The following is a 54,882-nucleotide window of genomic DNA, read 5'->3' as shown; positions in this document are numbered from 1 at the left end:
CGCGGCCGTTGACGTCGCCGACCGCGTAGAGCCAGTCGGTGCCGTCGACGCGCAGGGTGTCGTCGACCGTCAGCTTTTGCCCGAGCCCGACGGTGTCGAGCCCGAGGTCCCCCGTGTTCGGGTGCCGGCCCGTCGAGACGAGGATCTCCTCCGCCTCGAGCGTCGAGCCGTCGTCGAGCCGGACGGTGACGAGGCCGTCGTCGTCGCGGTCGATCCGCTCGGGTGCCGCGCCGATCCGCACGTCGATGCCCTCGCTCGCGAAGGCGTCGGCGACGAGTTCGCCGGCGAAGGGCTCCTCTTTCGACAGGAGCGGACCGCGCGAGAGCAGGGTCACGCGGGATCCGAGGGAGGAGAACGCGAGCGCGAGCTCGGATCCGGCGACCCCGCCGCCCAGGACGATCAGCCGCGGCGGCACGTGGTCGGCGGCGGTCGCCTCGCGGGTGCCCCATGGATCCGCCCCTGCGAGGCCGGGGATGTCGGGCAGGGTGGGTACGGATCCGGTCGCGAGCGCGACGGCCCGCGCCGTGTAGGTGCGGTCGCCGACCCGTACCCGGCCGGGGCCGTCGAGCCGGCCGCGGCCGCGAATCAGGTCGATGCCGGCGGAGGCGACCCACTCGGCCTGGCCCTGGTCGTTCCAATCGCTCGTGAAGCTCGTGCGGCGGGCGAGAACCGCGGTGGCATCGAGCTCGCCGGTCACGGCCTCGCGAGCACCGGGCACCCGCTGCGCGGCACGGATCGCGCTGCCGCTACGGAGCAGGGCCTTGGACGGCATGCACGCCCAATAGGAGCACTCTCCGCCGACCAGTTCCTGCTCGACGAGAGCCGCGCGGAGGCCGCGCTTCGTCGCGTAGTCGGCGACGTTCTCGCCGACCGGCCCGCCGCCGATGACGATGAGGTCGTAATCGTGCGCCGTGCTCATACCTTGTCCTTCTGCAGCATCGTGCCCGGTCGGATGGCCGTGACCAGGAAGGATACAGGGCCGCGACGACTTCTCGGGCGTCTCGTCGAGACCATTGCTTCTCCCTGGACGACCTGGTATTGAGACGGCATTCTCGGCGCGACGCGCCGATTTGGCGGTGTGTAATCCGAGCCGGTAAGATTGTGCGAGTTGGGCACTCGTGCCTAGCGGGGCCTTAGCTCAGTTGGTAGAGCGCCTGCTTTGCAAGCAGGATGTCAGGAGTTCGAATCTCCTAGGCTCCACAGTGGGATGAGTCGTGACTGCAATCGCAGACAGGTCGCGAGAAATATCAGTGGCGGGTCCGAGCCAGCGTTTGAGATTTTGGTGGACCAGTTCTAACTTGCCCTGTCCCTGGGGTGCGCCATTCTTCGTCTTCCTGATACCCCGAGATCCGTCCGCGGCACAACCCGGTTGTGTGCCCTCGATCGGCCGCTAGCGTCGTCGCTAAGCAATTCAGTCGTCAGCGGCCGCGATCGCCGTGGAAAGGACGCCGATGATCTCGATCGGGTACCACGCATCCCACGAGCAGCATCCCCCGAGCGAACTGCTCAGGGCGGCGCGGCTTGCGGAGGATGTCGGCTTTGATGAGGTGATGTGCTCGGATCACCTGGCGCCGTGGACGACGGCTCAGGGACAGTCGGGGTACGCATGGAGTTGGCTCGGAGCCGCGATGGCGCTCACCCATATCCCGTTCGGAGTGGTGAACGCTCCCGGCCAGAGGTACCACCCGGTGGTGATCGCACAGGCCATCGCGACACTCGCGGAGATGTTTCCGCATCGGTTCTGGGTCGCGTTCGGCAGCGGTGAGAACCTCAACGAGCACGTGACAGGAGACCCGTGGTTGGAGAAACCGGCGCGTCAGCGCCGCCTGCGTGAGAGCGTTGACGGCATCCGCGCGCTGCTGGACGGGCAGCGCGTCGATAAGGACGGCTTGATCCGGATCCATGACGCGCGGATATGGTCGCTGCCCGATCAGCCTGTGCCGTTGATTGGCGCGGCGGTCAGTTCGGACACCGCGGCCTGGGTCGCGGGGTGGGCCGACGGCCTCATCACCGTCGGCAGCCGGGAGGAACAGACACAGGAAGCCCTCCGCCGCTATCGCGATGCAGGCGGTCGAGGATCGGCTCGCCTGCAGATTCATCTGAGCGTGGAATCCGATCGCGAGCAGGCGTTCGCTGTTGCCCGCGAGCAGTGGTCGCACACGATGGCACGGGGCGTGAGTATGTGGGATGTGGAGAATCCCGAGGACTTCGAGGCGGCGATCGTGCCGTCCGATGACGCGCTCGAGCGGGAGGTCCTGATCTCCGATGATCCGGCCGAGCTCGCCGACCGCGTGGCGTCGATTGCGCAGGGTTACGATCACATCTACCTGCACCACGTCGGGCCGGACCAGACGGCGTTTCTCACACGCTGTGGGGACGGCCTGCTCGACCGGCTGCGGAGCGCGCTGTGACGGGGGCTGGGTTCCATGTCGATCCGTGGGTCGTGAGTGTTTCCGGGCTCGAGCCCGAGCAGCTTGCCCACGAGGAGTCGGTGTTCGGCTTATCGAACGGTCATCTCGGCTGGCGCGGCAACCTCGATGAGGGTGATCCGCGCGGGGTCGCAGGAAGCTACCTGAACGGCGTCTTCGAAGAGCACCCCATGCCCTACGCCGAGGACGGCTACGGATACCCGGGAGTGGGACAGAGCGTCATCAACGTGCAGAACGGGCAGATCATCCGCATGCTCGTCGACGACGAGCCGTTCGACCTCAGGGTCGGCGAGCTTCTGTCGCATGACCGCCGGCTGGACATGCGCGACGGAACATTGCATCGGACCTTCGAATGGCTGGGACCCACGGGCCGGCGCGTGCGCGTCGAATCCACCAGGGTCGTCTCTCTCAGCCGCCGCGCAATCGCCGCAGTACGCTACAGCGTCGAGGTCCTCGATCAGTCGGCGGAAGTCACTCTGATCTCGGAGTTATTGGCGAACGAGCCGCTCCCGATAGTGCACGACGATCCGCGCGTACAGGATCTGCTCACCGAGCCGCTCGTGACCGTCGAGGCCGACGTCGTCGGCTCCCGCTCGACCCTCATGCATCGCACCAGGCGAAGCGGGATCATCGTGGCAGCGACCATGGATCATGAGGTCGACGGACCCGGGTGTCGCGTGGTGTCCGATGCCGACAACGACAAGGCGCAGACGACGATTCGTGCCCGGCTCGACCCGGGGCAGCGCCTCACGATCATGAAGTATGTAGGTCACGACTTCGAGCGGGGTATGACGCCCGCGACCGTGCGGGCACGAGCCGAGGTCGCCGTCGCGATCGCCAAGGAAGACGGGTGGCACCGGCTGCTGGCGGACCAGCGCGAGGTTCTCGACGAGTACTGGCGATGCGCCGACGTCGTCGTGGAGGGAGAGCCGCGGCTGCAACAGGCGGTGCGCTTCGCGCTGTTCCAAATCTTCCAGGCGGCAGCGAGGGCGGAGGTGCGCTCCGTCCCGGGAAAGGGACTTACGGGCTCGGGGTACGAGGGGCACACGTTCTGGGACTTTGAAGGCTTCGTTCTTCCTGTGCTGACCTCGACGGCTCCGGATGCTGCGCGCCAGGCGCTGCTCTGGCGACACTCGACTCTGCACCATGCCCGGGATCGGGCCGCGCAGCTACACCTCGCCGGTGCGGCCTTCGCGTGGCGAACGATCGACGGCCGGGAGAGTTCGGGCTACTGGCCGGCGAGCACCGCGGCATTCCATATCAACGCGGACATCGCCGTGGCAGTGCTCCACTATGTGCGCGCAACCGGTGACGCCGAGTTCGAGCGCGAGTTCGGCCTCGAGATCCTTGTCGAGACGGCGCGGCTCTGGTTGTCGCTGGGGCATCGGGATGCGGACGGTGCGTTTCACATCGACGGAGTGACCGGCCCCGACGAGTACTCCGCGGTCGCGAACGACAACGTCTTCACCAACCTCATGGCCCAGCTCAACCTGCGCGGTGCCGCCGATGCGGCGCGCAGACACCCGGAGAAGCTCAAAGAGCTCGGTGTCGGCTCGGACGAGGCGCGCGAATGGGAGGCCGCCGCCGCAGACATGCACATCCCATTCGACGAGGAACGCGGTATCCACCCGCAGTCGGCTGGATACACGCACCTCGAGCGATGGGACTTCGATGCGACCGGACCGGACCAGTACCTCCTGCACGACAACTTCCCGTATTTCGACCTGTACCGGAAGCAGGTCGTGAAACAGGCAGATCTCGTGCTCGCGATGCACGTCGCGCACGAGGCGTTCACGTCGCAGGAGAAGGCCCGCAACTTCGAGTACTACGAGGCGCTGACCGTTCGGGATTCCTCGCTGTCCGCATCGCCGCAGGCCGTTATCGCGGCCGAGGTGGGTCACCTCGGCCTGGCCTATGACTATCTGGCGGAAGTGGCGACGATCGATCTCGACGACCTGCACGGCAACACGCACGAGGGCCTCCACATCGCCGCCCTCGCCGGCGTGTGGACGGCGATCGTCGCCGGATTCGGCGGCATGCGTGACACCGCAGACGGATTGCGGTTCGCGCCACGCTTGCCGCAACCTCTCACGCGACTCAAATTTGGCGTTCGCATTCACGGGCACACCCTGAGCCTGAACGTGACGGCGCTCGAGACGACCTACCAGTACAGCGGCGACGAACCCCTCACGATTTTGCACTTCGACGAGGTGATCACCGTCGGCGGGGACGACGTCACTGTTCGAACGCCGTCGCTGCCCGATCCGGGACCACGCCCGCAGCAGCCGCGGCACCGCGCTCCACGCCCCGCGTTCGGCACCGACGCGGACGGCGATCAGGGCAGGGTCTGCTGACGATTTGGTTGAGTCCGGGGTTTATGCCGCCGGAGCGACGGCGTTGATTATCATCGTCTCGAATTCGACAGGCGTCAGCTTCCCGCGGCCCCGCCGCCGCTTCCGGTGATAGATCTTCTCGAGCCACCTCACGATCGCGAGTCGCAACTCGAGCCTGGTCGCCCAGGAACCCCTGTCCAGCAGGTTCTTCTGCAACAAGCTGAGACACGATTCCATCGCCGCGTTGTCCGCGCACGCTCCCGCGCGCCCCACGGACCCGATTCGAGTAGACATCCTTCACCGCGCAGCAGTAGAGCTTGCCCGCCGCGGCCATCTCGCGGACGAGAGAGAACATCATCTCGGGATCTTGATATGGGCCTGGGACGGATACGCCGTCTCGTGGCGCAGGACCCAGTTGTCCATCTCAAGCTCGCGGATCCGGCCGCGGTCGTGCTCGATGAGGCGACCGCGCACGGCTGACTCGGGCGATGGTGCGTTCGCGTCAGAGCGCCCGACGTACGCGCACAGCGGCGGCAAGTTGCTCCAGTGCGAGAGCGGACGCATCCCAGCCCATGCAGGCGTCGGTCACGCTCTGCCCCCGCGTGAGGCCGGCGGGTCCGACCGACACGTCGAGCTTCTGCGCGCCCGCGACGAGGTTGCTCTCAAGCATCACGCCGGCCAGCGCGCGCTCGCCGGAGGCAATCTGCGCGGCGAGCTCGCCCGCGACCTCGGCCTGGCGGAGGTGATCCTTGCCGCTGTTGCCGTGGCTCGCGTCGACGACGAGCCGCGCGCCGAGGCCCGCGGCCTCGAGCCGCTCCGATGCGCGCCGCACGTGCTCGGCAGCGAAGTTCGGCCCATCGGCCCCGCCGCGCAGAATGATCGAGGTGTCGGGGTTGCCCGTCGTCGAGAGGAGGCTCGCACGGCCATCGGATCCGATCCCGAGGAAGGCCTGCGGCGCCGAGGCGGCGGAGGCCGCGTCGAGCGCCACCTGCAGCCCGCCGTCGGTGCCGTTCTTGAAGCCGATCGGCATCGAGAGGCCACTCGCGAGCTGGCGGTGGATCTGGCTCTCGGTCGTGCGAGCCCCGATGGCGCCCCAGGTGATCAGGTCGGCGGTGTACTGCGGGCTGATCGGCTCGAGGAACTCGGTCGCGCACGGCATGCCCAGCCCCGTGACGTCGCGCAGGAAGGCGCGTGCCATCCGCAGGCCGGTCTCGATGTCGTGGCTGCCGTCGAGGTGAGGGTCGTTGATGAGGCCCTTCCAGCCCACGGTGGTGCGGGGCTTCTCGAAGTAGGCGCGCATCACGATGAGGAGGTCGTCGCGGTGCCGCTCGGCCTCGGCCGCGAGGAGTTCGGCGTATTCGAGACCGGCCTCCGGGTCGTGGATCGAGCACGGGCCGACGACGACGAGCAGGCGGTCGTCTTCGCCGTTCATGATGGCGCGCACCTCGTCGCGGGTGCGGGCGACGAGGAGGGCGCGTTCGTCCTCGATGGGCAGCTCGCCGGCGATCTCCCCGGGCGAGGGGAGCGTGGTGCTGCTCGAGACGTGAACGTCGGCCGTGGATTCGAGGGTCTTCATGATGGGGATCCTGTCCTAAGGGGGAGCGGACCCCCGCAGAGCCCGCCGAAACGGCGAAAGCCAGAACGAATGCTCTGGCTTGTCGGCTCTGAAGGTGTCGGTACGCGCTAAACCAGCGCCGGCCCCTCCAGAGCCGACTCAAAATACGCATACCAACGGGTGATCATGAGAGAGACACTACCCCATCGGGAGGGCGCGGGCGTCACGGCCGAAAAACCCCGCCCGGCGGGCCCGAGAAAGGCATACCGTGGAGGTGAGTCCACCGGCTCCCCCATTGAACCCGGACAAACAAGAAAGAGGTTCCTACGGTGAAGGCAGCACGCTTCCACGATCGCGGCGACATCCGGATCGAGGACATCACCCCTCAGCCCCTCGAAGCAGGCACGGTGCGCATCGACGTCGCCTGGTGCGGCATCTGCGGCACCGACCTGCACGAGTACCTCGAGGGCCCCATCTTCGTTCCCGCGCACGGTCACCCGCACCCGATCTCGGGTGAGGATGCGCCCGTGACCCTGGGTCACGAGTTCTCGGGCGTCGTCTCGGAGCTCGGCGAGGGCGTCGATGACCTGGCCGTGGGTGACCACGTGGTCGTCGAGCCCTACATCCTGCGCGACGACGTCTACACGGGCCCGGAGTCGGTCGACTACCACCTCTCCGACGACATGAACTTCATCGGCCTCGCGGGCCGCGGCGGCGGTCTCGCCGAGAACATCGTCGTGAAGCGCCGCTGGGTCCACAAGATCGACTCCTCGGTCGCGCTGGACGAGGCTGCGCTCATCGAGCCGCTCTCGGTCGCGTTCCACGCCGTCAAGCGTTCGGGCGTCAAGGCCGGGCAGACGGCGGTCGTGGGCGGCGCCGGCCCGATCGGTCAGCTGACCGCGGCCGTGCTGCACGCCATCGGCGTCAAGGTGATCATCTCGGAGCTGTCGGGCCTGCGCCGCCAGAAGGCGCTCGACGCCGGGGTGGCCGATGTCGCGCTCAACCCCGCAGAGGTCGACGTCGTCGCCGAGGTCAAGAAGCTCACCGACGGCAAGGGCGCGGACGTCGCATTCGAGTGCACCTCGGTGCAGGTCGTGTTCGACACGCTCATGGACACGGTGCGGCCGACCGGTGTGATCGTGGTCGTCTCGATCTGGGGCAAGAAGGCCTCCTTCGACATGCACAAGCTCGTCATGAAAGAGATCGACGTGCGCGGCACGATCGGCTACGTGAACTCGCACCCGGAGACGATCGCGCTCGTCGAGTCGGGCAAGATCGACCTGAAGCCGTTCATCACGGGCAAGATCGGGCTCGAGGATCTCGTGGACAAGGGCTTCGACACCCTCATCAACCACAACGAGACCGCGGTCAAGATCCTCGTCTCGCCGAGCGGCAAGGGCCTCTAAGGCTCAGGCCGCCTGCTGGGCGGTGCGGGCGTCGAGCACCTGACCGAGGTGTTCGATCGACCAGTCTTCGAGCGCCTTGAGGGGCGCTCGAAGGCTCTGCCCGACATCGGTGAGGGCGTACTCGACCTTCACCGGCACCTGGGCGGTGACGGTGCGCGAGACGAGGCCGTCGTCTTCGAGGCTGCGGAGCGTCTGCGTCAGCATTTTCTGCGAGATGCCCTCGACGCGGCGCCGCAGCTCGGAGAAGCGCACGGCCTCGTCGCCGAGCGCGCCGACGATCAGCACGGTCCACTTGTCGCCGATGCGGTCGAGGATGCGGCGGGTCGGGCAGTCCTGCTGATAGGGGTTGCCCGCGAGGCTCGTTGTGGTTACCAAAAAGTGCCTACTTCCCGAATGATTGCTGGTCACTTATCGTAACTAGTAACCGTTCATTCCCACAAGAAGGAGCACTCGAATGGCATCTCTCCTCATCATCGGCGGCACGGGCTACGCCGGATCCCACATCGTCAGCGAGGCCGTCTCGCGCGGTCACGAGGTCACCCTCGTGAGCCGCAACGAGCCGGCCGAGAAGCTCGAGGGCGTCACCTACCGCACGGGCGACCTCACGCAGCAGGTGCCGGACCTCGCGGGCGCCGACGTCGTGATCGCGGCGCTCTCGCCGCGCGGATCCAACGAGGGCGCGCTGCGCGCAGCCTACGGATCCCTCGCGAAGGCCGCGGCGGTGGCCGGCGTGCGCTTCGTCGCGATCGGCGGCTTCAGCTCGCTTCGCCCGGCGGAGGGCGCACCGCGCTTCACGGAGGCGGGCGAGGTTCCGGCCGAGTTCGCCGCGGAGGCGCACGAGATGAACGCGATCCTGGGCGACCTCCTCGCCTCGGACGAGGCGGGCGAGTGGGTCTTCGTGAGCCCCGCCGCCGAGTTCGGCGCGCACGTTCCGGGCGAGAAGCTCGGCCACTACCGCACCTCGCACGAGGTCGCGATCTTCGACGCCGACGGCACGTCGGCGATCAGCGGTGCCGACTTCGCGGCGGCGGTCGTCGACGAGATCGACACCCCGACTCTGAAGCAGGGGCAGATCAGCTTCGCGTACTAATTCCTGACGCACAAAAGCGGCGAGTGAACGTGTGTTCACTCGCCGCTTTTGGTTGCCTTCAGAGCGGCGCGACAGCGTCGAGGGCCGCCGCGATGTCTGCCGTGAGATCTTCGGGGTCTTCGAGGCCGACGGAGAGGCGCAGGTGTCCGTATTCGCGGAAGGGTTCGGGGTAGGCGGCGACTCGGGGGCCGGAGGTGCCGACATGGACGATCAGAGACTCGTCGTGCCCGAGAGAGACCGCGCTGGTGATGATCTCCAGCGCGGCGACGAATCGATTCTGTAGCTCAGAATCGCCGCGCAGGGCGAAGGAGAGAACGCCACCGTACCCGTCAGCGAACTGACGCGTCGCTAGGGCATGCTGAGGGTGAGACTCCAAGCCGGGGTATGCCACAAATGCGACGCGCGGATCCTGCTCAAGGAACCGGGCTAATTTCAGAGCGCTATCGAGGTGCTGACGAAGGCGCAGGGGGAGCGTGACGGATCCGCGCGTGATCAACCAGGCGTTGGACGGGGAAATGACCCCGCCGACATCGACCATCGCGTCCGCTTTCACCCGGTCGACGAGCTCTTTCGAGCCAACCACGGCGCCACCCATTGCGTCACCGTGCCCGTTGATGAATTTCGTCAGCGAGTGCACCACGAGATCCGCACCGTCCGCGAGGGGACGGTACATCGGAGGCGGAGTGAACGTGGAATCGACGCTCAGCAGGGCGCCCGCCGAATGGGCGATCTCCGCGAGTACGCCAATGTCTGCGACCTTGGTCGTCGGGTTGCCGATGGTTTCTACGTGGACTAGGCGAGTGTCGGGCGTTATCGCCGCGAGCACGGCCTCGAGGTCTGAGGGGTCGATAAATGTCGCCGAGATGCCGTATTTCTCCGGAAGGATCTCAGCGAACAAGCGCCAGGTCGCCTCATAGGTGACATCCGACACCACAACGTGATCGCCGGAGCGCAGGAACGTGAAAAACACGGCGTGGAGCGCGGCAACTCCTGATGCGAGCACTACCGCGTCTTCTCCTCCTTCGAGTACGGCGAGCTTGCGTTGCAGGGCGATCTGGTTCGCCCCCGAGTTGCGGGTATATAACGGGACATCGGTTCCCGACCACGACACGTCCGAGGGGTCATCCGGAAGAGCGTAGGAGTTCGCGAGCACGAGCGGGGTACGAATTGCTCCGCTACCGGTATCGATCGAGTTCCCCGCATGGACGCTCTGCGTAAGCACAGAGAGGGATCGGGGCTGGCTCTTACTCGGGCGTGCGCTCATGCCTACGAGGCTACGAGGGCTGTTCTTCGAGGGAGTCAAGGTTACGGAATGGGTCAGGTCTCGATACAAGGAACTCGCAGCGACGAGCATCCGTCCCGGCGGGGTGTTCACCCGAGAGGCGACCCTGCCTTTCGATCCAACGAGATTATGGACGGTACGTTCGCGGCGTTGCTGGGCGCGGCGTCCACTGAACGCATCTTGGACCGCGCAGAGATAGAGCCGGCCTTCGCGCGCTTCGTCGGCGAGGAGCCGGTCCGAGTCGACTGAGTTTGTTTCAGGGAGAACGGGTCTGTGACGGTTTCTGTTGGACCTGGCTGCAGTCAATCTGGTGATCAGGCAGTCAGGCCCGTATGACAGCCCGAGCGAGAGCTGCGACTGCGGCGTTCATGCCCTTGAGTCTCCCGTTCGCGCGCATCGACCCCGCGAGCAGGCGGAGCGCGTCGAGCGTCTGGCTCTCGGGCGAGGGGGCACGGTAGGGGTCCTCGCGGGCTCGCCAGCCGAGGTCGAAGAGGAGTTCGCTGATGCGCGACTCCCACAGTTCTGCAGGTGTCTCATTGGCGACGACGGTGAGTGCCATCCATCCGGCGTGTCGCTCTGCGGGGGTCGTTCCGAGCGGGAGCCGGCCGGTGATGTGTCGCAGGATCGCGTGCGGGTCGTCTCGGCGTCTGGCGATAGTCTGAGTCGGAGCGATGCGGCCTTTGCGCACCGACACGATCCCCAGCGCTCGCGCCGTGGCGCGCAGTTCCCAGACGGGCCAGGTGAGGTCTTCGCGGTTGGCTTTGCCTATCCACCAGTCGGTGATGCCCGTGCGGTGCGCGATCTGCTCGACGACGGCGGGCTTCAGATATCGAGCGTCGGTGAGCGCGATGCCGTCTCCGACGATGTCGAGGAGGACACGGAACGGCTCGGTGAGATCAGCGGCATCGTCGGTGCTGACGTCGGTCGTACCGGACGTGGCCGGATGCGCGAGCGCATTGCGCAGGCTGCGTGCGCCGCGGTTGCGTGCCAGTTCGAGCAGTGATTCGAGTTCCTCGACGACTGGGATCGGCTCTGCGGTGACCGCGGTGATGAGTTCGTTCGTCTCATCGACGTCGAAGGCGTCGGGATGCCAGCCGTCGGGCAGCCAGGCGAGCCCTTCCGCGGCGTTGTCGAACACCTCGGGTCGGAGTGCGTCGTCGTAGTCGCTGCGCACCCAGTCGGCGAGTTCACCGTAGCCCCAGGCGCCGCCGCAGTCCTCCGGCGGGCAGGCGAGCTTCCCCCCGGTGCACACCGGGGCCGGGGGAGGACTGTCGAGCACCTTCTCGACTCGCAGGACGTGCTTCCAGTTATCTCCGAAGTCGTAGTCGTACCAGAGGCGGTCGCCCTCGTTGGCGACGACCTGGTCGAGACGCACGTCGTCTTCGAGCATCCCCTCGTCGCCCTCGTCGAGGTCGAACTGGGTGAGGAACTCGGGCGCGTTGCGGTCGTTGCTCGTGCGGAAGCGGTGCAGGTGGCTGTCGGTCCATCCCATCGCCGCTTGGATCACCTCGTGCAGCCGCGGGAGGAGGATGTCGCCGGGCACCTCGATGCGTCGCCAGGCCGGGGGTTTCGTGCGCTGCAGGTCGATACGGAGGCGGAAACCCCGCACCGCCGAGGGGACGGGGAGCAGCTGCGGCTCGGGGCGCCGCCAGATATCATCCAGACGATCGGCGTCGAACGAATCGCTAGGCTGAACCGACATCGCGTGTGCGCGGATGTGGTCGATGAACTTCTGAATGTCTGCCGCCTCGAAGCTCTCGGCCGCCATACGCGCTCTCCTGGTTCCGTGCGCCTAGATTGACAGGCACCATCGAGAACAATTCTGGCTCAGCGGATGATGCCCTCCCAACTGCTGGGTAGGGCAGAGTTTACCGGGGCGCACACCCCACCAGTCGGGAGATGGCGCGATAGATTGGAGCCGATCCCGATCGCCGGAGGTGAGCATATGAAGCGCAAGCACGTCACTCGTGAGGCGCTTTATCGTGCCGCTCTGCGTTCCACGCGGGCATCGGCGGCGTTGGAGAACAGGTCGGTGCCGGTCGGTGTCACACGCTCGGAGCGGGTTGAGCGTTTCTTCGCTGCGCGCAAGCAGCGCGTTTGATGGGTGTCGGGCACGGTTGCGGCGAAATGCCGTTGGAGTTCGATGAATGGCGGAGGAGCTGAGGGATCAGCTCTGCGCGATGCGTGCGATGAAGTCGTTGACCCAGACGATCGCCTCATCGACCGTTGCCAGGACATCGAGGCCGTCAGCTGCGTCCTCGTAAAGGGCATCCCAACGATCCCCGATGGCTATGCGTGGCGGCCATTCCTGCTGACGTCGATACTCGAAGAGCCTCGTGCACGTCGCCTTGGTCAACAATAGACCCACCGGTTCGCCAGCGGCGAGGATCTGAAGATCGACCAGGTCGTGCGCCCGCTCACTTCCTGCTGCAGAGAGCGCGTGAAGCTTCTGCGCGATCTGGTGATCTGCGCGCAGAACAGGAATCGGCCGGGGTGCGTCGAGGCCGACCTCGGAGAAAAGCTCCGCGAGGTCGTGCGCGAGCCGGTACTCGGGCTCTTCTGCGTCACCGATCTCTTTGTGGCCCAGCTCGAAGGCAACCGTGCACCATGAGCGACCCCGATAGTCGAGCTTCACTTCGAACGGCTGCATGACGTACGCAGTCGGCACTCCCGAGGGTTTGGGGCTTGCTTTTCGATGAGCCGACCGGTGAATCCCGCCCATCCTGCTGCGAGGGACTCCTCAAAATCGCTGCGGAACTGACTCAGAGGCCCAAGTCTGGCCGCATCCAGATCCCTCGTGAATCGAGTGCCTCGACCGAAACGTAATGCCATCGCACTTCCGCCTTTGACAGCACCGCCGGGAAGCATCTGCCCGACGACGTCCAACGCCATCCCCATACGCCGGCGAGAAGCGAGCCCTGCGGCTCCTTCGAGATTGCGGATCCGCTACTCCAGAGAGCGGAGGTTCGGCGGTGGTGTGTTGTAGCTCATCGCTGGAGTTCCTTTCGTACGCGGTGCCACTCAGTCGTCGTCAGGAGTCCCTCGGCTCTCGCCTGCTTGGCTGCCGTCAGGAGCCGTTCGTTCTGGATGCGACCTCGGCACTCGGCGAGAGCGTCGGCAACCGGTTGTGCTCTCAGGCCCTCATAGAGGGTGGTGCGGGCACCAGGGACGGCCTGGGTTAGCTCGATGTAGGCAGGAAGCCGCGGCCTGGCACGGCGCGGTACGGCGACCTTCACCTGCCGCGGATTCACGTCGGCAAGACCGAACAGCGCCAACACCGATTCGCCGTGCAGATATGCATCCTCTCCGACCCGGAGCAGCGCTTCTGCATACTGGTCGTAGGGAGTTGGAGGGATATCGGCCACGCGGTACAGGCCGTAGGCGATGTTCGCTATCCCGCCCCGTGCCGCGAGCTTGGGAAGCTCGACCGAGGGGACCTCCGCCTCTGCTGCTTGCCTTGTGGTGACATAGCCATAGTGGTCGAGCGCGATCTCACGCACCACGTCCCGGTACCTCACTTCAGTTGTTCTTGGTTCGAGTTGTGTAACCGACCATCGACGACCTGCTCACGCTCCGGCAAGTGCGATTGCGGCGGCGCATCGATCGCATGACGGCGATCCCGACAGCTCCCATATGTTCGGGCGCGTGCGCCAATCTCGTCGGTTCCGCCCCACCCACCCCTTTCAGGCGTAGCGTGAAACCACGGCCATCATGGAAGTGGGTGCGGATATGCGTGTCGTCATCATCGGGGGAGGGCTCGCGGCGGCGACCGCCGCGGAGGAGCTGCGCGAGCGGGGCTTCGACGGGCAGATCGATGTCGTCACCGCCGAAACCCACCGCCCGTATCAGCGCCCGCCGCTGTCGAAGGGCTACCTGCTTGGATCAGAGGGGCTCGACGCGGTGTACGCGCATCCCGCGGGCTGGGAGGCCGAGCACGACGTCACCCTGCACGTCGCGGATCCGGCGGTGCGCATCGGCGACGGCGTCGTCGCGCTCGAGAGCGGCGCGGAACTCGGCTTCGACCGCCTGGTCCTCGCGATCGGGGCATCGCCGCGCCCGCTCGACGTTCCGGGCGCCGACGCGGCGGGCGTGCGCATGCTGCGCACGATCGACGACGCTGACGGCCTGCGCGCAGATCTGCTGGGCGGCGGTCGCCGGGTGGTGCTGATCGGATTCGGCTGGATCGGCCTCGAACTCGCCGCCGCGGCGCGCGAGCTCGACAACGACGTGACGATCATCTCGCCCGATCGCGTGCCGCTCGCGAAGGCGCTCGGCGACGAGATGGGCGCGATGTTCCTCGAGCTACACCGCGAGCACGGCGTCGCCTTCCTGCCCGAGCGCCGCGTCACCGCGATCGAGGTGGGGGAGGACGGATCCGCCGTCGCGGTGCGCGCGGGCGACGAATCGATCCCCGCCGATCTCGTGATCGTCGGCATCGGCGCGGAGCTCAACACGGCGCTCGCCGAGGAGGCGGGCCTCGCGGTCGACAACGGGGTGCTCGTCGACGAACGCATGAACACCTCGGTTCCCGGCATCCTCGCGATCGGCGACATCGCGAACGCCCTGCATCCGGTTCTCGGCGATCGGATCCGTACGGAGCACTGGGCCACCGCGATCGCGACGGGCAAGATCGCCGCGTCGACGATCATGGGAGGTGATGCGACGCTCGACGGGGTGCCCTACTTCTTCACCGACCAGTACGACCTCGGCATGGAGTTCTCGGGATACGCGCCGCTCATGGATGATGCGCACCTAGTGATCCGCGGCGACCGCGCGGGCCGCGAATTCATCGCCTTCTGGGTCGCGGCCGGCCGCGTCGTCGCGGGCATGAACGTCAACGTCTGGGACGTGAACGAACAGGTGCAGCGCCTCATCCGCGACCGCGTCGAGATCGACGAGACGCAGCTCGCGGATCCGTCGGTGCCGCTCGAGGAGCTGTAGCCCTACGACGCCGGGTGGCGTATCTCGTCGAGCACGGTCTCGGCGGCCCACGCGGCGGCGTCGGCGAGGTCGCGGCCCGTGAGGGCGAACTCGCGGCGCAGGGCCGCCCAGTTCGTCGCCGAGTCGATGTGCGTGAGCGCGGCGGCCATGCCCCGCGCCCGCTCCTCGGTGAGGCCGGGGGCCTCGGCGCGCAAGAGCTGTTCGAGCTGCTCGCTTCGCGGCAGCGGCCGCGGGTCGTCGGATCCGCGCATCGCGGCCTCCGCGACCACGTGCGAGAGCTCGGGGCGCGCGTCGTAGGCCGCCATCGATTCCCGGACCGACAGGGGCAGGTCGAACACCGAGGCGATGCTCTCGCGCGGGAAGACGGTCCGTTCGATCCAGTCGGCCGTGGCGAGAAGCAGATGCTCGCGCGTGGGGAAGTGCCGGAACACCGTGCGCTCGCCCATGCCCGCGCGGCGGGCGATCAGGCGGAACGAGATGTCGTCGTTGCCGATCTCTTCGATCAGCTCCGCGAACGCCGCGACGATCGCGAGCTGCGATCGGCTCAGCGGATCCGCGTTCATCGCGCCGCGGCCCGGCTATGCGCCGGCAGCGTCGCGACCACGCGGTCGAGCACGGCGTCGAACGCGGCGCACGCCTCGGTGGCGCCCGCACCGTACCCAGACCGCATCCGCGCCCAGAACTGGGCCGAGGCGAAGGAGCCGAGGGCGCTGGCGATGCGCAGGGCATCGCGGTTGTTGAGGTGCGGCGCGCACTCGTCGACGAGGGCGCGGACGGCCTCGGTGAGGAACGAGGCCTCCGCCGTCAGCGTCGGCGACACCGACGCCGCACGCGCGCAGACGAACGCGTAGGCCGGCGCCGCGTCGAAGGCCCGGAATCGCGTGTGCACGGCCTCGCGGAACTGCTCGAAGCTCGTGAACGCCGGGAGCGGCAGCGCGTGCTCCTCGATCCACCGCGAGAGCGCCTCCAGCAGATGCGCGCGGGTGGGGTACCGGCGAAAAACGGTGCGCTCCGAGACGCCCGCCGCCTCGGCGAGGATCCGGTAGGAGATCTCGTCGAACGGCGTCTCGCGCAGCAGCCGGGCGGCGCTGGACAGGATGGTGCTCGACACGTCACCCGTCTCCGACATCAGCTCACCTCCCGCTCCGCCGAGCGTACTCCGCCCGCCCGTTCCTCGACCGACGGCTCGGGCGAATCCGGCGGGAGGAGATAACGCCCCGTCTGATCGAGCGAGAGTGCCAGGGACGACACGTACTGCGCCTCGCCCAGGCTGCCGCGCTCGGCGGACAACAGCATATCCGGGCGTTCGAAGACGTAGCCCGTGACGTGACACCGCAGCCGTTCGCCGGACGGGTTGCCGTCGGCGTCGAGGAGCGAGGCGGGCACGCCATCGCTTCGCCGCCGGAGGTAATACCGGCCCCGCGTGGCGAGCGCCATGAGGGGAGTCGTCACCGCCGCCACACCGATCGCGATCAGCACCGAGTACGACCGCATCGTCTCGCCGAACAGCCCACCGAAGGCCATCAGCGACAGGGCGGAGGAGAGGGCGACCGAGACGATCCCGACGGGGTTCCAATCGTGCAGCATGCCGCGCCGGAACTCGGGGAGCTTCGGCGAGATCCGCAGCACGTACTTGTTGATCGCGATGTCGGCGGCGATCGTCACGAGCCACGCCATGACGACGTTTCCGTAGAGGCTCAGCACGAACATCATCAGGCTGAAGACGTCCATCAGCATCAGACCGAGCGCGACGGCGAGGTTGAACATCACGAAGATGCCGCGGCCGTAGTAGCGCTTCGTGACGCGCGTGGCGACGTTCGACCACGCGAGCGAACCGGAGTAGCCGTTGGTGACGTTGATCTTCACCTGCGCGAGCACGATGAACAGCATGGCAAGCGACATCGCCAGCCACTCGGGCATCAGCGACTCGTACAGCGCGAGGAGCTGTCGCACCGGCTCCGCCGCCAGGTGACCGAGGGCCGGATCCACTTTCGTCACGAGGTACACGGCGAGGAAGACCCCCACGACCTGCTTGGCGCAGGAGAAGATCACCCACCCCGGGCCGGCCAGGATCGTCGACGCCCACCACGCCCGCCGATTGCCCCTCGTGCGCGGGGGCATGGCGCGGAGGTAGTCGACCTGCTCGGCGAGCTGGGGCGTCAGGGCGAAGCACACCGCGGCGCTCGCCACGACGGCGCCGATCTCGACGTCGTCGGCGCCGGATCCGGGGAACGACACGAAGGCCTCGACGACCGCGCGGTCGGTGAGGACGACCCACGCGAGCGGGGCGAGCGCGAGCACGATCCACAGCGGGGTCGTCCAGAACTGCAGCCGCTCCAGCGCCTTCAGGCCGTAGATGACGATCGGGAAGACGACGACCGTCGAGACCACGTACCCGAGAGGCAGGGGCAGCCCCGTCGTCGCGTGGAGCCCCTGCGCCATGATCGCCCCCTCGAGGGCGAAGAAGATGCAGGTAAACAGCGCGAAGATCACCGTCGTGAAGATCGACCCGAAGTACCCGAAGCCCGACCCGCGGGCGATCAGGTCGAGGTCGAGGTTGTAGCGGGCCGCGTAGTACCCGATGGGCAGGCCCACGACGAAGATGATCGCGGACGCGAGCAGGATGCCGAGCACCGCGTTCGCCGTGCCGTGCTCGAGCCCGACGGTCGCCCCAATGGAAAGATCGGCGAGGAAGGCCAGCGAGCCGAGCGCGGTGATCCCGACGGCGCCGGCGCTCCAGCGCCGGAACGACCGCGGCACGTAGCGGAAGGCGTAGTCCTCGAGGCTGTCCTCGGCGGCCGCTCGGGCATCGTCCGGGCGGCGCGCGGTCCATCGCAGCATCAACGGCTCACCTCCCGTGGTCGATCCTCGCGGTGCGGTGTTTCGTTCGCGTTGCGGCCGGGTGACGAGCCCGCGCGTCAGATCTTCAGCGCCTCGCGCACCTCCGCCTGCGCCGCGGCGCCTCCCGCGCCCGAGGTCGTGATGTGACCCGACGCGACGATGGCATAGGTGGCGGCGGCCTCGACCGCGAAGCCGATGTGTTGCTCGACGAGCAGGATGGAGATCCCGCTCCTCGCGAGATCGACGATCGTCCGCTCGATGTCGGCGACGATCGACGGCTGGATCCCCTCCGTTGGCTCATCGAGGATCAGCAGGCGGGGCTCGGTGATCAGGGCGCGCGCGATCGCGAGCTGCTGGCGCTGCCCGCCGGACAGGAGCCCGGCCTTGCGGCTCGCGAAGGTCTCGAGCGCGGGGAACCGCTGCAGCATCTCCTCGATCTTGGCCTTGCCGTTCCGGCGCCCATCGGCGGCGAGCTGCAGGTTCTCCATCGTGCTGAGCTGCGTGAACGACTGCTGCCCCTGCGGCACGTATGCCATGCCCTGGGCCACCCGCGCGTTCGGCGCGAGAGACGTGATGTCCTTCCCGTCGAAGACGACGCGCCCCTTCGTGGGCCGGATCAGGCCGATGACCGCCCGCATCAGCGTCGTCTTCCCCGCCCCGTTGTGGCCGAGGATCGCGGTGACCCCGTCGGGCGCCGTCAGGCTCACCCCGTGCAGCACGCGAGTGGGGCCGTAGCCCGCCTCGATGTCGGTGAGTTCCAGCATCAGTCCTCCTCGTCCTGGACGACCGCGGCGGCCGTTCCCAAATACACGTCCTGCACCCTCGGGTCGGCCTGCACCTGCTCGATCGAGCCCTCCGAGAGGACCTTGCCCTGGTGCAGGACGGTGACGCGGCTGGCGAAGCGCCGGATGAAGTCCATGTCGTGTTCGACGACCACCACGACCCGCTCCCGGGCGATCCGCTGCAGGAGCTCGCCCGTCGCCGTCCGCTCGTCGTGGCTCATGCCGGCGACGGGCTCGTCGAGCAGGAGCGCCTTGGGCTGCTGCACGAGCAACATGCCGATCTCCAGCCACTGCTTCTGGCCGTGCGAGAGGCTGCCGGCGGCCTGCTCGCGCTGGTCCTGAAGGCCGATCTCGACGAGGGCGTCCTCGACGGCGGCCGGGATCTCGCGCCGAGGCGCGAGGAGCGAGAGCGGGCCGCGCGAGATCCCGCAGGCGATGTCGAGATTTTGCATGACCGAGAGCTCCTCGAAGACGCTCGCGGTCTGGAAGGTGCGGCCGATGCCGAGGCGCGTCACGCGGTGCACGGGCTTGCCCAGCACCTCGACGTCGCCGAGCCGGGCCGAGCCTTCGCCCCTCGACAGCCCCGTGATGGCGTCGATGCAGGTGGTCTTGCCGGCTCCGTTGGGGCCGATGAGGAACCGGACCTCGCCGGGGTGCGCGTCGAAGGACACGCCGTCGACCGCGACGAAGCCCGAGAACGACACCCTCAGCTCGTCGACGACGAGACTGGGTCGCGAGTTCTGAACGGTCATCGTGCTGCCCCCTCTGCGGTCTTGCGTGTGCGGATCTTGCCCGCGAGCGAGGCGACACCGCCCGGGAGGAGCGCGATGACGAGCACGAGCAGCAGGCCCTGGAAGTAGCTCCACACATCGGGGAACGACTCCGAGAGGCTCGTCTCGGCCCAGGCGACGGCGATCGCGCCGATCGCCGGCCCGAACAGGCTCGCGCGCCCGCCCGCGGCGACGCCGATCAGGAACACGATCGACGGCGTCACCCCGATGTCGGCGGGCGAGATGATGCCGACGATCGGAACGAACAGCGCCCCCGCGATGCCCGCCATGACGGCGGCGAAGACGAAGGCCGACACCTTCACCGTGGCCGGGTTGTAACCGAGGAAGCGCACGCGCTCCTCCGCGTCGCGCGTGGCCACCAGGAGCTCGCCGAAGCGGCTGCGCATGAGGAGGAAGGCCACGAAGATCGTCGCGAGGAGCACCGCGGCCGCGATGAAGTAGATCATCCGCTTGTTGGCCGGATCCGCGAGGACGTAGCCGAACCACGACTGGAAGTTCGACAGGCCGTTGAAGCCGCCGGTCGTCGCCTGGTTGCCGATCAGCAGCACGCCGAACGCGGCGACGAGCGCCTGGCTCAGGATCGCGAAGTAGGCGCCCTTGACCTTCCGGCTGAAGATCGCGTAGCCGAGGGCCAGCGCGAGCAGGGCGGGAAGCGCGATCACGGCGACGATCGTGAAGACCGGGCTTCGGAAGGGCTCCCACCAGATCGGCACTTCTCCGCTGCCGTAGAGCATCATGAACTCGGGGGCGGCGGCCCCGGCGAACTCGGCGTCGGCGAGCTGCATGTGCATCGCCATCGCGTAGCCGCCGATGCCGAAGAAGACGCCCTGCCCGAGTGTCAGCATGCCGCCGCGCCCCCAGGCGAAGCCGATGCCGACGGCGACGATCGCGAAGCACACGTACTTCCCGAGGCGGTTCAGCTCGAAGCTCGACATGAGCGCCGGCGCGACGACGAGGAGCGCGATCGCCATGAGGGTGAGCCCGATGATGAGGCTGCGCCACGTCGGGATGCCGATGCCGGGGCTGATCATCGTGCGGGTTCGGGGCCGGTCGAGGTCGACCGGGGGACTGAGGCGGGTGGGGGCGGTCATGCGAGACTCCTCGTGCGGACGACGAACATGCCCTGCGGCTTCCACTGCAGGAAGAGGACGATGAGGATGAGCACGATGAATCGGGCCCACGTGGCCGTCGTGCTCATCTCGATGAAGGCCTGCGCGATTCCCAGCGCGAAGGCGGCGAGGATGGCCCCACGGATCTGACCGATGCCGCCGATCACGACGACGAGGAACGCGTCGACGATGTAGTTGGTGCCGAGGGTCGGCCCCGTGGATCCGATGAGCGTCAGCGCGACGCCCGCGATCCCGGCGAGGCCGGATCCGATGAAGAAGGTGAGCCGGTCGGTCGCCCGGGTCGAGATGCCCGTGGCCTCGGCCAGGTCGCGATTGAGCACGACGGCCCGGATCCGCCGGCCGAGGCTCGTGTACGTCAGGAGCGACGCCAGCGCGGCCACGACGATGACGAGGAGGACGAGGATGAAGATCCGCTTCACGGGGATCGCCGCGCCGAGGAGCTCGACGCTTCCCGCGAGCCACTCGGGGGAGCGCACCTCCTTGTTGGGGGCCCCGAAGATGCTGCGCGCCGCCTGCTGCAGGATGAGCGAGACGCCGAAGGTGGCGAGGAGCGTGTCGAGCGGGCGGTGATACATCCGCCGGAGGAGCACCTCCTCGAGGATGACCCCGAGGAGACCGCCGACGAGGAACGCGATCGGGATCGACACGATCAGCGAGAGGCCGGCGTCGCCCAGGATGTTCTGCATGATCCAGGCGGTGTAAGCGCCGGCCATGATGAACTCGCCGTGCGCCATGTTGATGACGCCCATCTGCCCGAAGGTGAGCGCGAGCCCGAGGGCGACGAACAGGAGCACGGATCCGATGCTCACGCCCGCCACGAGTTGCGAGATGACGCCGTCCACGTCGTCTCCTCTCTGCGGCTCACGCCGCGAGGGTCTTGTGCGAGGGGAGGGGCCGCGCGTTCGCTCACGCGCGGCCCCGGGGTGAGGTCCTAGGCGATGCCGTCGGCCCAGTCGTAGGTCTCGAGGAAGGGATCCGGTACCACCGGCTCCTCGGTCTCCCAGACCGTGTCGATGAGCCCCTCGGAGTTGATCACGCCGATGCGCGGGGTCTTCGTGATGTGGTTGTTCTCACCGATGACCGTGACGGTGCCCTCGGGGGCGTCGAAGGTGACGCCGTCGGCGGCGTCGTTGACGTCGTCGGTCGCGAACGACTCCGCCGCCTCGACCATGTTCTTCCAGAGGTAGAGGGAGGTGTATGCCGCCTCCATCGGGTCGGAGGTCACCGCGTCGTCGCCGTATGCGGCCTTGAAGCTGGAGACGAACTTCTCGTTCTCGGGGCTCTCGACGGTCTGGTAGTAGTCCCAGGCGACGAGCTGGCCCTCGAGGTACTGCAGGCCGACGCCGGGAACCTCTTCCTCGGCGATCGACACCGACATCACGGGCATCGTCTCGGCGTCGAGCCCGAGGCTGTCGTACTGCGCGAAGAACGCGACGTTCGAGTCGCCGTTGAGGGTGTTGAAGACGGCGTCGGCGTCCGAGTCGGCGACCTTGTTGGCGATCGTCGTGAAGTCGGTCGAGCCGAGCGGCGCGTACTCCTCGCCGAGGATCTCGATGCCGTGCTCTTGCGCGTAGGCGGTGATGATCTTGTTCGCCGTCCGCGGGAAGACGTAGTCGCTGCCCACGAGGAAGAGGCTCTCGGCGCCCTGTTCCACGAGGTAGTCGAGCGCCGGGATGATCTGCTGGTTCGTCGTCGCGCCCGAGTAGTAGATGTTCTCGGATGCTTCCAGGCCCTCGTACTGGACCGGATAGAACAGCAGCGAGTTGTTGGCCTCGAAGACCGGGAGCATCGCCTTGCGCGACGCCGAGGTCCACCCGCCGAAGACGGCGGCGACGCAGTCCTGCTGGATCAGCTTCTCGGCCTTCTCAGCGAAGGTCGCCGGGTCGGACGCGCCGTCCTCCTGCACGAACTCGACCTGCTTGTCGAGCACGCCGCCCGCGGCGTTGATCTCCTCGGCGGCCATCGTCAGCGAGCGCGACACGGTCGTCTCGCTGATTGCCATGGTGCCCGAGAGCGAGTTGATGAAGCCGACCTTGATGGTGTCGCCGGAGGTGTCGACGCACGACTCGGCCGCGGTGGACGCCTCGGGGTCGGCGGGTTCTCCGGCGCGCGCCCCGGCGCATCCGGTGAGGACGAGCGCCGTCGCGGCGAGGAGGGCGGAAGGGGCGAGGAGGGTGCGAAGGCGGCGGTTGCGGATAGCGGGCATGAGTGCTCCGTTCCAGGAATGTGATCGAGGAGTCTCACCGGGCCGAGGGATGACGACCAGTGGTGATGACTGACAGACTGCTGCCTTGGCATTGCTCTGCCATTACTCGTTTATTCCGGGAATGTAAACTGCGGCTCGCTCGCGTTAACTGCGTGATTCCGCGCGGATCGCCGGGGGCGGGCGCGTGTCAGAACTGTGTCAGTTCCTGCGTCGCGAGATCGCGCCAGGCCTGCCACGTCGAGTCGAGCGGCGACGCGTGCGCGTGGCTGCCGAGGTCTCGGGCGATGCTGCCCGGCCCCGCCAGCTGGAGCGCGACGGTCCGCCCGTCCGGCTCCGCGCGGCGCCCGTACAGCGACACGACGTCGGCGATCCGCGCTCGTCCCATCACGCCGGGGCGCCTGTGCGCACCGTTGATCCGCAGATCCTCGACGAAGAGGGGCACGTCGCCGTGGGTGACGCGCGTGATGGCGGCCAGCTCGCCTCCGGCCTCGCCGTGCCGGCCCATCACGAACACCTCGCGCAGGCAGGCGGTGGCGTCGGGGGCGAGGTCGAGCGACATCGTTCGCGTCACGTCCGCACCCGTCGCCACGACGAACGGTAGCCCCTGCCACAGCAGGCGGCCGCCGTCGGCGACGGTGATTCGGGTGTCCCAGCGCGCGGCGCGGCCCCGCCCGTCGTAGGCGACGGTGCCGCTGATCTCCTCGAGTTCGAGCGTGCACCCGGGCCCGACGGCGATCTCGAGGTCGACGTGGTCGCCGCCGAGGAGCAGCGCGCCGCCCGCGACGAGGGCGACGTGCGCAGAGTTCTCGCGGACCGCGACGACCCGCGGGAGGAGCTCTCCGGACGCGAGGGTCAGCTGGGCCCCGCCCTCGGCGGGGCCCACGATCACGCGGGTCGTCTTCGGCATGCGAGCGCTCTCAGCCCGCCCTCAGTGGGCGTGCTCGCCCTCGTGGCTGTGGATGTAGCCGCCGTTCTCGTCCGCGTGGAAGTGCGGGGCCATGGGGCCCGGATCCTGGGGAACGTGCTGTCCCGCGCGGTGCGTCGCCAGCAGCTCGAGCAGCCAGGAGCGAAGCTCGGCGATCGCCTTCTCGTCGTCGCGCGCGAGGGCCAGGACGGGCCCTCCCTCGCGCGCCGCGGTCGCGTCGGCGACCATCTGCTCGACGTCGACGCCCACATAGGGCGCGAGGTCGGTCTTGTTGACGATCAGGAGGTCGGCGCGGCCGATGCCCGGACCGCCCTTGCGCGCGACGTCCCCGCCGCCCGCGACGTCGAGCACGAACAGCTGGGCGTCGATCAGGGCGGGGGAGAACGTCGCCGTGAGGTTGTCGCCGCCCGATTCGACGAGCACGAGGTCGAGGGGTGCGAAGTCCCTCTCGAGCTCCTCGACGGCGAAGAGGTTGGCCGTCACGTCGTCGCGGATCGCGGTGTGCGGGCAGGCGCCGGTTTCCACGGCGCGGATCCGCTCCGGGTCGAGGACCCCGGCGGAGCGGAGGAACCGCGCGTCCTCGTCCGTGTAGATGTCGTTCGTGATCACGCCGATCTGCAGCTCGTCGGCGAGCGCCCGGCAGATCGTGGCGATCAGCGAGCTCTTGCCGACGCCGACGGGGCCGGCGATGCCGAGGCGAAGCGATCGGTTCGTCTCGGCGGTGTCGGGAGCGACCTCGGGGCTCAGGGTGTCAGGCACGGAACAGTCTCCTTTCCAGGGAGGTGTGGGCCTCCGCCCACTCCTCGATCTGCGGTCCGCTGAAGGCGGGGATCGCCTCCGGCTCGGTCAGAACGGCGACGCTGGGCGCGTGCGCCTCGAAGTACTCGCAGGCCTCGAGGGCCCACCTCACGGCCGTGGCCGGGTCGAGCGGCTCGAGCTTCAGGAGGGCGGCCGCGACGGTCTGCGCGTCCTCGTACGCGACGAGGCGCGCGAGGTCGCCGGCCTCCAGGCCCTGCTCGGCCGCGAGAACGCCCAGCACGAGGGGGCGGGGGAGGCCCCTCGCGGGCAGGGATCCCGCCAGCAGGCTCTCGGGCCACACCGTCCGCCCCATGCGGGCGAGCCCGTCGCCCAGGGCGATCGCGATCTCGCGGAGCGCGCGGCTGGGGGTGCGCGCCTCCCACTCGGATCGCACCCGGGCGATCCGTTCGATCTCGCCCGCGGCGACGAGCGCGCGGGTGACGATCGCCGTTCCCGCCTCGACGAGCACGGTCGTCGCCATCCGGGCGCACATGTACTCGGGGGCGAGCTCCGGCGCCATGCCGCCGCGCAGCGCCGCCTCGAGCCCGTTCGAGACCACGTGCGCGCCGACGGGCAGGCGGGAGTCCGCCAACAGCATCGCCAGGGTCGTCGAGGAGAGTTTCATGGGGCGCGGGCGGCGGTCAGAACAGGTTGTACAGCTGCGCGAGGGGGAGTTCCTCGGCGGGCTGCGGCTCGACCGGCACGCCGTCGATCGAGATCTCGAAGGTGTCGGGCCGGATGTCGATCGCGGGCAGGGCGTCGTTGTTCTTCATGTCCACCTTGCCCACCTCGCGCGTCGGGGCGACGGGCAACAGCTGCCGTTCCAGCCCGAGCTTGCCCGCGAGGCCGTCGTCGAGCGCGGCCTGCGAGACGAAGGAGTACGACAGGTCGGCGCCGTTCGCGTCGCCGAAGGCGGGTCGCATCAGCACGGGTTGCGGCGTCGGGATCGACGCGTTCGGGTCGCCCAGCGCGGCCCACGCGATCGCGCCGCCCTTGATGACGATGGCGGGCCGCACGCCGAAGAGCCGCGGATCCCAGAGCACCAGGTCGGCGAGCTTGCCCGCCTCGACGGATCCGATGTGCTCGCCCACGCCGTGCGCGATGGCGGGGTTGATCGTGTACTTCGCGACGTAGCGGCGGGCGCGCTCGTTGTCCGCGGGCAGCGATCCCCCCGTCGACCCCAGCCGCGCCTTCATCACGTGCGCGACCTGCCAGGTGCGGGTGATGACCTCGCCGATGCGCCCCATGGCCTGGGCGTCGGAGGAGGTGATCGACAGCGCGCCCATGTCGTGCAGGATGTCCTCGGCCGCGATCGTCGTGGCGCGGATCCGCGATTCCGCGAACGCGAGGTCCTCGGGGACGGCCGGGTTCAGGTGGTGGCACACCATGAGCATGTCGATGTGCTCGGCGACCGTGTTGACGGTGTGCGGCAGGGTCGGGTTGGTCGAGCCGGGGAGGATGTGCGGCAGCGACGCGATGCTGAGGATGTCGGGGGCGTGACCGCCGCCGGCGCCCTCGACGTGGAACGCGTGGATGGACCTGCCGCCGATCGCGCCGATGGTCGAATCGACGAAGCCGGCCTCGTTGAGCGAGTCGGAGTGCAGGGCGACCTGCAGGCCGTAGTCGTCGGCTGCGCGGAGCGCCGCATCGATCGCCGCCGGGGTCGATCCCCAGTCCTCGTGCACCTTGTAGCCCGCGGCACCCCCGAGCGCCTGCTCCCTGAGGCCCTCGGCCGAGACGGTGTTCCCCTTCCCGAGCAGCAGGACGTTGACGGGGAGGCGGTCGAGCGCTCGGTGCAGCTGGCGCAGATGCCAGGCGCCGGGCGTAACCGTCGTGGCCTTCGACCCCTCCGAGGGGCCCGTTCCTCCGCCCGCGATCGTCGTGATGCCCGTCGCCAGCGCCTCGTGGAGCTGTGAGGGCGAGAGGAGGTGCACGTGCGAGTCGAAGCCGCCCGCGGTGAGGATCCGCCCCTCGCCGGAGATGACGTCGGTCGAGGGCCCGATGTGCAGCTGCGGGTGCACGCCGTCGGCGATGTCGGGGTTGCCGGCCCGGCCGAGCGCGACGATCCTGCCGTCGCGGATGCCGACGTCGGCGCGCACGACGCCCCACCAGTCGAGCACGATCGCGTTCGTGATGACCGTGTCGAGGGCGCCCTGGGCGCGGCTCGTCGTGCCCTGCGCCATCGATTCGCGGATCGACTTGCCGCCTCCGAACACGGCCTCCTCGCCGCCGAAGGTGTAGTCGCGTTCGATCTGGATCCACAGGTCGGTGTCGCCGAGGCGCACCTGGTCGCCCGTCGTGGGCCCGTAGAGAGCGGCGTAGCGCTCGCGGCTGATCCGAACCATCAGCGCTTCCCCTCCTCGCGAATGCGGATGCCGGCGACGAGCCTGCGGCCGCGGAGGGCCACCGCGTCGAGCTCCCGCGAGGCGCCCGGTTCGAAGCGCTGCGAGGTGCCGGACGGGATGTCGAGCCGGAACCCGTCGGCGGCCGCGCGGTCGAAGACCAGCGCGGGGTTCACGTCGGGGAGGTGGATGTGGGATCCGATCTGGATCGGGCGGTCGCCCGTGTTCTCGAAGACCAGCCGGATCCGCTCCTCGGCGGTGCGGTTGGCGTTGAGCTCGAGATCCTCGCCCTCGGCCACGCGGATCGCCCCCGGGCCCTCTGCGGTGATGCCTGCCATGTCGTGCTCCTCGCGGGTGAGTCAGGCGATGGGGTTGTGGACGGTGACGAGCTTGCGCCCGTCGGGGAAGGTCGCCTCGACCTGGACGTCGGTGAGCATCGCGGCGACGCCGTCCATCACCTGATCGCGCGTCAGCACGGAGCGCCCGTCGACCATAAGCTGCTCGACGCCGACGCCCTCGCGGGCGCGCTCGAGCACCCAGGTGCTGAGCAGGGCGACGGCCTCGGGATAGTTCAGGCGGATGCCGCGCGCGAGCCGGTCTCGGGCGACCATGCCCGCCACCGACAGCAGGAGCTTCTCCGTCTCGGAGGGGGTGAAGTTCATCGGTGCGTCCGTTCGGGTCCGCGGGCGGTACCCGATCATCGTGGCCCAGCAACGTTTCGGCGACGTTTCGGGTGCGATCCGGCCCGTCAGCCGATCAGCAGATGGATCCGGCCGGCGCGGTCGAGCCGCTCGATCGGCACGCGGAACACCGGTTCGAGGACCTCGGGTCGCATGACGGCGTCGACCGGGCCGGAGGCCGCCACGGAGCCGCGGTCGAGGAGGACGACGTCGTCGCAGTAGTGCGCCGCGAGATCGAGGTCGTGCAGGACGACGACGCTCGTCACGGCGAGCTCGCGCACGAGGCTCAGGAGGTCGTGCTGCGCGCGGATGTCGAGGTGATTGGTGGGCTCGTCGAGGAGGAGATGCGAGGCCTGTTGCGCCAGAGCCTTGGCGATGAGCACGCGCTGGCGCTCGCCGCCCGAGAGCTCGGAGAAGGGGCGCGATGCGAGCGCGGCCATCCCCACGCGGCGCAGGGAGTCGAGCACGATCCGGTGGTCGGTCTCACCCGGGCGCTGCAACAGGCCGAGATGCGGCGAGCGGCCGAGGAGGACGAGATCGGACACGGTCAGCTCGGTCTCTCCCTCGGTCTCCTGCACGACGACGGCGAGCCGGGACGCGCGCTCGTGCTGCCGCAGCTCCGCGAGCTCGCGCCCATCGACGCGGATCGACCCCTCGGTTCGGATCGAGCGGTACAGGGCCCGGAGGAGCGTGGTCTTCCCGGCGCCGTTGGGCCCCACCAGGCCGAGCACGCGGCCCTCGGATGCGCGCAGATCGACGCCGCTGAGCACGGCCTTCGATCCGAATGCCCAGCCGATGCGCTCCGCCTCGATCACTCGCCGAGCCTCGCCAGGATCTGCTCGAGCCCGTCGATCGTGAGGGGCGTGGCGGGTTCGACGAAGTTGAACAGCAGCGTCATGACCTCGTCGTCCCGGACGGCCCGCAACCCGCCCGCCCCGGGCAGCCGCGTCACCGCGTCCATGACGGCATCGGCGTTGCCGTCGCCGTCGCCGTCGGGGCTCGGTTCGCTGTGCAGCAGGACGAGGGCATCGGGGTCGCGCGTGATCAGCTCCTCCGCCGAGACCTCGAAGACGCGCTCCGAGACGTCCGAGAACACGTTGCGGTACCCGGCGGCCTCCAGCTGCGCGGTGGCCATGCTGCCCGTGCCGTAGGCGTACGTGATGCCGCCCCCGACGGTGGGGAAGAGTACCGCCGCCGTGCGTTCCCGGCCCTCGACCCTCAGGCCGTCGAGGCGCTCGCGCAGGGCTTCGCCGGCCGATGCGGCCTCCTCGCGGCGGTCGAAGATCTCGCCGTAGAGCTCGAGCTGGGCGAAGATGTCGTCGAAGCTCGGTTCCTCGCCCTGGATCTCGCAGAGGGCCGGCTCCTCGATCAGCGGGAGCCCCAGTTCCTCGAGCTGTGCGCGCGGGAGGTTCTCGTTCATGCCGAGCACGATGTCGGGCTCCTGGGCGACGATCTCCTCGGCGGTAATCTGGAGGTGGCCGGACGAATCGACCCGGTCGGTCAGCAGCGGGATCTCCTCGAGCTCGGCGAGGGTCTCGTCGTCGTAGTACCCCGCGGGGTACTGGCCGGCCCGGGCGACGACGTGATCCATCACGTCGATCTCGTGCAGGAAGGGCACGGCCCCGCTGCGCAGCAGCACCGCCCGCTCCGGGGTGCCCTCGAACGAGACCTCGGCTCCGCAGTTCTCGACCGTGAGGGCGTCGGCCCGGGTGTCGGCCAGGGTGTCGGTCAGGGTGTGATCCCGGGCGTCCTCCGACGCGGGCGCGCACGCCGCGAGCGCGACGATGCCCGCCGCGGCGGCGGCCGCGGGGATCCACCTGCGGGCTGCCCGGCGCGCGCTCACGCGACGCTCCGCGTGCGGGCGATGAGGGCGATGAGGAAGGGGGCGCCGATGACGGCGGTGACGATTCCGATGGGGAGCTCCTGAGGGGCGAGGACGTTACGGGCGAGGACATCCGCCCACACGAGCAGCACGGCGCCGAGCAGCGCGGCGACCGGAAACGCGCGGGAGTGCGCGGCGCCCACCATCCGGCGGGCGAGATGTGGGACGACGAGACCCACGAATCCGATGGATCCGGCGACCGACACGAGCACGCCGACGCACAGCGACACGAGCACGAGCAGGATCACGCGAAGGCGCTGCGGCGACAGCCCGAGGCCCATCATCGTCTCGTCACCGATCGCGAGCGCGTCGAATCGGCGGCCGGCGAGGGTGAAGAGCACCGTCGTCGAGGCCACGACGACGAGCGCGGCGACGAGGAGGCCGTCCCAGGCGGCGAGGGAGAGGGATCCGAGCAGCCAGAACATCACCGACCGCGCGCCCTCCGCCGATCCCGCCGCGAAGACGAGGAAGCTCGTGGCGGCGGTGAGCAGGTACCCGACCGTGATCCCCGCGAGGAGGAGGCGGGTCGAGGTCAGCCGGCCCGCCGTGTGCGCGATGACGAAGGCGAGCACGCCCGCCGCGAGCGCCCCGACGAAGGCGCTCCCCGGCAGGGCGATGGCGCCGAGCCCGGCACCGACGCCGAAGAGGATCGCGGCGGCGGCGCCGGTGGAGGCGCCCGAGTTGATCCCGAGGAGGAACGGATCCGCGAGCTCGTTGCGCACCATGGCCTGCATCGCCATGCCGCACACGGCGAGGCCCGCCCCCACGACCGCCCCGAGGACGGCGCGGGGGAGGCGGATCTTCCAGACGATCGCCGTGTCGGCGGCGCTCGAGGCCGATTCGACGCCCCGCAGCTGGGCGTGCAGGATCCCCCACACCTCGGCGAGGGGGATCGAGACGGATCCGATGCACATGGCGCCCGCCAGCGATGCGATGAGAACCGCCCCGAGGAGGGCGGTGGCGGCGGAGGTGCGCCGGCGCTGCAGCAGGATGCCGAGGGCTCGGGCGGCGGAGGGCGTCGAGCGAGCGAGGACCGTCATCGCATGCCTCGCGGTTCGGTGGGGGCTCTCACCGAACCGAGTGTGTCAGGGCGAGGTTTCGCGGAAATTTCGTGGGTCGGCGGGCGGATCCGCCGTCCGCGTGCCTCACCGCTGGCTTTCGCGGACGCGCCACACCTTGTCGTTGAGGCGCTTCGCCCAGCCGGATCCGGGGAACTCGTTCGGTTCCCACGCGCGCAGCTGCGTGCCGGCCGCCAGCGCGCTGGCGAGGAGCATGCGCGAGGGCGGAACGTCCGCGTTCCAGGGCAGGCGCGCCCAGGGGCTGTCCTCCGACATGAGCGCCTCCTGCCGGCTGAGGTCGTGCTGGTCGGTCGAGGCCTCGCCTGCGCCACCCTGCGAGTTCCAGTACCAGCGCCCGAGGCGGAAGGATTCGCCGAGCTCCCGCCAGGATCCGTAGTGCTCGCGGATGTCCGGCACGATCATCATGAGGACATCGGTGGCCTCGGCGTCCGAGAGGTATCCCGTCGTCGCGCCCGCGCGCGCGAGCATCGCGAAGCGCACGAGATCCCAGGCGAGGAAGTCGACCGAGCGGATCCCGCGGTCGTTCGCGCGCACGCGCCGGAAGCGCCACAGGTCCTCCGCACCCTCGTCGCTGTGCTTCGCGCCCTCGCGGAGCTCGGCCTCCTCCGCGCGGGCACCGGCCTCGTCGAGGGCGCCCCACCCGGCGATCTCCGCGCCGAAACGGTCGCGGTGGCCCGAGGTCAGCAGGTCGTACAGCCCGATGAGCATCGACGCCCGGTCAGTGATGCCCCACGCCTCGGCGAGGATCCGGCGCTCCTCGGCCGCGTCGCGGAACCGCAGCACGTCCTGATCGGCGCCGCGGCACAGCGCGAAGGGCGCGCCGAGGGCGATCGCCCAGTGCTCGGGGCGGGATCCGAACGCCTCCGCCTTCGGCGACCAGCGCGGACGGTGATGCGCGGCGAGCGCCTCCGGAGAATCCGCCGGTGCCTGCCCGTGCGCCCTCCGGGCCTGCCGCCGGGCGCGCACCACGGCCGCGACGATCGCGGCGGCGATCAGGATCGCGAGAACGATGTAGAGCAACGGGTTGTCGGAGTCGTTCACGGGATCCCCCAGCGGTGAGCCTTGCCGTCGAGTGACGGTGTGCGAGACATTGTTGCATGCGCCCTCGCGTGTGCGCGCGGCCCCCGCGGGGCTCGGCGGTAGCGTGGCGCCATGGGCTTTTTCGACCTCTTCCGGCGCCGTCCCGAGACCCCCGACGCGGACGCGGCGACGCCGCCCACGGTCGAGCTCGAGGAGCTCGACGAGGCGGCGCGTCAGGCGGTGCTGCCGGGCTTCCTCTCGCGGGTCGAGGCGATCGAGCGGGTGCGCGAGGAGCTCGAACTCGACGACGACGACCCGGCGGCCGAGGCCGCGGTCGATCGGGTCTGGCGGGCGCGCCTCGAGGAGGAGGCGGCGTGGCCGGAGGGTGGATCCGATTACGAGCGCGTCGCCCGCGCCTTCGCCGCGCTGAACGACGAGGGCGTCGTCGCCCGCATGGACTTCACGTGCTGCAACTCGTGCGGAACCACCGAGATCGACGACGAGCGCACGGCGCTGCCGGATCCCGGCGAGGGGTACCGCTACCGCGAGGAGCAGTACGTGTTCTTCCACCAGCAGGATGCCGACCGCCTCGTCGACGAGCCCGCGCAGCTCATGCTGACGTACAGCGCCTGGCGCGCGGCGCGCGACACGGATCCGGAGCTGCTCGCCGCGGCGCGCCGGGGAGACCGCGAGGCCGAAACGCGGATCCGCGAGGAGACCGACCGCAAGGTCGGTGAGCGGGTCGCGGCGGCGCTCGCCGCGGAGGGCCTGACGGTGTCGTGGAACGGCGACCCGGGCCAGCGCCTGGCGGTCGAGATCGCCCACTGGCGCAAGCCGCTACCGCGTTAAGCCGCTGCCGCGTTAAGCCGCTGCCGCGTTAAGCCGCTGCCGCGTTAAGCCGCCTGGGCCTTCTTCCGTTCGCGGTAGGCCTTGGCCTTCATGCGGCTGCCGCAGCTCGCCATCGAGCACCACTCGCGGCGGCGGCCGCGGGAGTGGTCGAGGTAGATCTGGGTGCACACCTCGCGCCCGCACTCGCGGAGGAGGTGCGTCTCGTCGCCGCCCGCGATCTCGATCGTCTCGCGCGCGAGCTGCGAGAGCGCCTGCTCGGCGTCGCCTGCGGCTGTCCACCGCTCGGATCCGAGCTGGATCCGCACGGGCGGCTTCGCCGCGTAGGAGTTCACGAGCTCGATCGCGGCCTGCGGCATGGGCCGACCGTGCAGCCGCGACCAGATGAGCGCGTACGCGGCCTCGCGCAGCTCGATCGCGGAGGCGAGGTCGGCGGCGGTGGCGCCGACGCCCCCGGGGACGAGGCCCGACTCGTCGAACCAGGCGTCGAGCAGCTCGGGCGAGGTGAGGAAGTCGAAGGGCTCGTCGATCCGTCGCGCCCGCAGCGTGCCGATGAAGTCGAGCGCGCGGGTGCCGCAGGGGAATTCGTGAACCATGTCCTCGATTCTATCTCGTTACCCGCTTGACAGGTGACGATTCGGGTGCGAGGCTCGTCACTAGTCAAACCGGTAACTCTCACCGTTCGCTTTCGAAGGAGACGTCATGTCCACCCCCATCTACACCGCAGTCGCCACCTCGACCGGCGAGGGCCGCGAGGGCCAGGTCGCCACGAGCGACGGCACGCTCGAGCTGCAGCTCGCGATGCCGGGCACGAACCTGCCGGGCACCAACCCCGAGCAGCTCTTCGCCGCGGGCTGGTCGGCCTGCTTCCATTCGGCGCTCAAGCTGACGGCGAAGAAGAACAAGGTCGCCCTCGAGGATTCGGCCGTCGTCGCGGAGGTCAGCCTCGTGAACGACCCCGAGAAGGGCTTCGGGCTCAGCGGGGTCCTGCGCGTTGAGGCCGCGGGCATCTCGCAGGACGAGCTCGAGAAGCTCGCCCACGAGGCCGACCAGACCTGCCCCTACTCGAAGGCCGTGCGCGGCAACATCGACGTCACCGTAGAGGTGACCGCGGGCTGATCCGGCGCGCCCGGCGCCCCGTATTCGGTCGGACGCGGGGTGCTCGAGGGTCACGCTCTCGGTGCTGCGCGTGGCGGGCCGCGCCGGTCGTAGCATGAGGCCATGACCGGCTGCGACGCTTCCGGCTGCTGCGCATGACGCCGCGCGACCCCGAGGAACCGGGGCGCGCCGCCAGCACGCTGGAGCTGTTCTTCGACCTGGTGTTCGTGATCGCCGTCAGCGCGGCATCGACGCAACTGCACCACGCGATCTCCGAGGGGCACGCGTCGAGCGGGCTCCTCTCCTACGTGATGGTGTTCTTCGCCATCTGGTGGGCGTGGATGAACTTCAGCTGGTTCGGCACCTCCTTCTCGACGGATGACTGGCTCTACCGCGTCGTCACGATCGTGCAGATGGCGGGAGTGCTGGTGCTCGCGGCGGGCGTCGGGTCGGCCTTCCGTCACGGCGACTGGACGGTCATCGTGATCGGCTACGTCGTGATGCGCATCGCGATGGTGTGCAGTGGCTGCGCGCCTCGCGGACGACGGGCCCGCTGCGCCGGGTCGCCCTCACGTACGCCGCGGGCATCGTGATCACGCAGGTGCTGTGGGTCGGGTTCCTCTTCCTGCCGAAGAGCGTGACGATCCCAGCGTTCGTCGTGCTCGTCATCGCCGAGCTCGCGGTGCCGGTCGTCGCGGAGCGGCGCGACACGACGCCGTGGCACCCGGAGCACATCTCCGAGCGGTACGGCCTCTTCACGCTGATCCTGCTCGGCGAGAGCCTGCTCGCCTCCGCGGGCGCCGTCATCGACGCGCTCGAGGGATCCGGATCGGTCGTCTCGCTGATCTCGATCGCCGCGTTCGCGCTCGTCTCGACCGCGGCGGTGTGGTGGATCTACTTCTGGCCGCCGCACGACCGGGCGTTCACGAGCCTCGCGAGCTCGCTGCGCTACGGCTACGGGCACTTCGTCGTGTTCGCCTCGGCGGGCGCGTTCTCGGCGGGCGTCGGGGTGGAGGTCGACCGCATCAGCGGGGAATCGGAGATCGGCGCGATCTCCGCATCGTTCGTCGTGACGATCCCGATCGCGCTCGTCCTGCTCGGGGTGTGGCTGCTCGCGATCCGCCGCAACGCCGACCGGGTCGTGAACACCGCCGTGCCGCTCGGCGCGGTGCTCGTGCTGCTGGACCCGATCCTGCCGATCCCGATCCTGCCGATCCCGATCGCACTCACCACGATCATTCTCGCGGGCGTCGTGGCGGTGCTGGTGGTGCGGCAGCCGGTCGAGCGCTAACCCGGCCGGCTGCCGCGTCCGCCCGCCGCGTCACTCAGTCGGCGTCGCCGATGAGGGCCTCGGCCTCCTCGAGGGCGCGATCCTCATCGCTCTGCTCGGGGTGGCGCTTGTTGGCGGCCGAGAGCGGGCCGCGCAGCGAGAAGAACAGCACAAGCGCGACGACGAGGGCGGCGGCGCCGAAGACGTAGGCCCAGCTCCAGCCGAAGCTCTGGCCCAGCGCCGAGGCGAACGGGGGAGCCATCGCGCCGCCGAGGAAGCGGATGCCCGAGTATGCCGACGACGCCACGGGGCGCGGCAGGTCGGTGGACTCCATCGACGACTCGGTGAGCACCGTGTTCATGATGCCGAGCACGAGGCCCGACAGCACGATCAGGGCGATGAGCACCGGCACGTACTGCTGCAGGAACACCGCGAGGAGCGTGATCACGAGAAGCGCCGCGAGCCCGGCGCCGACGACCTGCGTGCGCGCGAAGCGGGCCGTCAGGGCGGGCGCGGCGAACACCGAGGTGATGGCGAGGCCGATGCCCCAGCCGCAGAAGGTCAGGCCGATGCCGAGCGCACCGAAGCCCAGCGGGTACGGCGAGACGGCGAGGATCACGAAGAAGGCCATGTTGTAGAAGATCGCGATGAGCCCGAACGACAGCAGCGACGGGTGGCGCAGGCCGCGGAAGGCGGCGAGCGGGCTGGTCTTGCGCTTCGGCACGGATCCGGACTTCAGCATGGTGGCGATCGCGATGAAGGCGATGAGCATGAGCACGGCGGTGCCGATGAACGGCGCGCGCCAAGAGGCCATGCCGAGGAGCCCGCCGACGAGCGGGCCGAGGGCCATGCCGACGCCGAGGGCGGCCTCATAGAGGATGATCGCACCCTCGGCCTCGCGCGCCTCGGAGATGATCGTGGCCAGCGCCGTCGAGATGAACAGGGCGTTGCCGAGACCCCACACGGCGCGGAACGCGATGATCCACGGCACGGAGGGCGACAGGCCCGACGCCAGCGCGAACACGACGATGAGCCCGAGGCCGAGCAGCAGCGTGTTCTTCGCGCCGAGCCGCCCGGAGACCCAGCTCGAGAAGAACATCGCGATGGCGGTGATCAGCAGGTAGGAGGTGAACAGCAGCGAGGTCTGCGACGCGCTCGCGTGCAGCTCTTCGGCGATCGCGGGGAGGATCGGGTCGACGAGGCCGATGCCCATGAACGAGACGGTCGCGGCGAAGGCGACGGCCCAGACGGTGGCGGGCTGGTGCCACCAGCCGCCGCCGTGCCCGTGCGTGCTCGTCTTCGTCTTCGTCGGTGAGGGGGCGGTATCGGCGCTCATCGCGTCTCCTTCCCGGGGGTGACGCGCGCCCCCGACATCAGGGTGGAGAGGATCTCCACGGCGTGCTGCAGCGAGCGGTGCTCGGCCGCGCTGAGGGTGGTGAACGCGGGCAGGAGGTGCTCGACGATCGTGCGCGAGCGCTGCGCGATGAGGGCGCGGCCGGCGTCGGTGATGCTGACGAGCGTCACGCGGGAGTCCTCGGGATCCCGTTCGCGGGTGATCGCGCCGGCGTCGGCGAGGGCGTGCAGGATCTTCGTCATCGCGGGCTGCGAAAGGCGCACCTCGGCCGCGAGGTCGCCGACGCGGCGCGGCCCCGAATCCATCAGCAGCCCGAGCGTGCGGTACTGCGAGGGCGAGTGCTCGCCCGGGGCCTGGATCGCGGCCATCCGGTTGAGCTGCCAGACCTGCTCGAGCAGCGCGGTGAGGGTTGCCCCCGCATCGAGGGCGCGATCGGTGTCGTTCACGCCCTCGATTGTATCACCAAGTTATATAACTTGGAAATGGATCTCTGGTCGGGCGGTCGGAAAGGTCAGGCGGACGGGAACGTCACCCGCGTGAGCTGCTGCGTGAGGTCCCACATCCGCCTCCCATCGTCGGCACCGCGCAGGCGCGAGTAGAGCGTCTGCTCGGCCGGACGGCCGCCCAGCCCGCGGATCCCGTCCGGGCCGAAGAACTTCCCGCCCTGATCCCCGGGCGTGGTCGCGGCCATCAGGGCGGGCAGGCCGGCGCTCGCGACGGTGCCCAGGACACCGAGCCGAGAGAGGAGGGTGATCAGCCCGCGGGCGCGCATCGCCCGGTCCCGGCCGAGCTCGGGGCGCGCGTCGAGCAGGCTCGTCGGAGCGACGCCCGGATGGGACAGGTTCGCGGTGATGCCCCATCCCGCCTCTCTGCTGCGCCGGTCGAGTTCCAGGCCGAACAGGCCGTACGAGATCTTGGAGTGCGAGTAGGCACCCATGCTGTCGTAGCTGCGCTCCCAGTTCGGGTCGTCCCAGTTCACCGCGCCCTGGTTCGCGGCGATGCTGATCTGCAGCGTGACGCGCGCCCGTCCCGCCCGCAGGAGGGGAAGGAGATGCCCGATGAGGGCGGCGTGGCCGAGGTGATTGGTGCCGAACTGCAGCTCGAAGCCGTCCCTCGTCGTCTGGCGCTCGGGCGGGTGCATGACGCCGGCGTTGCCGATGAACACGTGGATCGGCTCGCCCTCGCTCGTCAGCGTTTCGCCAAGGGCCGCGACCGACTCGAGGGACGACAGATCCAGGGTCCGCAGCGTCACGGTCGCCTCCGGGGCGCGTTCGCGGATCGCCGCGAGCGCCGCCTCGCCCTTGCGGGGGTTGCGGACGGGGAGGATCAGCTCGGCGCCCGCGGCGGCGAGGCGGGTCGCGATGACGAGCCCCATGCCGTCGCTGCCCCCGGTGAGGAGGATCCGCGTGCCGTGCAGCGGGGGAATGGCGATATCGATCGGTCGGCGTGGCATGGCGTTCCTGCTTCCTCGTGGTGTCGGGGTCGGAACAAGCCTGTGACAACGGCGCGGCCGGATCCAGTACCTCCCGATCAGTGGCTACGGCAACGCCCCTCGCGGAGAATGGAGGCGACGAGAGGTGGCCCATGGAGACGGACCGGACCGCGTTGGCGGAGTTCCTGCGGCACCGGCGCGAGGCGCTGCAGCCCGAGGACGTGGGGTTGCCGCGCGGGGCGCGCCGGCGCACGAACGGCTTGCGCCGCGAGGAGGTGGCGGCACTGTGTCACATGTCGCCGGACTATTACGCGCGGCTCGAGCGCGGGAGCGGCCCGCACCCGTCGGAGCAGATGACGGCCTCGCTCGCGCAGGGCCTGCACCTGAGCCTGCGCGAGCGCGATCACCTGTTCCGGCTCGCCGGTCACGCGCCGCCGGCGCGCGGGTCCGCGGGTGAGCAGCACGTCTCGCCGGGGCTGCTGCGGATCCTCGACCGCCTGGAGGACACCCCGGCCGAGATCGTCACGGAGCTCGGGGAGACGCTGCGGCAGACGCCGATGGGCGTCGCCCTCACCGGCGACCTCATGTCGTATCGCGGGCCTGCCCGGAGCATCGGATACCGCTGGTTCACCGACCCGGACACGCGATCGCGGTATGCGCCGGAGGATCACGAACGGCTCGGCCGGGTGTTCGCGTCGGGCCTGCGCGAGGTCGTGGCCCGGCGCGGTCCCGCCTCGTATGCAGCCCGCCTCGCGGAGCTCTTGCGCGCGGAGAGCGCCGAGTTCCTCGCGCTCTGGCAGCGCCACGAGGTGGGCATCCGCCCCGCCTCGGCGAAGCGTTTCCTCCACCCCGAGGTCGGGCTCGTGGAGCTGGAGTGTCAGACCCTGGTGGATCCGGAGCAGTCCCACCTCCTGCTCGTCTATGTGACTGCCATATAGCGTTGCAAGAAATGTGCCTCTGAGCGCCGACGTTCACACGTCCTCCCGACTGCCTGCACGCTTCGGTCTACGACCGCGCAGCGCGGCGGAGCCACGATTCGACGCCGGACACGTGGGCAATCGCGAGCGCCTCGGCGAGCTCGGCGTCACCCGCGGCGATCGCGTCGGTCAGCGCACGATGCTCGGCGAGGGTGCGTTCGACGGCCCCCGACTCGGTGAGGCCGCGCCAGACGCGCGCGCGGACGGTCTGACTCGTTAGGCTCTCGAGGAGCCCCGAGAGGTATGTATTGCCGGCGAGCGCGATGATGTCCCGATGGAAGCGCAGGTCGTGCTCGACGAGCGTCTCGATGTCTGCGCCCTCCGGCAGCGATGCGATCTCCCGCTCGAGGTCGCTCACATCCTCAGCCGACGCGCGCTGTGCCGCGAGCGCGGTCGCGTGCGACTCGAGCACGCGCCGTACGCCGAAGATCTCCAGCAGCGAATCGTCGTCGTGCATGTCGGTGACGAACGAGATCGCCTCGAGCAGCAGCGCGGGTTGCAGGCTCGTCACGTAGGTGCCGTCGCCGCGGCGCACGTCAAGTACGCGGATCACCTCGAGCGCCTTCACCGCCTCCCGCATCGAACTGCGCGAGAGCCCGAGCCGCGCAGCCAGCTCCTTCTCCGGAGGCAGGCGATCGCCGGGGCCCAGCTCGCCGCGCACGATCATGTCCTTGATCTTGTCGATCGCCGCGTCCGTGACTGCCATAAGAACGATCTTAGACTGAGACATCCGATGTTCTCCTGACCTCTGAAAGGCAATGATGCCGACCGGACCCGTTCTCGACAGTCATGTGCACGTGTGGGACCCGGCGATCCTCGACTACGCGTGGCTCTCCGGCGACCTCGACCGACGGGACGGTCCCGCCGAGTTCGCGGCGGACGACGGCGGCGAGTCGGTCGACCGCGTGTTCGTGCAGGCGGACTGCGCACCCGAGCAGTCGCTCGCCGAGGCCGACTGGGTGACGACCCTCGCGGAGGAGGCGCGCATCGTCGGCATCGTCGCCGCTGCACCTCTGGAAGCAGGCGCGTCGGTCGTCAGCGACGTGCGCGCCCTGGCGGAACGCGGCCTCGTCATCGGCGTCCGACGGCTGCTGCAGGGGGAGAGTCGGGCTTCGCGGTGACTCCGGAGTTCGTCGCCGGAGCGCGGACGCTGGCGGCCGAGGGGCTCGCGTTCGACGCCTGCGTGCGCTGGACCCAGCTCGCCGACGCCGCCGCGCTCGCCGCGGCGGCCCCGGAGCTGCGCATCGTGCTCGATCACGTCGGCAAGCTGCCGGTCTCGCCAGCGACACGGGGAGACGGCGACGTCGCGCGCTGGGCGGACGGGATCCGTCGCATCGCCGAACGGCCCCGCGTGCACTGCAAGCTGTCGGGGCTGCCTGCTGAATCATCCGATGACTGGACGGGGGACGCGCTGACGCCCTTCCTCGACGTGGCGTTGGAGGCGTTCGGCCCGGACCGGCTCATATACGGCAGCGATTGGCCGGTCTCCGGCCCTGGGGCGGCGGTGGCGTGGATTCGTCTCCGCGTGGGCCGCGGATGTCAGACCGAGACCGGGTGCACCCGCAGGCCGGCCATACCGCCGTCGACTTCGATGGCGGTCCCGGTCGTGGAACCCGATGCGGGGCTCACGAGATAGCGCACGGCGGCGACCTCGTCGGGCTGGACGAGCCGCCCATGCGGCTGTCGCGCCTCGAGCGCGGCACGCTCGGCGGCAGGGTCCTCGGCGCCGTCGAGCAGGCGATCGACCCACGCTGTGCCGACGGTGCCTGGGCAGACGGCGTTGACGCGGATGCCCTCGCGGACGTGGTCGGCCGCCATGGCGCGCGTGAGCGCGAGCACCGCGCCCTTCGATGCGCTGTAGAGCGCGCGGTCGGGCAGCCCGGCCGTCGCCGCGATGGAGGCCGTGTTGCACACCGCAGCGGCGGATGACCGCCGGAGCTAGGGGAGCGCGGCGCTCGTCACGCGCGCGATCCCGGTGACGTTGATGGACAGGACGCGCGCCCACTCGTCGTCCGTGTTCGCGCTCGCGTCGCCCGTCGCGCCGATGCCGGCGCCGATGCCGGACGCGCCTCCGGTGACGACGGCGACGAGGTCGGTGAACTCGCGATCAGCCACGGGGTGCCTCCCAGGGCGTGAACGTGTGCCGCTGGCGTCCGAGGCCGTCGATCTCGATCTCGACGACGTCGCCGGCGGCGAGGTGCGGGAACCGGCCGGACAGCGCGACGCCCTCCGGGGTGCCGGTGAGGATGAGATCCCCGGGTTCGAGCTCGAAGAACTGCGACAGGTGCCAGACGATGTGGTCGACATCGAAGATCATGTCCGCCGTGGAGGAGCGGTGGCGCGCCTCGCCGTTGACGAAGCTGCGCAGCCCGAGGTCGGCCGGATCGATCTCGTCGGGCGTGACCAGCCAGGGGCCCGTCGGGTTGAACCCCGGGGCGCACTTTCTCTTGGACCACTGGCCACCCGACAGCTCGAGCTGGAACTCTCGCTCCGAGACGTCGTCGGCCGCGACGAAGCCGGCGATGTGCGCCGCGGACTCCTCCGGGCTGTCGAGGTAGCTCGCCCGACGGCCGATGACGATGCCGAGCTCGACCTCCTAGTCGGTCTTGGCGCTGCCGCGCGGTGTCGTCACGTCGCCGTCGGGGCCGACGACGGTGTTCGGCGTCTTCAGGAACACGATCGGGACCTTCGGCGGCTCCGAGTCGGACTCCGCCGCGCGGGCCGCGTAGTTCATGCCGATGCAGATGACGGCGCCCGGCCGGGCGACGGGAGCGCCGATGCGTCGGCCGTCCGCATCGGCGAGTGGCTCGAGCTCGCCCAGATCGAGCGCATCGCGCACCCTGGCCAGGAAGCCCGACGCGAGGAAGGAGCCATTCACATCGGACGTCATTGGGCGAAGGTCATACCAATGGCCGTCGCGGAAGACGACCGGGACCTCTGCTCCCGGAGCGCCGAGTCGCGCAATTCTCATGATTCTTCTTGTCGATGCGGCCGTGACCGCGCCAATGTGATCAGTGACGTTGACAGTATAGATATCGGATGTTTACACTCCAACAGGTGCAGACATCGGATGATCTGCCAAGGAAGAGGTGACCGTGAGCCGCATCACCGCGCTCGAGACGATCGACATCCGCTTCCCGACCTCGACGACACTCGACGGCTCGGACGCGATGAACCCTGACCCCGACTACTCCGCCGCATACGTCATCGTGAAGACGGACGCCGCCGACGGGATCGACGGCCACGCCTTCGTCTTCACGATCGGCCGCGGCAACGACGTTCAGGTGTCCGCCATCGAGGCACTCGCCGGCCACCTCGTGGGGCGGGAGCTCGAACCGCTGCTGGCCACGATGGGCGCGACCTGGCGCGACCTCGTCGGCGATTCGCAGCTGCGCTGGCTCGGCCCGGAGAAGGGCGTCATGCACATGGCGATCGGCGCCGTCGTCAACGCGCTGTGGGACATCAAGGCGAAGCGCGCGGGTCTGCCGCTGTGGCAGCTGCTGTCGACGATGAGCCCCGAGGAGATCGTCGAGCTCGTCGACTTCCGGTATCTGACGAACGCGCTCGCCCCGGAGGAGGCGCTGGAGATCCTCCGCGCCGCCGAGCCCGGCCGCGCGGAGAGGGCGCACGAACTGCTGGCGAACGGATATCCCGGCTACACGACGAGCCCCGGCTGGCTCGGCTATAGCGATGCGAAGCTCGAAGCCCTCGTCCGTCAGGCGCTGGCCGACGGGTTCACCCAGATCAAGCTGAAGGTCGGTGCCGATCTCGACGACGACATCCGACGATTCCGCAAAGCCCGCGCGGTCGTCGGGCCGGACTTCCCGATCGCGGTCGACGCGAATCAACGCTGGGAGGTCGACGAGGCGATCGCCTGGGTATCGGCGCTCTCCGAGTTCGGACCCACCTGGGTGGAGGAGCCGACGAGTCCCGACGACATCCTCGGGCACGCCGCGATCGCACGCGCCATCGCCCCGATCCGGGTCGCGACCGGCGAGCACGCGCAGAACCGCGTCGTCTTCAAGCAGCTGCTCCAGGCCGATGCGATCTCCATCATGCAGATCGACGCGGTGCGCGTGGGCGGGGTGAACGAGAACGTCGCCAACCTGCTGCTCGCGGCGAAGTTTGGCATCCCAGTCTGTCCGCATGCCGGCGGCGTCGGGCTGTGCGAGGCCGTGCAGCACATGTCGATGTTCGACTTCGTCGCGGTGAGCGGCACGCGCGACGGCCGTCTCATCGAGTACGTCGACCACCTGCACGAGCACTTCGTGGTGCCGACCGAGATCCGCGGCGGCTCGTTCGTCGCGCCGACGGCTCCGGGCACCGGTATGGAGATGAAGGCGGATTCGCGCCGCGCGTACACGTTCGAAGGAGAGCTGCACCATGTCGCCTGAGCCGATCGCCCTGCCCGAACTCGGATACGGCGCCGCCAACCTCGGCAATCTGTTCCGGGTGCTCGCGGACGACGAGGCGCATGAGGTGCTCGAGGCCGCGTGGGACGCGGGCATCCGCCTGTACGACACCGCGCCCCACTACGGACTGGGGCTCTCGGAGCGTCGCCTCGGGGCTTTCCTGCGCACGAAGCCCCGCGACGAGTACGTCCTGACGACGAAGGCGGGACGGCTCATCCGCCCGAACGCGGATGACGACGGCGGTCTCGACCTGGCGAACGACTTCCACGTGCGGGCGGATGTGCGCCGCGAGTGGGACTTCTCCGCGGCGGGCATCCGCAGGAGCCTTGAGGAGTCGCGGGAACGCCTCGGCATCGAGCGCGTCGACGTCCTCTACCTCCACGATCCGGAGCGGCACGACCTCGACGAGGCGATCACCCGTGCGCTGCCGGCGCTCGAGAACCTGCGCGATGCGGGCGTGGTCGGGGCCGTCGGCGTCGGGTCCATGGTCACCGGGGCGCTCGCTCGGACGGTCGAGGAATCGCGCCTGGACGTCGTCATGATCGCCGGCAGGTACACGCTCCTCGAGCAGCCCGCCGCGGTCGACGTGCTCCCCGCGTGCCGGCGGACGGGCACGAGCGCCGTCGCCGCGTCGGTGTTCAACTCCGGGCTGCTCTCCCGTGCCGAGCCGGCGAGGGACGACCGATACGAGTACGGCGCGGTCCCGGACGAGGTGTGGGATTGCCTGCAGCTGATCCTCGCAGTCTGCCGGGCGCACGACGTGCCCCTGCCCGCCGCCGCGCTCCAGTACCCGCTCCGCGACGCGGTCGTGCGGTCGGTCGTGGTCGGCGCGTGGAAGCCCGAGCAGATCCGGCAGAACGTCGAGCTCGCGCGGTTCGCGATCCCTGAGGACTTCTGGGGCGAGCTCGCGAGCGAGGGCCTCATTCCGAGGCCGACCGAACGGGAGCGAGCCGATGCTTGAGGGGATCCACCCGCTGCTCACCGGCGAGGTGCTGCTGTACCTCGACCGCATGGGGCATTCCGACGCCGTCTTGATCGCCGATGCGCACTTCCCCGCGTGGGCGCTCGGCGCGCGCACGCTCGACCTCCCCGGTGTCGGCGCTCCTGAGCTGCTCGCGGCGGTCATGACGGTGCTTCCACTGGACGACGCACCCGGCCTCGACCTGATGGCGTCGGCCGACGCGGCGGTGCTGCCCGTGCAGCACGAGCTCATGGCCGCCGCCGGCGCGACTGATGTCGACACCCGCTTCGTCGAGCGCTTCGCCTTCTACGATCTCGCCCGCCCCGCGTACCTCGTGATGCGCACCGGCGAGACGCGCCAGTACGCCAACGCGCTCGTCCGCAAGGGCGTCGTAGGGCACCCGCCGACGCTCTTCGGCGGCGCCCGCCGACCCGACAACCCGACCCCGACCGCCCACCCGGGCCCGACTGGAAGCCGATGATGTCCTCCTCACACGACTGGTTCACGCACGATCGATTCGGACTGTTCATCCACTTCGGTCTGTACAGCACCCTCGCCCGCCACGAGTGGGTGATGACGCGCGAGCAGACCGCCCCGGAAGACTACGAGCGCAACGCGCGATTCTTTGACCCCGACCTGTTCGACGCGCGCGAGGTCGCCCGCGCGGCGAAGGCGGCGGGCATGCGGTACGCCGTCCTCACCGCCAAGCACCACGAGGGCTTCGCGATGTTCGACTCGAAGCTCACCGACTACACGAGCATGCAGACATTCGGCCGCGACATCGTGCGCGAGTTCGTTGACGCGTGCCGCGAGGAGGGTCTGCGCGTCGGGCTGTACTTTTCGCTCATCGACTGGCACCACCCCGAGTTCACGATCGACTACCACCACCCGCTGCGCGACCGCGAGGACGCCGTCGAGCTGAACGCGAGCCGCGACATGGTCATGTACCGCGAGTATCTGCACGGTCAGGTGCGCGAGCTGCTGACGAACTACGGCACCATCGACTACCTGTTCTACGACTTCACCTACGACGAGCCGCGTGACGGCTGGGAGGGCAAGGGCCCGGCCGACTGGGATGCGGAGGCGCTGCTGCGCCTCACGCGCGAGCTGCAGCCCGGAATCCTCGTGAATGACCGACTCGGCATCCCAGCCGACCTCGTGACGCCGGAGCAGTATCAGCCGGACGAGACCATGACGCGGGACGGCGTCGAGGTCACCTGGGAGGCGTGCCAGACCTTGAACGGGTCGTGGGGATACGACCGCGACAACGTCGACTTCAAGACGCCTGACCTCCTCGTGCGGATGCTCGTCGACTCCGTGGCCAAGGGCGGCAACATGCTCCTGAACATCGGGCCCGACGGACGCGGCGCCGTGACGCCTCGAGACCTGGCGACCCTGGCCGCGATCGGCGACTGGATGGACCGCAACGAGCGCTCGGTGATCGGCGCGGGACCCGCGGCGGAGGTCGCGCCGTTCGGCACCCGGTTCACGCGCCGCGGCGACCGCCTCTACCTGCATCTGTTCCACTGGCCGTTCGGTCACGTGCACCTGCCGGACCTCGCCGGACGTGTCGGGTTCGCCCGGTTCCTCCACGACGGCTCCGAGATCCGCACCAGCGCGATCGATCCCGATCAGCAGGCATGGAACACGACGCCCGGCGGTCAGCCGGCCGGCACCCTCACGCTCCACCTTCCCGTTACACGGCCCGATGTGCTCGTGCCGACGATCGAGCTCTTCCTCGCGGAAGACGAGACCCGCACCACCAACGATGCAACCACCAACGAAGGAGAAACAGCATGAAGGCAATGACGCCTCGCCGGATGGTCAGGACCGCCGCGGCTCTGACGACCGCGGCCCTCGCCGTGACGGTCGCCGGATGCTCCACAGGAGGCGACGACAGCTCGAGCGCGGACGGCAAGACGACCATCGTCTGGGACATGTGGTCCGGCAGCGAGGCGGACCTCGCCAACCTGCAGGAGCACGTTCGGATCGCCGAGGAGGATAACCCCGACATCACGGTCGCCCTGCGCACCGCGCCATGGGGCGACTACTTCACGAAGCTCACGACGAACCTCGCTTCCGGTGAGGTAGCTTGCATCACCGGTATGAGTGGCCAGTACACCCCCGGCTACGCCGAAGCGCTCACGCCGCTCACCGATGCCGACCTCGAGACGGCCGGCATCGATCCCTCCGCGTTCTCCGAGGGCGCCCTCGACATCCTCAGCTACGACGGCGAGCTCCTCGGCCTGCCGTTCGACGTCGCCGCGATGCAGGTCTATTACAACGCGGACATCTTCGAGGAAGCCGGCGTCGAGCCGCCTGCCGTCGGGTGGACGCTCGAGGACTTCGAGGAGGCGGCGAACGCCGTCTCCGCCGTCAAGCCCGCGTTCGCCGCGGCGATGGGCGACTTCCAGTGGATGAGCCTCCCGATCGCGGCGTCGAAGAAGCAGCCGGTCGACGAGTCGGGTGCGCTGGCGCTCACCGACCCCGACTTCGTCGACGCCGCCACCTGGTACGCGCAGTTCGCCATCGACGGCATCGCCTCCCCGCCGCCGTCGGCGTCGTCGAGCGGCTGGGGCGAGGAGGAGTTCAAGGCCGGCAACGTCGCGATGGCCGTCGACGGCACGTGGAACGCCGTCTCGTACCTCAACAACGAGACCGGCTTCACGGCCGGCATGGTCGACCTCCCGCAGAGCCCGGACGGACGCCTCGGCGTCGTGCTCGGCTCGGGATACGGCATCGGCGCGAACTGCGAGCACAAGGAGGAGGCGCTCCGCGTGCTCGGATCGCTCGTGGGCGAGAAGGCGCAGGACTACATTGCGTCGTCCGGCCGCAGCTACCCGGCGCTCGCCGCATCGCAGCCGCTGTTCTTCGAGTCCATCGACGAGGAGTTCCGCAGCGAGGTCGAGTCCGTGTTCGCGGCGTCGTTCCAGCAGGTCGAGGGCGCCCGCTCGACGGCCGACTGGTCGCAGGTCTACGCGAGCCTGCAGCCGAACCTCGTGTCGGTCTTCACCGGCCAGGTGCCGATGGCGGAGGCGCTCGAGACCACGCAGGCGCAGTTCGGAGAGTGATGTCCGCGTTCGCTCCCACGCGCGGCCGGAAGAGTCTGGGCCGCATGCAGAAGGTCGAGGCCCGTCAGGCGCTGGGGTTCATCACCCCGGCCCTGGCGGGGCTCGCCCTGTTCACGATCGCACCCGTCGTGCTGTCCGTCATCATGAGCCTCTTCGACTGGCCCGCGTGGGGCGAGCGCACCTTCGTCGGGTTCGGCAACTACATCGCGCTCGCGACCGAGCATCCGGGCTTCTGGCCGGCGCTGCGCAACTCCGCGGTCTTCGCGCTGCTGTACCTGCCGCTGAACCTGATCATCTCGCTCGGGCTCGCGCTGCTCCTCTCGCCGCGCATCCGCGGCCGCGGGTTCTTCCGGATCCTGTTCTTCATCCCCGTCGTCACGCCGATGGTCGCGAACGTGCTGGTCTGGAAGCTACTGCTCCAGCCGAACGGCCTGTTCAACGGCATCTCGACGACGTGGTTCGGCGTGCAGCTGCCGAGCTTCCTGACCGACCCGCAGTGGGCAATGGTCATGGTCGTCATCATGTCGGTCTGGCAGGGCATGGGCTACAATATGCTTATCTTCTCGGCGGCGCTCGAGCAGCTGCCGGAATCGGTGATAGAGGCCGCGCGCATTGACGGCGCCCGCGGCTTCAAGATGCTCTGCCGCATCACGTTGCCGCTCATCTCGCCGTCGGTGTTCTTCGCCGGCGTGATGACGATGATCTCGTCGCTGCAGGTGTTCGCGCAGCCGCAGCTACTCACCGGCGGCGGACCGGGCAACGCAACCATTCCTCTCGTGATGTTCATCTACAACCAGGGCTTCAAGTTCCAGGAGATGGGACTGGCGGCCGCGGCCGGCTGGATCCTGTTCGCGATCATCATCGGGCTCACCGCCGTGCAGTTCTCGGCGCAGAAGAAGTGGGTGCACTATGAAGTCTGACGTCATCGAGGCCGTCGCGCCGGTCCCGACCGAACTCATCGTCACGGGGAGGGCCCGGCGGCAGCCGCAGCGACGTCCCACGGGCCGATCCTCGGTCGGGCTGTTCTTCGCCTACGCGTCGCTCGTCATCGCGGCGGTCGTCTTCGCGATGCCCCTCGTCTACGCCTTCTTCTCCGCGCTGAAGCCGAACGCGGAGGTGTTTCAGACCCCGCCCGCGTTCCTCGGCTCCGAGGTGCGGTGGAGCAACTTCGTCGAGGTGTTCACCTACGGCCCGTTCGCGACCTACATCCTCAACTCGTTCTGGGTCGCGATCGCCGGCACGGCCGTGGTCGTGATCGTGTCGACGACGGCGGGATACGCGTTCGGCCGCATGCGGTGGCGGGGCCGCGACGCCGTGTTCGTGATCTTCCTCGCGACGCTGATGGTGCCGCAGGAGGTGCTCGTGGTGCCGATGTTCCAGCTGATGCAGTGGTTCGGCTGGGTGAACACGCCCCAGTCGCTCGTGCTCCCGTTCGCGTTCACCGCGTTCGGCACGTTCCTCCTGCGCCAGTTCTTCCGCGGCATCCCCTACGAGCTCGAGGAGGCGGCGCGGATCGACGGCGCCGGCATGCTGCGGATCTTCCTGCAGATCATCCTGCCGCTCGCGCGGTCCGCGGTCGCGGTGCTCGTGGTGTTCACATTCATCAGCTTCTGGAACAGCTATCTGTGGCCGCTCATCGTCGTGAACGACTACGCCAGCCTCGGCACGCTGCCCATCGGCCTCGCGAGCTTTGCCGGGCAGTTCGGCACGCGCTGGGACCTCCAGATGGCCGCGGCGATCATCTCGATGATCCCGACGACGATCATCGTGATCGCGTTGCAGAAGCACCTGGTCTCCGGCATCGCGACCGCCGGCATCGCCGGGCGGTGAGCGGACGTGACGGGTCGAGAGGGGAAGCGCGGATGACCGAGACGTTTGTGTTCGCGGGCGACAGCATCACCGATGCCGGCCGGCGCGAGGACCACGAAGGCTGGGGAGACGGCTACGTGCGGCTGATCGCCGTGGAGGTCTCGCCGGGGGATCGGGTCGTGAACGCGGGGATCTCCGGAGACCGCGTGCGCGACCTGCGTCGCAGATGGGACGCCGACGTACTGGCTGCGGAGCCGACGACGCTCACCGTGTACGTGGGTATCAACGACACGTGGCGCCGCTTCGACAGCGACGACCCGACCTCCGCCGACGAGTTCCGCGACGACTACCGCGCGCTGCTCGCCGCCGCGACAGAGGCGGGGGTCGGCCGGCTCGTGCTGATCGAGCCGTTCGTCCTCACTGTGGTGGACGGGCAGGAAGCGTGGGCGGACGACCTCGCCGCGAAGCAGGCGGTCGTGCGTGAGCTGGCCGACGAGTTCGCCGCGGCCCACGTGCCGCTGCAGGCGCCCTTCGAGCAGGCGGGCGGAGTGGATCCCGCGACGCTCGCCCCGGACGGCGTGCATCCGTCGTCGCGCGGTCATGCGCTCATCCACGCCGCGTGGCGACGGGCGCTGCGCTTCTGAGGACGGACCGAACGGCCGCCACGCCGCTCCGCGGCGCGGCGGCCGTTCGCCGTGCGATCAGCGAAGCGGGAAGCTCAGGACGACCGGGCCCGGCGCGTCGGAGTCGGGGACAACGACGGATGACGGCGCGTCGATGCGCTCGGACGCGACCTCGAGCGACACGACGTCGCCGGTGGGAGCGTCGATGAAGGCGTGCGCGAACCCGTTCGTCCTCGTCCACCGGATCCACGGCGTCTCGGACGACGCCGCCCAGCCCTCGGGCAGAGGCTCGCTGCCGAAGACCGCGGCCCCGTTCACGTCGTTCCACGCGCCGAGCTCCTCGAGCGCACGTCGCTGGATGTCGGTGACCCGCCCCTCCGCGGTCGGGCCGATGTTGAGCAGGAGGTTGCCGCCCCGCGCGACGACGTCGACGAAGTACCGGATCGTCTCCGGCCCGGTCATGGAGTGCGACGCGTCCTCAAGGCGGTTGTAGGCGAACGAGAAGCCGATGCCACGGCAGTTCTCCCACGCCGAGGCGCTCTCCGCGCCGTGGTTCACCTCGTACTCGCTCGTGCGGAAGTCCCAGTGGGTGTCGCCCCAGCGGTCGTTCACGACGCCGTCGGGCCGACGCGCGTAGAAGCGGCGGAAGAGGTCGATGAGGCTGTGCTCGCCCGGGGCCTTGCCCGCGTCGGGCCACTCGATGTCGCCCCAAAGGATCTCCGGAGCGTACCGGTCGATGAGGTCCGCGACGTGCGCGTGGACGTACCGGGCGTACTCGGCGTGGATGGGGCGGTAGGCGTCGCCGAGCGGACCGATGACGGGCGGTCCGGAGTCGACGTGCCAGTCGAGGCCTCCCGAGTAGTAGACGCCGAACCGCACACCGTGACGCTCGGCGGCGTCACGCATCTCGCCGACCAGATCGCGCCGCGGTCCCCGCTGCACGGTGTTGCGATCGCCCGTGTGCGGGGCGTCCCAGAGGGTGACGCCGTCGTGGTGCTTCGTGGTCGGCACGAAGTAGCGCGCACCGCTGCGCTTGACGAGCGCGAGCAGGTCGTCGGCGTCGAAATCCGCGGCGGTCCACTGGTCGAGGAAGTCGTCGTAGGGGCGGCCTCCGTGCGCCTCGAAGTGGTGCTGTCGAGCGGGGCTCCCCTCGATACGGATCGTGTTATAGTACCACTCCGCATACGGGTTGTGAGTGTTGAACTCCCGCTCCCAGCCCTCGCCGTGGAACGTGCCGTGCGCGCCGATGGGCTCCGCCCATCCGGGGACCGCGTACGGCCCCCAGTGCATGAAGATGCCGAGCTTCGCTTCCGGGTACCAGGATGGCATCGGCCGGACGAACTCGTCGTAGTCGGGATGGCGCTCCATGCGCTCCTTCTCTCGGCTGTGCGCGGATTCCGGAAAGATCCGAGCAGTGGGGCGATTTCGGTCGATACTATCAACGAAGGGCGGTTGAGGATAGGAAAAGATCGGATGTCTATGCCGCAATGGTCGATGAGAAACCCGAACCGGGAATGCCCGCGCATCGCCGTCGTGGGGATCGCGATCGAGTCGAGCGCCTACGCCGCGCACCGGGCGGGGCATCGAGACTTCCGCGTACGTCGCGGCGCCGACGTGCTCGATGCCTACCTCTTCCTCGCCGACGGTGAGCCGACGCGGGCGGCCGCGGACTGGGTCGGGGTGCTCACCGCGCGGTCGATCCCCGGTGGACGCGTGCGTGCGGACATCTACCGGGAGCTGCACGACGAGATCGTCGCCGGACTCGCCGCGCTCCTCGACGACGGCGGGGTGGACGGGATCCTCTGCGACATCCACGGCGCGATGAGCGCCGAAGGGATGTAGGACGCGGAGGGCGATCTGGTCACGGCGGTCCGCGCGGTCGTCGGGAGCGAGCTGCTAATCCGCGCGCCGATGGACTTGCACGGCAACGTCTCGGAGACGCTCGCGCGGGAGGTCGAGCTGCTGACCTGCTATCGGACGGCGCCGCACGAGGACGTCGTGGAGACGCGCCTGCGGGCCGCCCGCAACCTCATCGACGCCCTCGACTCCGACATCCGTCCTCTTCGCGCTCGTGTCGCGGCGCCGATCCTGCTGCCCGGCGAGAAGACGTCGACGCGGGTGGACCCGGCGCGCACGATCTACGCGCGCGTGCCGGAGGCCGCGGACGTCGATGGCGTCATCGACGCGGGCATCTGGATCGGGTACGTCTGGGCGGACGCGCCCCGGTGCCATGCGGCGGTCGTCGTGACCGGGGCCGATGCCGACACGATCGCGCGCGAGGCGGAGGGGCTGGCCGAGCGGCTGTGGTCGGCCCGCGACGACTTCTCCTTCGTCGGCGCGCCCGGGACGCTCGACGACGCCGTCGCGGATGCCGTCGCGCACGCCGCGGCGGGAGGCGGACGGCCGTACCTGATCAGCGACTCGGGCGACAACCCGGGGGGCGGCTCCGGCGACGTGACGTGGACGCTCACCCGTCTGCGGGATGCGCCCGCGTTCGCCGCCGAGGAGGGGCTCGTCGCGTACGTCGCGTCGATCTTCGACGCGACGGCCGTCGACGCCCTTTTCGCGCTCGACGCGGGCGACCCGGACGCCGGCAGGATCGCCATCATCCGCCGTGGCGGACTGCGCGTCATCGTGGCCGAGCATCGCAATGCCTACCACTCGACCGACGACTTCGCCGCGATCGGGCTCGACCCCGCCGCCGCCGACGTGATCGTGACGAAGATCGGCTACCTCGAGTCCACCCTGTACGACGTCGCGCGCGGATGGACGCTCGTGTTCACGCCCGGGCCCGTGGACCAGGACCTTGGCCGGTTGGGGCACACCCGCATCCGCCGCCCGATGTTCCCGTTCGACGTGTTCGAGGGCGCCCCGGATCTGACCGCGCGGGTGTTCGGATGACGGCTTTCGAGGTCGCGGTTCAGGACCCGCCGGGGGCGGCGATCGCGGCGGCCGTCGGCGTGGATCGCATCGAGCTGTGCTCGGCGCTCGCGATCGGCGGCGTGACGCCGTCCCGCGGACTGATCGAGATCGCGGTCGCCGCCGGCACTCCCGTGCACGTGCTCGTGCGGCCGCGCGGCGGCGGCTTCGCCTACGACTCCGACGAGGTCGGCCTCATCGTCCGCGACGTGGCCGAGGCCGTGCGGGCGGGTGCGGCGGGCGTCGTGTTCGGAGCCACCGCGCGCGGCGCGATCGACGTCGAGACGATGCGGGCGACGAAGGATGCGGCGGCCGGCATCGAGGTCACGTTCCATCGAGCGTTCGACACGGTCCCCGATCGGCGATCGACGTGCTCGCCGGCCTCGGCGTGGATCGCGTGCTCACCTCCGCTGGAGCCGCCTGCGCCGCGGACGCGCCCGGTGAGCTCGCCGCCCTCGTGCAGCATGCGCGCGGGCGCGTGCAGGTGATGGCGGGCGGCGGGATCACCTCCGACAACGTCGCGGCCGTGCTCGCCGCCGGTGTGGACGCGGTGCACGCCTCGGCGAAGCGGACGGTCGGCACGGAGGCGTTCGCGCTCGGGTCGGCCGGCCCCTCGCCGCACGAGACGACCGACGTCGAGCATGTGCGGCGCATCGCGGAAATCGCGCGGCGCGGGGCGGCCTGACGCTGCGGTCTCTCGGGGACCCGTGTCAGACGTGCACCGTGCCTCCGACGTCGACCGCTCGCCGTCGGCGAGGCACCCGCCCCCGCGCCGGAAGCCTGCTCACGCGTGCACGTCGGCGGGCGTCTCCTCGCCCTCGTGGAAGCTCGGGCGCTTGCCCACGATCCGCCCGATCAGCAGGATGACGCCGACGATCACGAGGCCGGCGGCGAGGCCGGCGATCGCCGACACGAGTGTGTCGCCGAGCCAGACGACGAGACCGCCCGCCGGTTCGAGCGCATGCTCGACGGCGTGGATGGCGTCGGAGAAGAACTCCAGCCCCACCTGGCCGAGGTTCGCGAGCAGGAGGTGGCCGCCCACCCACAGCATCGCGACGGTTCCGACGACGCTGATCGTGCGGAACACGGCGGGCATCGAGCGCACGATCCGCGTGCCGGTGTGCCGCACGCGCTGCACGGGGTTCTTGGCCATCCTGAGGCCGATGTCGTCGATCTTGACGAGCAGGGCGACGGCGCCGTATACGACGACCGTCATCGCCAGGCCGATCACGGCGAGCACGGCGAGCGTCATCCAAAGGCCCATCCCCGCGTCGAGGCTCGAGAGCGAGATGAGCATGATTTCGGTCGAGAGGATGAGGTCGGTGCGGACGGCTCCGAGCACAAGCCGCCTCTCGTCGCGTGCGCCCTCGTCGGCGTGGCCATGGCCGAGGCCGAACCACTCCAGCACTTTCTCGGCGCCCTCGAAGCAGAGGTACGCGCCACCGGCGATGAGGAGGTACGGCAGCACCCACGGCGCGACCGCCGTGAGCAGCAGCGCGATGGGGATGATGATGACGAACTTGTTCACGAGCGAGCCGAGGGCGATCTTTCCCACGACCGGGAGCTCGCGTGCAGGCGTGACGCCCTGCACGTACTGAGGTGTCACGGCGGCATCGTCGATCACGACGCCCGCCGTCTTCGCCGACGCCTTCATCGCGGCGCTCAGGATGTCGTCGACGACGGCGAGCAGGCCAACCGACATGCGCCCTCCCCTTGTTCGATGTCGAAGAGAAACACTAGCTCTAAAACTGATGGAGGTTNTTAGGCCGCGAGTGTGAGCGGCTTGGCTAGCTTGGCTTCGAACTCGATGGGCGTCAAGCCGCCGAGGGCGTCTTGGGCGCGTTGGCGGTGGTACTTCCGCTCGATCCAGACGACGATCGCGAGTCGCAGGTCCTGCCGTGTGGCCCACCGTTGCTGGTTGAGGACGTTCGTTTGAAGAAGCGACCAGAAGCTCTCCATTGCCGCGTTGTCTCCCGCCGCGCCGACTCTGCCCATCGATCCGACCATGTCGTAACGGCGCAGCTCGCGGGCCATCGCCCGGCTGCGAAACTGACTGCCCCTGTCGGCATGCAGGATGCAGCCGGCGACCTCACCACGGCGGGCGACGGCGTTGCGGAGGGCGTCAACGGCGAGCTTCGCGGTCATCCGATCCGCGATCGAGTAGCCGACGATCCGGTTCGAGAACACGTCTTTGATCGCGCAGCAGTAGAGCTTGCCCTCGGTGGTGGTGCGGTGCTCGGTGATGTCGGTCAGCCACACCCGGTTCGGCGCGTCAGCGCGGAACACGCGCTTCACGTGATCATCGAACACCGGCGGGCCAGCCTTCTTGCCCTTCCCGCGTCGCCGGCGTTGCGCGGAAGAGAGGATCCCCGCGTGAGAACACAGCTTCCACGCGGTCCGGCGGCTCATCCGCCAACCCGCAAGGCGGGCCTCGTCGGCGAGGTATCGGTATCCGAACGTCGGGTCGTCGTGGTGCGCGTCATGGAGCGCGTTGATCCGGTGCGCGCGGAGCACGTCCGCGTCCCGGACCGGGTCGTTGCGCCACCGGTAGTAGGGCTGCCTTGCGAGCTTGAGGACCCGGCACGACACCGTCACGGG

The 54,882-nt window shown here is 69.4% G+C and carries 53 protein-coding genes, 1 tRNA gene and 6 pseudogenes (1 of these 60 only partly in view); 23 read left to right on the top strand and 37 right to left on the bottom strand.

The features are described 5' to 3' along the window. On the bottom strand, positions 1 to 919 hold the 5' portion of the coding sequence (locus tag IEX05_RS14415) for a dihydrolipoyl dehydrogenase family protein (RefSeq protein ID WP_188703059.1). Its footprint begins 485 nt before the window's first position; the window shows 919 of its 1,404 coding nt (coding positions 1-919); the start codon lies at positions 917 to 919; its stop codon lies beyond the left edge, outside the window. Between the two features lie 208 nt (positions 920 to 1,127). Here IEX05_RS14415 and IEX05_RS14410 point away from each other — a divergent pair. The 3 genes from IEX05_RS14410 to IEX05_RS14400 all read left to right on the top strand — a co-directional run bounded on the left by IEX05_RS14410 (position 1,128) and on the right by IEX05_RS14400 (position 4,783). Further along, positions 1,128 to 1,200, top strand: a tRNA-Ala gene (locus IEX05_RS14410). Positions 1,201 to 1,451: 251 nt separating this feature from the next. Then, a complete protein-coding gene (locus IEX05_RS14405) occupies positions 1,452 to 2,411 on the top strand; it encodes a TIGR03557 family F420-dependent LLM class oxidoreductase (protein WP_188703057.1) in 960 nt (319 codons plus the stop codon). Between the two features lie 32 nt (positions 2,412 to 2,443). Next, positions 2,444 to 4,783, top strand: a complete 2,340-nt coding sequence (locus IEX05_RS14400; protein ID WP_229661356.1) for a glycoside hydrolase family 65 protein — start codon at positions 2,444 to 2,446, stop codon at positions 4,781 to 4,783. Positions 4,784 to 4,804: 21 nt separating this feature from the next. Here IEX05_RS14400 and IEX05_RS15375 read toward each other — a convergent pair. Both IEX05_RS15375 and IEX05_RS14395 read right to left on the bottom strand, forming a co-directional pair. After that, positions 4,805 to 5,041, bottom strand: a pseudogene (locus tag IEX05_RS15375) (IS3 family transposase); the annotation flags it as partial. A gap of 223 nt (positions 5,042 to 5,264) precedes the next feature. Further along, positions 5,265 to 6,338, bottom strand: coding sequence for a 3-deoxy-7-phosphoheptulonate synthase (locus tag IEX05_RS14395; RefSeq protein WP_188703053.1), 1,074 nt, complete (start codon positions 6,336 to 6,338; stop codon positions 5,265 to 5,267). 308 nt (positions 6,339 to 6,646) lie between these two features. Here IEX05_RS14395 and IEX05_RS14390 point away from each other — a divergent pair, with 308 nt between their 5' ends. After that, positions 6,647 to 7,723 carry a 2,3-butanediol dehydrogenase gene (locus tag IEX05_RS14390; RefSeq protein WP_188703052.1) on the top strand — a complete coding sequence of 359 codons (1,077 nt, stop codon included), beginning with the start codon at positions 6,647 to 6,649 and terminating at the stop codon, positions 7,721 to 7,723. Between the two features lie 3 nt (positions 7,724 to 7,726). On the opposite strand, the gene IEX05_RS14385 is transcribed toward IEX05_RS14390, so the two are convergent. Continuing rightward, positions 7,727 to 8,098, bottom strand: coding sequence for a winged helix-turn-helix transcriptional regulator (locus IEX05_RS14385; protein WP_188703050.1), 372 nt, complete (start codon positions 8,096 to 8,098; stop codon positions 7,727 to 7,729). A 79-nt stretch (positions 8,099 to 8,177) separates the two neighbouring features. On the opposite strand from IEX05_RS14385, the gene IEX05_RS14380 reads away from it, so the two are divergent. Beyond that, positions 8,178 to 8,813 (top strand): NAD(P)-dependent oxidoreductase, encoded by a 636-nt coding sequence (locus IEX05_RS14380; protein WP_188703048.1) that lies wholly within the window; start codon positions 8,178 to 8,180, stop codon positions 8,811 to 8,813. A gap of 58 nt (positions 8,814 to 8,871) precedes the next feature. On the opposite strand, the gene IEX05_RS14375 is transcribed toward IEX05_RS14380, so the two are convergent. From IEX05_RS14375 to IEX05_RS14355, 5 genes are all read right to left on the bottom strand, one after another. Further along, positions 8,872 to 10,188: a trans-sulfuration enzyme family protein gene (locus tag IEX05_RS14375; RefSeq protein WP_229661355.1), complete on the bottom strand. Its 1,317-nt coding sequence runs from the start codon at positions 10,186 to 10,188 to the stop codon at positions 8,872 to 8,874. Positions 10,189 to 10,417: 229 nt separating this feature from the next. Continuing rightward, positions 10,418 to 11,863: a plasmid pRiA4b ORF-3 family protein gene (locus tag IEX05_RS14370; RefSeq protein WP_229661354.1), complete on the bottom strand. Its 1,446-nt coding sequence runs from the start codon at positions 11,861 to 11,863 to the stop codon at positions 10,418 to 10,420. A gap of 399 nt (positions 11,864 to 12,262) precedes the next feature. Further along, positions 12,263 to 12,745: a nucleotidyl transferase AbiEii/AbiGii toxin family protein gene (locus tag IEX05_RS14365; protein WP_188703046.1), complete on the bottom strand. Its 483-nt coding sequence runs from the start codon at positions 12,743 to 12,745 to the stop codon at positions 12,263 to 12,265. Next, the gene (locus IEX05_RS15540; RefSeq protein WP_373286309.1) at positions 12,727 to 12,963 is read right to left on the bottom strand and encodes a nucleotidyl transferase AbiEii/AbiGii toxin family protein; all 237 of its coding nucleotides are present in this window, start codon (positions 12,961 to 12,963) and stop codon (positions 12,727 to 12,729) included. Before IEX05_RS15540 ends, IEX05_RS14365 begins: the two co-directional genes overlap by 19 nt. A gap of 119 nt (positions 12,964 to 13,082) precedes the next feature. Further along, positions 13,083 to 13,613: a hypothetical protein gene (locus tag IEX05_RS14355; protein ID WP_188703043.1), complete on the bottom strand. Its 531-nt coding sequence runs from the start codon at positions 13,611 to 13,613 to the stop codon at positions 13,083 to 13,085. A gap of 211 nt (positions 13,614 to 13,824) precedes the next feature. Here IEX05_RS14355 and IEX05_RS14350 point away from each other — a divergent pair, with 211 nt between their 5' ends. Beyond that, positions 13,825 to 15,036, top strand: coding sequence for an NAD(P)/FAD-dependent oxidoreductase (locus tag IEX05_RS14350; protein WP_188703041.1), 1,212 nt, complete (start codon positions 13,825 to 13,827; stop codon positions 15,034 to 15,036). 2 nt (positions 15,037 to 15,038) lie between these two features. Here IEX05_RS14350 and IEX05_RS14345 read toward each other — a convergent pair whose 3' ends face one another. The 18 genes from IEX05_RS14345 to IEX05_RS14260 all read right to left on the bottom strand — a co-directional run bounded on the left by IEX05_RS14345 (position 15,039) and on the right by IEX05_RS14260 (position 31,533). Next, on the bottom strand, positions 15,039 to 15,599 hold the full coding sequence (locus IEX05_RS14345; RefSeq protein WP_188703040.1) for a TetR/AcrR family transcriptional regulator: 561 nt from the start codon (positions 15,597 to 15,599) through the stop codon (positions 15,039 to 15,041). Next, positions 15,596 to 16,165: a TetR/AcrR family transcriptional regulator gene (locus IEX05_RS14340; RefSeq protein WP_188703037.1), complete on the bottom strand. Its 570-nt coding sequence runs from the start codon at positions 16,163 to 16,165 to the stop codon at positions 15,596 to 15,598. Before IEX05_RS14340 ends, IEX05_RS14345 begins: the two co-directional genes overlap by 4 nt. Further along, positions 16,165 to 17,877: a purine-cytosine permease family protein gene (locus tag IEX05_RS14335; RefSeq protein WP_188703036.1), complete on the bottom strand. Its 1,713-nt coding sequence runs from the start codon at positions 17,875 to 17,877 to the stop codon at positions 16,165 to 16,167. Before IEX05_RS14335 ends, IEX05_RS14340 begins: the two co-directional genes overlap by 1 nt. Before the next feature lie 77 nt (positions 17,878 to 17,954). Beyond that, positions 17,955 to 18,641: an ATP-binding cassette domain-containing protein gene (locus IEX05_RS14330; RefSeq protein WP_188703034.1), complete on the bottom strand. Its 687-nt coding sequence runs from the start codon at positions 18,639 to 18,641 to the stop codon at positions 17,955 to 17,957. Next, positions 18,641 to 19,411 carry an urea ABC transporter ATP-binding protein UrtD gene (gene urtD, locus IEX05_RS14325; protein WP_188703032.1) on the bottom strand — a complete coding sequence of 257 codons (771 nt, stop codon included), beginning with the start codon at positions 19,409 to 19,411 and terminating at the stop codon, positions 18,641 to 18,643. Before urtD ends, IEX05_RS14330 begins: the two co-directional genes overlap by 1 nt. Beyond that, entirely contained in the window at positions 19,408 to 20,541 is a 1,134-nt protein-coding gene (gene urtC, locus IEX05_RS14320) for an urea ABC transporter permease subunit UrtC (RefSeq protein ID WP_188703030.1), read from the bottom strand. The genes urtD and urtC overlap by 4 nt, the downstream gene beginning before the upstream one ends. Then, positions 20,538 to 21,422, bottom strand: a complete 885-nt coding sequence (urtB, locus tag IEX05_RS14315) for an urea ABC transporter permease subunit UrtB (protein ID WP_188703028.1) — start codon at positions 21,420 to 21,422, stop codon at positions 20,538 to 20,540. Before urtB ends, urtC begins: the two co-directional genes overlap by 4 nt. Positions 21,423 to 21,511: 89 nt before the next feature. Beyond that, a complete protein-coding gene (gene urtA / locus IEX05_RS14310; protein WP_188703026.1) occupies positions 21,512 to 22,786 on the bottom strand; it encodes an urea ABC transporter substrate-binding protein in 1,275 nt (424 codons plus the stop codon). A gap of 187 nt (positions 22,787 to 22,973) precedes the next feature. Next, positions 22,974 to 23,693: an urease accessory protein UreD gene (locus IEX05_RS14305; RefSeq protein ID WP_188703024.1), complete on the bottom strand. Its 720-nt coding sequence runs from the start codon at positions 23,691 to 23,693 to the stop codon at positions 22,974 to 22,976. 21 nt (positions 23,694 to 23,714) lie between these two features. After that, positions 23,715 to 24,470, bottom strand: a complete 756-nt coding sequence (gene ureG, locus IEX05_RS14300) for an urease accessory protein UreG (protein WP_229661353.1) — start codon at positions 24,468 to 24,470, stop codon at positions 23,715 to 23,717. Continuing rightward, positions 24,463 to 25,134, bottom strand: a complete 672-nt coding sequence (locus IEX05_RS14295; protein ID WP_188703022.1) for an urease accessory protein UreF — start codon at positions 25,132 to 25,134, stop codon at positions 24,463 to 24,465. The genes ureG and IEX05_RS14295 overlap by 8 nt, the downstream gene beginning before the upstream one ends. Positions 25,135 to 25,150: 16 nt before the next feature. Continuing rightward, positions 25,151 to 26,854, bottom strand: coding sequence for an urease subunit alpha (locus IEX05_RS14290; RefSeq protein ID WP_188703020.1), 1,704 nt, complete (start codon positions 26,852 to 26,854; stop codon positions 25,151 to 25,153). Further along, on the bottom strand, positions 26,854 to 27,189 hold the full coding sequence (gene ureB / locus IEX05_RS14285; protein WP_188703018.1) for an urease subunit beta: 336 nt from the start codon (positions 27,187 to 27,189) through the stop codon (positions 26,854 to 26,856). Before ureB ends, IEX05_RS14290 begins: the two co-directional genes overlap by 1 nt. Positions 27,190 to 27,210: 21 nt before the next feature. Next, entirely contained in the window at positions 27,211 to 27,513 is a 303-nt protein-coding gene (locus IEX05_RS14280) for an urease subunit gamma (protein WP_188703016.1), read from the bottom strand. An 86-nt stretch (positions 27,514 to 27,599) separates the two neighbouring features. Continuing rightward, the gene (locus IEX05_RS14275) at positions 27,600 to 28,346 is read right to left on the bottom strand and encodes an ABC transporter ATP-binding protein (RefSeq protein WP_188703014.1); all 747 of its coding nucleotides are present in this window, start codon (positions 28,344 to 28,346) and stop codon (positions 27,600 to 27,602) included. After that, positions 28,343 to 29,374 (bottom strand): ABC transporter substrate-binding protein, encoded by a 1,032-nt coding sequence (locus IEX05_RS14270; RefSeq protein WP_188703012.1) that lies wholly within the window; start codon positions 29,372 to 29,374, stop codon positions 28,343 to 28,345. The genes IEX05_RS14275 and IEX05_RS14270 overlap by 4 nt, the downstream gene beginning before the upstream one ends. Continuing rightward, positions 29,371 to 30,453 carry a FecCD family ABC transporter permease gene (locus IEX05_RS14265; RefSeq protein WP_188703010.1) on the bottom strand — a complete coding sequence of 361 codons (1,083 nt, stop codon included), beginning with the start codon at positions 30,451 to 30,453 and terminating at the stop codon, positions 29,371 to 29,373. Before IEX05_RS14265 ends, IEX05_RS14270 begins: the two co-directional genes overlap by 4 nt. Positions 30,454 to 30,558: 105 nt before the next feature. After that, entirely contained in the window at positions 30,559 to 31,533 is a 975-nt protein-coding gene (locus IEX05_RS14260) for a DUF1266 domain-containing protein (protein WP_188703008.1), read from the bottom strand. Between the two features lie 111 nt (positions 31,534 to 31,644). On the opposite strand from IEX05_RS14260, the gene IEX05_RS14255 reads away from it, so the two are divergent. Further along, complete coding sequence (locus tag IEX05_RS14255; RefSeq protein WP_188703005.1) at positions 31,645 to 32,361, top strand: DUF6891 domain-containing protein; 717 nt, start codon at positions 31,645 to 31,647, stop codon at positions 32,359 to 32,361. Between the two features lie 44 nt (positions 32,362 to 32,405). Here the strand turns inward: IEX05_RS14255 and IEX05_RS14250 are convergent, their stop codons facing one another. Then, a complete protein-coding gene (locus tag IEX05_RS14250; protein WP_188703003.1) occupies positions 32,406 to 32,954 on the bottom strand; it encodes a CGNR zinc finger domain-containing protein in 549 nt (182 codons plus the stop codon). A gap of 106 nt (positions 32,955 to 33,060) precedes the next feature. Between IEX05_RS14250 and IEX05_RS14245 the strand changes: the two genes are divergently transcribed. Then, positions 33,061 to 33,477: an organic hydroperoxide resistance protein gene (locus tag IEX05_RS14245; RefSeq protein ID WP_188703001.1), complete on the top strand. Its 417-nt coding sequence runs from the start codon at positions 33,061 to 33,063 to the stop codon at positions 33,475 to 33,477. A gap of 134 nt (positions 33,478 to 33,611) precedes the next feature. Further along, positions 33,612 to 34,747, top strand: a pseudogene (locus tag IEX05_RS14240) (low temperature requirement protein A). Between the two features lie 34 nt (positions 34,748 to 34,781). On the opposite strand, the gene IEX05_RS14235 reads toward IEX05_RS14240, so the two are convergent. From IEX05_RS14235 to IEX05_RS14225, 3 genes are all read right to left on the bottom strand, one after another. After that, complete coding sequence (locus IEX05_RS14235) at positions 34,782 to 36,062, bottom strand: MFS transporter (RefSeq protein WP_188702999.1); 1,281 nt, start codon at positions 36,060 to 36,062, stop codon at positions 34,782 to 34,784. Continuing rightward, positions 36,059 to 36,526, bottom strand: coding sequence for a MarR family winged helix-turn-helix transcriptional regulator (locus tag IEX05_RS14230; protein WP_188702997.1), 468 nt, complete (start codon positions 36,524 to 36,526; stop codon positions 36,059 to 36,061). Before IEX05_RS14230 ends, IEX05_RS14235 begins: the two co-directional genes overlap by 4 nt. A gap of 65 nt (positions 36,527 to 36,591) precedes the next feature. Then, entirely contained in the window at positions 36,592 to 37,533 is a 942-nt protein-coding gene (locus tag IEX05_RS14225) for an SDR family oxidoreductase (protein ID WP_188702995.1), read from the bottom strand. Between the two features lie 131 nt (positions 37,534 to 37,664). Here IEX05_RS14225 and IEX05_RS14220 point away from each other — a divergent pair, with 131 nt between their 5' ends. Next, positions 37,665 to 38,450: a helix-turn-helix transcriptional regulator gene (locus IEX05_RS14220; RefSeq protein ID WP_188702994.1), complete on the top strand. Its 786-nt coding sequence runs from the start codon at positions 37,665 to 37,667 to the stop codon at positions 38,448 to 38,450. 67 nt (positions 38,451 to 38,517) lie between these two features. On the opposite strand, the gene IEX05_RS14215 is transcribed toward IEX05_RS14220, so the two are convergent. Further along, positions 38,518 to 39,195 (bottom strand): FadR/GntR family transcriptional regulator, encoded by a 678-nt coding sequence (locus IEX05_RS14215; RefSeq protein WP_188702992.1) that lies wholly within the window; start codon positions 39,193 to 39,195, stop codon positions 38,518 to 38,520. Between the two features lie 52 nt (positions 39,196 to 39,247). Between IEX05_RS14215 and IEX05_RS14210 the strand changes: the two genes are divergently transcribed. Together IEX05_RS14210 and IEX05_RS14205 are read left to right on the top strand one after the other, a co-directional pair. Then, on the top strand, positions 39,248 to 39,610 hold the full coding sequence (locus IEX05_RS14210) for a hypothetical protein (protein ID WP_229661350.1): 363 nt from the start codon (positions 39,248 to 39,250) through the stop codon (positions 39,608 to 39,610). Then, a complete protein-coding gene (locus IEX05_RS14205; protein WP_188702987.1) occupies positions 39,607 to 40,125 on the top strand; it encodes an amidohydrolase family protein in 519 nt (172 codons plus the stop codon). Before IEX05_RS14210 ends, IEX05_RS14205 begins: the two co-directional genes overlap by 4 nt. On the opposite strand, the pseudogene IEX05_RS14200 reads toward IEX05_RS14205, so the two are convergent. Together IEX05_RS14200 and IEX05_RS14195 are read right to left on the bottom strand one after the other, a co-directional pair. Beyond that, positions 40,029 to 40,541: pseudogene (locus IEX05_RS14200) on the bottom strand (SDR family NAD(P)-dependent oxidoreductase); the annotation flags it as partial. The gene IEX05_RS14205 and the pseudogene IEX05_RS14200 overlap by 97 nt on opposite strands. Before the next feature lie 55 nt (positions 40,542 to 40,596). Then, positions 40,597 to 41,460 (bottom strand): annotated as a pseudogene (locus IEX05_RS14195) (fumarylacetoacetate hydrolase family protein). Positions 41,461 to 41,584: 124 nt separating this feature from the next. Here IEX05_RS14195 and IEX05_RS14190 point away from each other — a divergent pair. Genes IEX05_RS14190 through IEX05_RS14155 form a run of 8 tightly spaced genes read left to right on the top strand, consistent with a single transcriptional unit; the run spans position 41,585 to position 49,386 of the window. After that, entirely contained in the window at positions 41,585 to 42,883 is a 1,299-nt protein-coding gene (locus tag IEX05_RS14190) for an enolase C-terminal domain-like protein (protein ID WP_188702986.1), read from the top strand. Further along, entirely contained in the window at positions 42,873 to 43,862 is a 990-nt protein-coding gene (locus IEX05_RS14185) for an aldo/keto reductase (RefSeq protein WP_188702984.1), read from the top strand. Before IEX05_RS14190 ends, IEX05_RS14185 begins: the two co-directional genes overlap by 11 nt. Further along, a complete protein-coding gene (locus IEX05_RS14180; RefSeq protein ID WP_188702982.1) occupies positions 43,855 to 44,343 on the top strand; it encodes an RbsD/FucU family protein in 489 nt (162 codons plus the stop codon). The genes IEX05_RS14185 and IEX05_RS14180 overlap by 8 nt, the downstream gene beginning before the upstream one ends. Continuing rightward, positions 44,340 to 45,662: an alpha-L-fucosidase gene (locus IEX05_RS14175; RefSeq protein ID WP_188702980.1), complete on the top strand. Its 1,323-nt coding sequence runs from the start codon at positions 44,340 to 44,342 to the stop codon at positions 45,660 to 45,662. The genes IEX05_RS14180 and IEX05_RS14175 overlap by 4 nt, the downstream gene beginning before the upstream one ends. Continuing rightward, positions 45,659 to 46,933 carry an ABC transporter substrate-binding protein gene (locus tag IEX05_RS14170; protein ID WP_229661349.1) on the top strand — a complete coding sequence of 425 codons (1,275 nt, stop codon included), beginning with the start codon at positions 45,659 to 45,661 and terminating at the stop codon, positions 46,931 to 46,933. The genes IEX05_RS14175 and IEX05_RS14170 overlap by 4 nt, the downstream gene beginning before the upstream one ends. Positions 46,934 to 46,977: 44 nt before the next feature. Beyond that, the gene (locus IEX05_RS14165) at positions 46,978 to 47,853 is read left to right on the top strand and encodes a carbohydrate ABC transporter permease (protein WP_229661348.1); all 876 of its coding nucleotides are present in this window, start codon (positions 46,978 to 46,980) and stop codon (positions 47,851 to 47,853) included. Continuing rightward, positions 47,843 to 48,763 (top strand): carbohydrate ABC transporter permease, encoded by a 921-nt coding sequence (locus IEX05_RS14160; protein ID WP_188702977.1) that lies wholly within the window; start codon positions 47,843 to 47,845, stop codon positions 48,761 to 48,763. Before IEX05_RS14165 ends, IEX05_RS14160 begins: the two co-directional genes overlap by 11 nt. A gap of 32 nt (positions 48,764 to 48,795) precedes the next feature. Next, positions 48,796 to 49,386 carry an SGNH/GDSL hydrolase family protein gene (locus IEX05_RS14155; protein ID WP_188702975.1) on the top strand — a complete coding sequence of 197 codons (591 nt, stop codon included), beginning with the start codon at positions 48,796 to 48,798 and terminating at the stop codon, positions 49,384 to 49,386. Positions 49,387 to 49,443: 57 nt separating this feature from the next. On the opposite strand, the gene IEX05_RS14150 is transcribed toward IEX05_RS14155, so the two are convergent. Further along, positions 49,444 to 50,733, bottom strand: coding sequence for an alpha-L-fucosidase (locus IEX05_RS14150; protein ID WP_188702973.1), 1,290 nt, complete (start codon positions 50,731 to 50,733; stop codon positions 49,444 to 49,446). Here IEX05_RS14150 and IEX05_RS15365 point away from each other — a divergent pair. The 3 genes and pseudogenes from IEX05_RS15365 to IEX05_RS14140 all read left to right on the top strand — a co-directional run. Continuing rightward, positions 50,722 to 51,726: pseudogene (locus IEX05_RS15365) on the top strand (M81 family metallopeptidase); the annotation flags it as partial. The gene IEX05_RS14150 and the pseudogene IEX05_RS15365 overlap by 12 nt on opposite strands. A 48-nt stretch (positions 51,727 to 51,774) precedes the next feature. Then, the gene (locus IEX05_RS15360) at positions 51,775 to 52,266 is read left to right on the top strand and encodes an MlrC C-terminal domain-containing protein (protein WP_268237881.1); all 492 of its coding nucleotides are present in this window, start codon (positions 51,775 to 51,777) and stop codon (positions 52,264 to 52,266) included. Next, positions 52,263 to 52,969, top strand: a pseudogene (locus IEX05_RS14140) (copper homeostasis protein CutC). Before IEX05_RS15360 ends, IEX05_RS14140 begins: the two are co-directional and overlap by 4 nt. 99 nt (positions 52,970 to 53,068) lie before the next feature. Here IEX05_RS14140 and IEX05_RS14135 read toward each other — a convergent pair. Both IEX05_RS14135 and IEX05_RS14130 read right to left on the bottom strand, forming a co-directional pair. Further along, complete coding sequence (locus IEX05_RS14135; RefSeq protein ID WP_188702968.1) at positions 53,069 to 53,986, bottom strand: DUF808 domain-containing protein; 918 nt, start codon at positions 53,984 to 53,986, stop codon at positions 53,069 to 53,071. A 59-nt stretch (positions 53,987 to 54,045) separates the two neighbouring features. Beyond that, on the bottom strand, positions 54,046 to 54,882 hold an 837-nt coding region (locus IEX05_RS14130), incomplete at its 5' end, for an IS3 family transposase (protein WP_188702966.1).

Origin of the sequence: Microbacterium nanhaiense (assembly GCF_014646015.1) — a bacterium.
Classification (GTDB): domain Bacteria; phylum Actinomycetota; class Actinomycetes; order Actinomycetales; family Microbacteriaceae; genus Microbacterium; species Microbacterium nanhaiense.
The sequence above is the reverse complement of the archived record's forward strand: the minus strand, read 5'-3'. Positions and strand labels throughout refer to the sequence as shown.

Excerpts from the sequence above, each read along its gene's own strand:
- IEX05_RS14185 (WP_188702984.1), top strand. The coding sequence starts at position 42,873 with ATGTCGCCTGAGCCGATCGCCCTGCCCGAACTCGGATACGGCGCCGCC.
- IEX05_RS14350 (WP_188703041.1), top strand. The coding sequence starts at position 13,825 with ATGCGTGTCGTCATCATCGGGGGAGGGCTCGCGGCGGCGACCGCCGCG.
- IEX05_RS14235 (WP_188702999.1), bottom strand. The coding sequence starts at position 36,062 with ATGAGCGCCGATACCGCCCCCTCACCGACGAAGACGAAGACGAGCACG.
- IEX05_RS14340 (WP_188703037.1), bottom strand. The coding sequence starts at position 16,165 with ATGTCGGAGACGGGTGACGTGTCGAGCACCATCCTGTCCAGCGCCGCC.
- urtC (WP_188703030.1), bottom strand. The coding sequence starts at position 20,541 with ATGACCGCCCCCACCCGCCTCAGTCCCCCGGTCGACCTCGACCGGCCC.
- IEX05_RS14295 (WP_188703022.1), bottom strand. The coding sequence starts at position 25,134 with ATGAAACTCTCCTCGACGACCCTGGCGATGCTGTTGGCGGACTCCCGC.
- IEX05_RS14160 (WP_188702977.1), top strand. The coding sequence starts at position 47,843 with ATGAAGTCTGACGTCATCGAGGCCGTCGCGCCGGTCCCGACCGAACTC.
- IEX05_RS14175 (WP_188702980.1), top strand. The coding sequence starts at position 44,340 with ATGATGTCCTCCTCACACGACTGGTTCACGCACGATCGATTCGGACTG.
- IEX05_RS14155 (WP_188702975.1), top strand. The coding sequence starts at position 48,796 with ATGACCGAGACGTTTGTGTTCGCGGGCGACAGCATCACCGATGCCGGC.
- IEX05_RS14335 (WP_188703036.1), bottom strand. The coding sequence starts at position 17,877 with ATGCTGCGATGGACCGCGCGCCGCCCGGACGATGCCCGAGCGGCCGCC.
- IEX05_RS14255 (WP_188703005.1), top strand. The coding sequence starts at position 31,645 with ATGGGCTTTTTCGACCTCTTCCGGCGCCGTCCCGAGACCCCCGACGCG.
- IEX05_RS14395 (WP_188703053.1), bottom strand. The coding sequence starts at position 6,338 with ATGAAGACCCTCGAATCCACGGCCGACGTTCACGTCTCGAGCAGCACC.
- IEX05_RS14220 (WP_188702994.1), top strand. The coding sequence starts at position 37,665 with ATGGAGACGGACCGGACCGCGTTGGCGGAGTTCCTGCGGCACCGGCGC.
- IEX05_RS14135 (WP_188702968.1), bottom strand. The coding sequence starts at position 53,986 with ATGTCGGTTGGCCTGCTCGCCGTCGTCGACGACATCCTGAGCGCCGCG.
- urtD (WP_188703032.1), bottom strand. The coding sequence starts at position 19,411 with ATGACCGTTCAGAACTCGCGACCCAGTCTCGTCGTCGACGAGCTGAGG.
- IEX05_RS14330 (WP_188703034.1), bottom strand. The coding sequence starts at position 18,641 with ATGCTGGAACTCACCGACATCGAGGCGGGCTACGGCCCCACTCGCGTG.
- IEX05_RS14225 (WP_188702995.1), bottom strand. The coding sequence starts at position 37,533 with ATGCCACGCCGACCGATCGATATCGCCATTCCCCCGCTGCACGGCACG.
- IEX05_RS14165 (WP_229661348.1), top strand. The coding sequence starts at position 46,978 with ATGCAGAAGGTCGAGGCCCGTCAGGCGCTGGGGTTCATCACCCCGGCC.
- IEX05_RS14305 (WP_188703024.1), bottom strand. The coding sequence starts at position 23,693 with ATGCCGAAGACGACCCGCGTGATCGTGGGCCCCGCCGAGGGCGGGGCC.
- IEX05_RS14405 (WP_188703057.1), top strand. The coding sequence starts at position 1,452 with ATGATCTCGATCGGGTACCACGCATCCCACGAGCAGCATCCCCCGAGC.
- IEX05_RS14290 (WP_188703020.1), bottom strand. The coding sequence starts at position 26,854 with ATGGTTCGGATCAGCCGCGAGCGCTACGCCGCTCTCTACGGGCCCACG.
- ureB (WP_188703018.1), bottom strand. The coding sequence starts at position 27,189 with ATGGCAGGCATCACCGCAGAGGGCCCGGGGGCGATCCGCGTGGCCGAG.
- IEX05_RS14345 (WP_188703040.1), bottom strand. The coding sequence starts at position 15,599 with ATGAACGCGGATCCGCTGAGCCGATCGCAGCTCGCGATCGTCGCGGCG.
- IEX05_RS14265 (WP_188703010.1), bottom strand. The coding sequence starts at position 30,453 with ATGACGGTCCTCGCTCGCTCGACGCCCTCCGCCGCCCGAGCCCTCGGC.
- IEX05_RS14380 (WP_188703048.1), top strand. The coding sequence starts at position 8,178 with ATGGCATCTCTCCTCATCATCGGCGGCACGGGCTACGCCGGATCCCAC.
- IEX05_RS14365 (WP_188703046.1), bottom strand. The coding sequence starts at position 12,745 with ATGCAGCCGTTCGAAGTGAAGCTCGACTATCGGGGTCGCTCATGGTGC.
- IEX05_RS15540 (WP_373286309.1), bottom strand. The coding sequence starts at position 12,963 with ATGCTTCCCGGCGGTGCTGTCAAAGGCGGAAGTGCGATGGCATTACGT.
- IEX05_RS14250 (WP_188703003.1), bottom strand. The coding sequence starts at position 32,954 with ATGGTTCACGAATTCCCCTGCGGCACCCGCGCGCTCGACTTCATCGGC.
- IEX05_RS14280 (WP_188703016.1), bottom strand. The coding sequence starts at position 27,513 with ATGAACTTCACCCCCTCCGAGACGGAGAAGCTCCTGCTGTCGGTGGCG.
- IEX05_RS14210 (WP_229661350.1), top strand. The coding sequence starts at position 39,248 with ATGATGCCGACCGGACCCGTTCTCGACAGTCATGTGCACGTGTGGGAC.
- IEX05_RS14180 (WP_188702982.1), top strand. The coding sequence starts at position 43,855 with ATGCTTGAGGGGATCCACCCGCTGCTCACCGGCGAGGTGCTGCTGTAC.
- IEX05_RS14215 (WP_188702992.1), bottom strand. The coding sequence starts at position 39,195 with ATGGCAGTCACGGACGCGGCGATCGACAAGATCAAGGACATGATCGTG.
- urtA (WP_188703026.1), bottom strand. The coding sequence starts at position 22,786 with ATGCCCGCTATCCGCAACCGCCGCCTTCGCACCCTCCTCGCCCCTTCC.
- IEX05_RS14170 (WP_229661349.1), top strand. The coding sequence starts at position 45,659 with ATGAAGGCAATGACGCCTCGCCGGATGGTCAGGACCGCCGCGGCTCTG.
- IEX05_RS14245 (WP_188703001.1), top strand. The coding sequence starts at position 33,061 with ATGTCCACCCCCATCTACACCGCAGTCGCCACCTCGACCGGCGAGGGC.
- IEX05_RS14370 (WP_229661354.1), bottom strand. The coding sequence starts at position 11,863 with ATGGCGGCCGAGAGCTTCGAGGCGGCAGACATTCAGAAGTTCATCGAC.
- IEX05_RS14150 (WP_188702973.1), bottom strand. The coding sequence starts at position 50,733 with ATGGAGCGCCATCCCGACTACGACGAGTTCGTCCGGCCGATGCCATCC.